We start from the raw sequence: 52,006 nt of genomic DNA, 5'->3' as shown, positions 1-52,006 counted from the left end.
CTTTTGTTTCGGCAAAGGTTTTGCCCATTTCCCGCGTGGCACACTCGGCAATGTCATCGATCCTTTTTTCTAAAATGTGGGCCGCTTTATACAGGTACTCTCCGCGGGCTGCCCCTGACAGCCTGCGCCATCCTTCTTTTGCAGCTTTCGCCGCGGCCACCGCCTGGGCCAAATCTTCGGCTGTTGATTTTTGCACATAGCCGACGACTTCATTTTTGTCTGCTGGATTCAGGCTTTTTTCCACTTCATTTGAAACGGAAGGCACCCATTCGCCATTGATAAAATTAAGGTATGTTTTGGTTTCAATTGTGGTTGTCATCATGATCCCGCCTTTTATTGGATTGGTTGTACAGCTGTTTCTTTTGGAAAACGGTCCAGTGCATTTTTCAGGATGCTTCCCATTTGTGCGTAGTGCTCTTTTTCCACCGGAAGGATGGGCAGTCTGACTGTTTCGCCGACTGGTTTCCCCATAATTTCCATTCCTGCTTTAATGAGAGAAACGGCATAGCCCCTGCGCTGGCAGCGGATGTTATGGATGGGCAGAATCACGTGCTTGAAAATATCACGAACCGCTTCTTGGTCTCCGTTTTGCAGGCTCGTGTAAAACTTCCGGGAGATATGCGGAATGTAATTGGAAATCGCCGATGAATAAGAATCAAAGCCTAATGGGATGTATGCCGGCATCGTGACTTCAGCCAGCGGCATCCCGTTCAGCCATCCAAAACGGTCTCCAAATGTCTGTGTGAGCAGTGTATTTAACTCCATATTGCCAAGGCCGTCTTTGACACCGACCACCTGCGGCACTTCAGCAAGCGTTTCCAAAGCAGAGATTGAAAAAGAGACATTGTCACGCTGGTAGACAATCGCATTTAAATCTGTGCTTTCGGCAATCGCTTTAAAGTAAGCAGCCTGCCCTTCCTGTTCGCCTGTTACAAGATATGGCGGCAGAATCAGATAGCCGTCTGCGCCTTTGTCTGCCGAAATCCGGGCCAGTTCCAGGGATGTTTGAATGTTTCCCCCTACACCTGTGTAAACCGGTACTTTTCCGCCGGCCACCGATACGGCAATTTCTACCATTGCTTCATATTCACCCTTGCTTAAGGATGGATATTCCGCTGCGGCACATGCGACAAAGATCGCTTCCAGCCCCTCATCCAGTAAATCCTGTACGTTCTGGGCCAGTGCCTGCTCATCCAGCTGATTGTTTTTTGTAAATGGTGCAATCGGGAATCCTAAAATCCCGGTCGGAGCCTGACGATTTTGGTTCATGGTATATCCCCCTTGTGTTGTTTGTTTTATTGTAAGACAAATTGATTTGCCAGTCAACTTCTAATTTTATTTTCTGAAAATTTAACCCGAAATGCCGGCTTTCTTCTGATAATATAGCGATTTTGACAAAAAACAGCGGCCAGAAAATCAAGCCTGAAAACGGTTGACAAACAATTATATTTGTCTTACCATTGGACAAAATAAAATAATTTGAATTTTACAAAAGGAGTGTTGCTTTTGATTGAGACAATTTTATAGTATTGAACTATTAAATTTATTTATTTGAAAGCGGTATCAGAAGTTAAGTGTTTTTAAACCCTATTGAACTATTAGATTTATTTATTTGAAAGCGGTATCGGAAGTTAAATATTTTTAAAAGGAAGTGTGTATATGGCTAATCCAGAAAAAATCCTTCAGCCCTCACCAATAGCTCCAGGCGCTCAGAAAAAAACACGTGCCCGCTGGTTTATTGTTTTCATGCTGTTTCTTGTGACAGCGATTAACTATGCGGACCGGGCCACCCTCTCCATTGCCGGAACGGACATGTCCAATCAGCTTGGCCTTGATTCCGTCATGATGGGCTATGTGTTTTCGGCTTTTGCCTGGTCCTATGTCGCCGGCCAGATTCCCGGCGGATGGCTGCTGGACCGGTTCGGCTCAAAGAAAGTTTACTTTTGGAGTATTTTCTTATGGTCGGCTTTTACGCTTATGCAGGGTTTTATTGGTTTCTTCGGCACTGCGGGAACCGCTGTGATGATCCTGTTCGGCCTTCGCTTCCTGGTCGGGCTGGCAGAAGCACCTTCTTTTCCTGCCAACAGCCGGATCGTCGCTTCCTGGTTTCCAAGCCATGAACGCGGCACCGCGGCAGCTACCTTTAACTCGGCCCAGTATTTTGCGACCGTTTTGTTCGCCCCGATTATGGGTTACATTACGTACACATTTGGCTGGCAGTATGTTTTCTACTTTATGGGTGCGGTTGGGATTGTCGTTTCGTTCATTTGGATGAAAGCGGTTTATAGCCCAAAAGAACATCCACGGATTAACGAGGCTGAGCTTGCTTACATTGAAGAAGGCGGCGCCCTGACCAACATGGACCAGACAGGCACAAAGAAAGACAAAAAGAAAGGCATCAATTGGAGCCAGGTTAAACAGCTGCTGACAAACCGGATGCTTTTAGGCGTTTACCTTGGCCAGTACTGCATTACAACGCTTACGTACTTTTTCCTTACCTGGTTCCCGGTTTATCTTGTACAGGAACGGGGCATGACCATCCTGGAAGTTGGTTTTGTGGCTTCCCTGCCTGCGATTTGCGGATTTGCCGGTGGAATTTTAGGCGGAACGTTCTCTGACTTCCTGCTTCGTAAAGGCTTCTCTTTAACGGTTGCCCGGAAAACACCGATTGTCGTTGGTATGTTATTGTCTATGACGCTCGTTGCCGCAAATTATGTGGATACACAATGGATTGTCATCTTTGTGATGGCTCTTGCCTTCTTCGGAAAAGGGTTTGGCGCACTCGGCTGGGCCGTGGTCGCAGATACATCGCCAAAAGAAATGTCCGGTGTGAGCGGCGGCCTTTTCAACACATTTGGCAACATTGCCGGCATTACAACACCGATCATTATCGGCTACATTATTGCCACAACCGGCTCATTTAACGGGGCGCTTGTTTTCGTCGGTGCCAATGCACTCGTGGCGATCTGCAGCTACCTGTTCCTTGTAGGTGAAATTAAACGTGTTGAATTGAAATCTTAATTGATAATCATAATTTATAATCCCAATTTGATAGGAGAGAAATATATGAACGCAAACACTCAATTAATCCAGGAAAACGTCAAAACAGGTGCACCTGTTATTACAGAAATGACCGTGGTTCCAGTAGCCGGTCACGACAGTATGCTCCTCAATTTAAGCGGCGCCCATGCCCCTTACTTTACACGCAATATCGTTTTGCTGAAGGACAATTCAGGAAATGTCGGTGTGGGTGAAGTCCCAGGCGGGGAGAAAATCCGCCAGACGCTTGAGGATGCACGGGAGATCGTAGTCGGCCAGTCTATCGGCGCCTACAACAATATTTTAAATAACGTACGCCGGCAGTTTGCAGACCGGGATGCGGCAGGACGCGGCCTGCAGACGTTTGACCTCCGCATTACGATTCATGCTGTAACCGCTTTAGAAGCGGCCCTTCTCGACCTGGCCGGCAAATACCTTGGCGTTCCAGTCGCAGCCCTTTTAGGCGAAGGACAGCAGCGGGACAAAGTGGAAATGCTGGGCTACCTGTTTTACGTAGGAGACCGGAACAAAACGGACCTGGAGTACCGAAGCGAAGCAGATGCAGAGGATGACTGGTCCCGCCTCCGCCATGAAGAGGCGTTAACTCCTGAAGCCGTTGTCCGCCTCGCAGAAGCGGCTCACACCCGCTATGGCTTTAACGACTTTAAACTAAAAGGCGGCGTGCTGCGCGGCGAAGAAGAGATCGAAGCCGTCACAGCACTGGCAGAGCGGTTCCCGGAAGCGCGCATTACCCTGGACCCGAACGGCGGCTGGCTGTTAAAAGACGCCATCCGTTTATGCCGGGACCAGCACCATGTGCTCGCTTATGCAGAAGATCCTTGCGGCGCAGAAGGCGGCTTCTCGGCCCGTGAAGTGATGGCCGAATTCAGACGTGCGACAGGACTCCCTACTGCGACAAACATGATTGCCACAGACTGGCGCCAGATGGGGCACTCCATCCAGCTGCAGTCGGTTGATATTCCGCTGGCAGATCCGCATTTCTGGACGATGCAGGGCTCTGTCCGCGTCGCGCAGATGTGCCATGACTGGGGATTAACATGGGGATCGCATTCAAACAACCATTTTGATATTTCACTGGCGATGTTTACGCATGTGGCAGCTGCCGCCCCTGGAAACATTACCGCTATTGATACACACTGGATCTGGCAGGACGGACAGCGCCTGACAAAAGAACCATTTAAGATCGCAGGTGGAATGGTGGATGTTCCAACAAAACCGGGACTAGGTGTAGAGATTGATATGGAGCAGCTGGAAAAAGCCCACCAGCTGTATAAAGAAAAAGGGCTCGGTGCACGCGATGATGCACTCGCTATGCAGTATTTGATTCCAGGATGGATGTTTGATCCGAAACGCCCTTGCTTTGTTAGGTAAGTTTTTTAGTAAACGCGCCCTCTTCGTGAGCGGCGCATTTGCTGTTTTCTCCAAATTGCTTGCCCTCTCCTAATACAAAGCACACGGAATAATTACAGAAAAGAGGTTAAACAATGAATGCTCCAGCAAGAAAGCTTGGGGTTCAATCAGTGAACCGCAATACTCTTTCAAAACAGGTAGTAGAACGAATTGTACAGCTGCTCATCAGCGGACAATTAAAAGCCGGCGACAAGCTTCCGCCCGAGATGGAACTCATGGAAGAACTGGAAGTGAGCAGGTCGGTACTGCGGGAAGCTCTTAGTGCCCTTGAAACGCTCGGTGTTATTACACGGAAAACACGCGAAGGAACTTTTTTTAATAATAAAATCGGCACCCACCCCTTCTCTGTTATGCTGGCGCTCGCAACCGATAACTTGCCTGCAATCATTGAAGCACGTATGGCATTGGAGTTAGGGCTTGTCACTATAGCTGCTGAGAAGATAACAGACGAACAACTTGCAAGCTTAAAGACAACAATCGATGCGATTGCCAACAGTAATGATGATGACTATGGCAACGCGGACAAAGAATTTCATTTGATTATTGCCCTGAGCGCTAACAACCCAGTTCTTGAAGGAATGATTGACTCTCTTTTAATCACTCATAGTAGAATTAATAGTTTAATTCAAATTAGGGAGCGCGAACGGACTGTAGAGTACCACAAAGCGATTTATGCAGCCCTTGAGGCGCGGAATCCTCAAGAAGCATTTATCCATATGTATCAGCATCTTGATTTTGTCCGTAATAAAGTACTTCAGTACTCCCTTGCACAAGAATAAAACGTTTAATAATATTGGCAGGCAAAAGGATTATGGAGGAAATGACACACCGTTACTTTTTCTAATATGCAATCCACTATATAAGACTGCTAGAAAATGAGTTGACGCAGATGAAGCAAGGAATGTCTATTTTTTTAGCTCTTAGCTATATAATCATCACCTTTTACCAGCCCGTTTGGTTTCAATGCTTAGTCTCTTTCACGGTATTTACCTTTATTCTTATTTCAATCCCTTCATTAAAAGGAATGACAGCTAAATTAATGGGGGGACTCGCTGCATTGACCGTTTTACTGCTAGTTGGCCAGGAAAAATGGATAGATATCATTATAAGTGGTTCTCTTGTCAATTTAGCTATTGTTGTAATCTTTGTTCTTACCCCTATCCTTGGGATTCCGTTCCGTACAGGGGGTTACATTGAGTCCTTACGATCCATCTTATATAAAAAAAGAAACAATGCCTCGTTTTTCTATATAAGTACCGCTTTTTTAACCCACCTTCTTGGTGCCGTTATTAACGTAGGTGCAATTTCAATCAATTATTATTTATCAGGCGCATCCAATGTAAAATCAAATCGTCTGATTGCGAATGCGCTGAACAGGGGCTTTGCCGGGGCGGTTGCCTGGTCACCATATTTTGCGGCTATGGCGCTCGTCATCAGCCAGCTGCATATAAAGTGGACTTCAATCGCTTTATATGCAATTGGGTTTTCCCTTCTTTCTTTTGTTGTCGGCTTTTTGCTGGAAGGAAAAGTAATAAAACGTGAAGAAGAGCGATTAAGCGAGATGGAGACAGAAGAAGAAGCTGTTCCCATTCTCCCTGGGAAACGCCGTATATTATTTGAACTTCTCTTACTCCTGTTTGTGACAACCGGCATCGTTTTACTTATTGAACATTTTACGTTTGTTAATATGATTGTTGCGATCGGCTTTACCGCGTTGTTTTTCCCTGCGATTTGGTGTTTTTTCAAAGGAACCATTCCTCTTTATAAAGAGGAAGTAAAAAAACATATTATGGTCACTTTGCCGAACTTAAATCAGGAAATTTCCTTATTTTTGCTGGCTGGCCTGTTCCGTTCCGCTTTTGTTGCCTCAGAGTGGAATGGAACGCTTGTTGGAACGTTCAGCAGTGTGTTCGGTCATTCTCCTGTAGCGATGACAATCATACTATCTATCATTATTGTCGGAACAGCGATGGGCGGCCTTCATCCAATTGTTGTCGTTACCATATTAATTACAAGTATTAAACCAAGTGATTTGGATTTTTCTATCCATTATTTTGCGATTGCTCTTCTCGGCAGCTGGAGCATTTCAAATGTTTTATCACCAGCGACTGCTGTTAATAATTTAATTGCTTACTCTTTAAGGGAAAAACTGATAAACATTGCGATCAGGTGGAACTGGATATATGGATTCATTATGGTACTTTTACTCCCATTCTACTTATATCTCGCCGGGTTATGAAAATAAAGCAGAATACTTTTTTTAGGAATATGCGTATTACTTTATGGACACAGTGATATCTTATCTAATCATGAAAATGCTTACAAGGAGACGATTCTGATGGAGACAAAAAGCATGCAGGCTGTTGAACCACTTTATATCAAAGTTCATGAAACAGACAATGTGGCCATTATTGTGAATACAGGCGGATTAGACAAAGGAACACATTTTCCGGACGGCCTTGAATTGAAAGAAAGAGTTCCTCAGGGGCATAAAGTAGCTTTAACAGATATAAAAGAGAACGAGCCTATTATTCGCTACGGTGAAGTGATCGGGCATGCGCTAAAAACAATCGAAAAAGGCAGCTGGGTTGAGGAATCTTTAGTCAAAATGCCCCAATCTCCAGAACTAAGTGAATTACCGTTAGCAACGAACATACCGAAAACCCTGCCCCCCCTTGAAGGATATACCTTTCAAGGATTTCGCAATGAAGATGGCAGTGTAGGAACGAAGAATATCTTAGGGATTACAACAAGTGTTCAATGTGTAGTAGGTGTGCTGGATTTTGTGGTAAATCGCATTAAAAAAGAGCTTCTGCCGAAGTATACTAATGTCGATGATGTGGTCGCTCTAACCCACAATTACGGCTGCGGAGTAGCGATCAATGCCCCTGAAGCGGTTATTCCTATTCGCACGATTCAAAACCTGGCGAAACACCCGAATTTCGGTGGCGAAGCCTTAGTTGTGGGCCTGGGCTGCGAGAAACTTTCGCCAATGAGAATCAACCCAAACGGGAAAGAATCTGATATTATTTCCCTTCAGGATCAGCCAGGATTTGCGGGCATGGTTCAGTCCATTATGGAAATGGCTGAGGAACGATTGATAAAACTAAACCAAAGGCAGCGTGAAACATGTTCGGTTTCTGACCTGGTTATCGGCACGCAATGCGGGGGAAGTGATGCATTCTCAGGTGTAACGGCTAATCCGGCAGTCGGCTATGCTGCGGATTTATTAGTTAGAGCAGGAGCAACGGTTTTGTTTTCAGAAGTTACAGAAGTGCGCGATGCTATTCATCTGTTAACGCCGCGTGCTGTGAATGAAGAAGTTGGACAGGCTTTAATAAAAGAAATGGACTGGTATGATCAATACCTTGCTTTGGGTGGTGCTGACCGAAGCGCCAATCCATCTCCCGGAAACAAAAAAGGCGGACTCGCCAATGTTGTAGAAAAATCCTTAGGGTCTATCGCTAAATCAGGAAGAAGCCCTATATCAGGCGTACTGGCTCCTGGTGAAAAAGCGACAGAAAAAGGACTAATTTTTGCAGCTACACCCGCTAGTGACTTTGTTTGCGGAACTCTGCAGCTGGCTTCGGGCATGCATCTTCAAGTGTTTACGACAGGAAGAGGAACACCTTATAGTCTAGCTATGGCTCCTGTCATTAAAGTATCCACACGAAATTCTTTAACTGAACAATGGAAAGATCTTATTGATATCAATGCTGGAACGATCGCTACCGGGGAAGCAACCATTGAGGAAGTTGGATGGGAAATTTTCCGATTCATTTTAGATGTTGCAAGTGGACACAAGAAAACCTGGGCAGAGCATTGGGGTTTGCATAATGATTTAGCTCTGTTCAACCCTGCTCCTATTACGTAATGATGCTGACTAAAAAAACAAAACCCGCTGATATTTTAAGCATCAGTGGGTTTTGTTGCAAAGAAATGGATGACTTGCTCGCTTATTCTAAAAATGAAAGGCATTTAACAGCATGGGCCAACTTTAATAAAAAGGTCGGTAACAATCCTGCTGTGGGAATTATCATGAAACCTACCAAGTAAAAAATGGAGATTATGAATCGATCCAATGAGTCAATCTATTAAATGGGCGAATCTATCTTTTATCAGAGCGGGTGCAAGATGATAGAAGTGTTTTCACAAGTTACAAGGTAGCAATGTCAATCACGAATCGATAGCGTACATCACTGCGAAGAACACGTTCATACGCTTCATCTACCTGGCCAGCATTTATGACTTCAATCATCGGGGTAATGCTGTGTTCAGCAGCGAAATCAAGCATTTCTTGTGTTTCACGGATGCCGCCGACAAGAGAACCGGCAATGCTGCGACGACCCATGATCAAGGAAAATACACTGTACTGGTCTGGCTCAGCGGGTGCACCGACATTGACAAGGGTTCCATCCACCCGAAGCATAGATAAATATCCATTCACGTCCAGATTGGCAGATACTGTGTTTAAAATAAGATCAAAACGGCCAGTCAGTTGAGTAAACGTATCGGGATCACTCGTTGCAAAGTAATGATCTGCTCCGAAACTCAGGGCTTCTTCTTTCTTATTCATAGACCGGCTCAATACTGTGACTTCAGCACCCATCGCATGCGCAAACTGGATTGCTACGTGGCCAAGACCCCCCATTCCTACAATCGCAACCTTCTTGCCCGGACCGGCGTTCCAGTGTTTTAAAGGAGAATATGTAGTGATACCCGCACACAACAGCGGGCTTGCGACATCCATTTCCAGACTGTCTGGAATACGGACAACGAACCCTTCCGTTACCACGATTTTTTGGCTGTATCCGCCGTATGTTGGGTTCCCATCATAATCTAACGAGTTATAGGTCTGGACAACCCCTTTTGTACAATATTGCTCCTCACCACCCAGGCAGTATTCGCATTCTCCGCAGGAATCAACAAAACAGCCAACACCCACACGGTCCCCCACCGTAAATTTTGTCACTTCTGATCCTACGGCTTCCACAACTCCGGCAATTTCGTGGCCAGGCACCATTGGGAACATTCCGCCGCCCCATTCATCGAACGCACTATGAATATCAGAGTGGCAGATACCGCTAAACTTAATATCGATTAAGACATCATGCGGCCGCAGCTCCCTCCGCTCAATAGTAGTTTGTTCAAATGACGCTTTTGCACTCGGGACACTAAGCACCCGGGTCATAGTTTTGTTGTTATGAGGAGTACACATAAGAGACAACACAATCCTTTCCTATTAGCGATCAAGAATAAAAATGCACATTTATTCCCTTCCCTCATATCCAGCTTTCTACACATCATGAACCGAGATACTTTAATGCAGACCTCTACATTATTATAAAAGTTCCTATATTGACTCCAATTGTTAAACAACTGAAGTTTGTTCATTAATGAACAATATGTTTTAATTTGCTTAGTATTAAAAAAAAGGCAAATCCCTCACCGCGTGCAATATGACTATTTAATGCATGAATTTTCAAAAAAAGGGTATAGTGAAAAACATTGTTTAACAGATTGTTACTCGTATTTCGAAATAGAGTTCCAGCAGCTATCTTCTTGTTGAAGTCATACCCATTACATTCTACTGGATACCATAATGATCTTTTGGAGGTGTGAGTAATATGCCGAATCATGCACTACCTAATCAGACGTTCATGAATCCTGGCGATGTTTGCTCAATGCTCAATCTCAAAAAGTCGGCCGTGGATGACTACGCAGCGGTTTTAAAAAATGCCGGCTATCCGTTTCACGTTAATCCAAAAGGAGAGCGTTTATATTTTCATAAAGATGTTATTGTAATGAAACGTTTTATGGAAGTTAAAAAGAATCAACATCTAACAGTAGAACAGGCCGCAAATGAAGTGGTTTCATGGGCGAAGGATAATGATATGGCAGGCATTGTAATAGAGAAAGAAAATGCTGAACAGCAAAATAGCGATGAGATACAAGATTTAAAAGAAACGATAGAAAAGCAGAACGAGCTGCTTCAAGAACTATCAGCCAAACTGGACCGGCAGCCTCAACCTAGAAAAAGTTCGGAAACTAAAAAAACTGCTGCCCCGCTGCAAGATAAGAAGAAATCAAACAAATCAATCTTTGACCTTTTCAGCAAAAAAGAATAACTGGGCATATGACGAAAAATCTTTTCCCCTGAAAAGTTCCGTACTTCTTTCCATGTAACTGCTCCGAAAAAACAAAAAGAGGACAGCTTTCGCTGTCCTCTCTGCTTTGCCCACGGCGTCCTGCTTCTAATAATCGAGGGAGGTTGTTTACAGTTTGACGTTTCCTTTTAATAGGAAGTTGTTTTCTTCTGTCTATCATCTTCATGTGCTATTGCGCCTTATTCAAAAGAAATACCTTACCAGCCAGCAGCTAGCTTGTAAAAAGCCTGCGCCGTTTTGGTCAGCTCCTTATAGGACTCCTCTGTTTGAAGCTTCGCAGGATTCACAAGGGCGCTGCCCAGCCCGGCTGCTGCTGCCCCGGCTTTAAAGTAGTCCCCTATATTATCGAGAGTAATACCGCCAGTTGGCATAAGCGGGATATGTGGCAGCGGCCCTTTTAAATCTTTAAAGTATCCGGCTCCCATTGCACCGGCTGGAAAAACTTTAATTAAATCTGCCCCGTGTTCATAGGCGGTTAGAATTTCGGTTGGCGTCAGTGCGCCCGGAATGCTGATTACACCGTAGCGCTTCGCCATTTTAATTGTTTCCACATTAACGGTCGGGGAGAAAATAAATTCCGCTCCTGCCATAATGACCGCACGGGCGGTTTCCGGGTCCAGCACTGTGCCGGCTCCGACAATGATATCGTCCCCAAATGTTTCCTTTACTCTTTCGATCACAGAACACACTTTAGGCGTATCGGCTGTGATTTCAAGTGAGACAATCCCGCCTTCTTGCAGCGCCCGTGCAATTTGTATCACTTGTTCCGGCTGGGCGCCGCGAATCACTGCGACCAGCTTGCCTTCTTTTAATCGTTCAAGCTGATTCATGTATGTTTCTCCTTTCTACCTCGTTACATCATCCGATCCGCCATTCATGAAAGAAAACAGATCCGCGCGGTTCGGCAGCCCTTCGACATCTCCATTTACCATGGTCACCATGGCACCCATTGCATTGCCGCGCCTGGCCGCTTCCTCCACCGACAGTCCATCTAACAAAGCGGATAAAACGCCGGCCGCAAACGCGTCACCTGCGCCGATCGGATCGACGACCCTCTCCACATAAAATCCGGAAACATGCTCCGCCGTTTTGCCTCTCTGCGACACGATGCAGCCTTCTTTCCCGATTTTCATCAGGACCATATCTGCACCGAGGTCATGGAATGCTGCTACATAAGCGGCTCCATCTTTTTTGCCAAATAAAAATTCGGCTTCCGCTTCACCCGGCAGCACAATGTCGCTTTCTGCTATATACCGTTTGATCAGCCGGCGCGCTTCTTCTTCACTTTTCCAGATTTTCAGACGCACATTTGGATCAAACACAATCTTTACCCCGCTCGCTTTCGCCAGCTGAATCGCTTTGTCCATGACAGACCGGCACGATTCACCGAGAGCCGGTGTAATGCCGGTTATATGTAGATAAGAGGCTCCTTTAATCGCTTCTTCCTTTATATGATCCGCCGTCAGCTGGCTGGCAGCGGAATCTTTCCGATAGTAATAAACGCGCGTATCATTTGGACGGCGAAATTCTTTAAAAAACACACCGGTTGGCGCCTGCTCATCACGTGTAACATACGATACGTCCACACCTTCCCCGCGAATAAAAATCTCCATCGCATCACCGAATTCGTCCTCACCTAATCGGCTGATCCAGCGCGCTTTATGGCCAAGGCGGCTTAATCCGATGGCAACATTGGATTCCGCACCGGCAAACTTCATAGAAAAAGAATGAGCATGGCGCAGCTGGCCGTGCTCATTTGGTGAAAATAGGGTCATCGTTTCGCCCACGGTTACAACATCCATGTTCATCCTCTTCTTTCTCGTTTATGATCTTCCTCGTACATGATTGGACAGCGTGCCAATTTTTTCGATCGTTACGTTCATTCGATCTCCGTCCTTCAGCCACACTTTCGGGCTGCGGCCCATTCCGACGCCCGGCGGTGTTCCAGTCGCGATTAAGTCTCCCGGCTTCAGCGTCATAGACTGCGATAAAAAGGAAACGATTTGCGGAACCGTAAAAATCAAATTGCTCGTATTGGAATCCTGCATCGTTTCGCCATTCAATGTCAGTGAAATAGCCAGGTTGTGCGGGTCACCGATTTCGTCGCGGGTCACCACATAGGGTCCCGTCGGTGCAAAGGTATCCGCCGTTTTGCCTCGTGACCATTGCCCGTCTGCAAACTGCAGGTCTCTGGCACTCACATCATTTATAATCGTATAGCCAAAAACAAATTCCTCTGCTTCTTCCTCTGAGACATGTTTTGCTTCTTTGCCGATTACGATAGCCAGCTCTGCTTCAAAATCAACTTCGTTTGAGTTAATGGGTATTTCTACAGCCGTGTTATGACCGGTCAATGCATTCGCGTATTTTGAGAAAATAACCGGAGATTTCGGCGGCTCCATGCCTGTTTCATGGCAGTGGTCAATATAGTTCAAGCCGACACAAATGATTTTTTCTGGTGAAGCGATGGGGACGTCGATTTCAATACCCTCTAAAGAAAACGACGGCTGTCCCTCAAGAGAAGGAACTGTGCTCCCCCGCTGGATAAATGTTTTGATGCAGGGTGGATACGTTTCAGGATCCATTGCCGTTAAGCTGATGATGTTATCACCCCGGACAACGCCGAGGTGATGTTTTTCTTCCGCTGAAAACAGGGCTAATTTCATTCTTCTTTTCCGCCTTTCTTACGTAAGCGCATAAGGCGTTTGTTCGCCTTTTAAAACTTGCACAATATTTTTCGCTGCTTTTTGGCGCAGTTCCACCATTGCTTCTTCTGAATACCAGGCACTGTGCGGTGTAATGATGACGTTATCCATTTGAAGAAGCGGGCTTGTTTTGCTGACTGGCTCTTCTTCTGTCACATCTAGCGCAGCCCCGGCGATCATACCCTGTTCAAGTGCATCAATAAGCGCTTTTTCATCAATAATTGGACCACGGGCTGTGTTAATGATTACGGCATTTTTCTTCATTTGACTAAACCGTTCGGCGTTCAGTAAATGATGGGTTTCTTTAATAAGCGGAACGTGAACAGACAAGTAATCTGACTCTTTGATGATTTCATCTAGTTCCATTTTTCGAACGCCTGCCACTGCCATCTCTTCGGCTGACACAAATGGATCATAGGCGGCAGTTTGGAACCCGAGCGGTTTTACCTTTTCAATAAAGCGGCGTGGAATTCGGCCGAAGCCGAGTACGCCGACGGTTTGCTTATCAAAACGGTGGATTGGCACGCACGCTTTAAAATCCCAATTTCCCTGCTTAACCTCATTGTTTAATAGGGTCACTTTTCGAGCCCATGACAGCAGCAAGGCGAGTGCATGATTCGATACCTCTTCCATCCCGTAATCCGGCACGTTCGCTACGGTAATGTTTTTTGCCTGGGCAGAATCGATGTCGATCGTGTTAACACCAACACCGTATCGGGAAATGACTTTTGTTTTTTCAAGAGAGTCGATTACACGTTTTGAAATAGGTGCGTATTGGTTTAAAAGAGCATCCGCATCTTTTGCATGTTCGATGACGTCTTCTTCTGTTTTGCATTGCTTTTTAATAAATTGAATATCGAGACCGCTTTCATTGAAAACCTGCTCTTCGTACTCAAGATGGGCAAATTCATAATCCGTCAGCAATACTTTAAAAGTCATGTGATTCCGCTCCTTTTCTTAATTCATGGGTGCTTCTTTTACGATTTTGGCGATGCCAAGCCCCTCGGCTCCAAGCTTTGACGCTTTGGCATCCGGGCAGTACCGTTCGATCATTTGGATGCCGATTGATGCGCGGCGCACTCGCTCCTGGGTAAGAGAAATATTCGTGCTTTCCCACTGCTTTCCTGACGGATATACATCAGGATGGTTACGCAAACCGAATTTAATGTAAACCGGTGCAAGCACCCGGATGATTTCCGGAATTTCATAGTAGCGGAGGAAGCCGCCGAAGTTGTCCGGCACTTCCACATATAAATCAATGGGAATATCGATGGCCTGACGAATCGCTGCAAGCTTTGACAGCGTCAACCCGGTCGGCACGTTGTATGTATCTGCTCCGATGTCCTGCATAAGCCGTACCGACACAGGATTGGCCGATCCCATTTGAACCGACACTTTCACCACAAAATCCTCCGGCAGCTGCCCTTGTTTTTTCATTTCTTTCGTCAGGAGCAAAAGTCCTTCATCGGCAACAAGCGCTCCACGAAGGCCGAGCGCTGCACCGCGCTTTAAGTCTTCCATCGCGTATACAAGCTGGTTCGCTCCTTCATGGCGAAGTGCCTGCGCTTTACCGGCGGCAGTAAGCGGTCCCGCACTAATATCCCATGTTCCGCGCGGACCGACAAACAGGCTTAATTCAATGCCGCGTTCCGCTGTCAGCTCGCACATTTCCTTGATTTCTTCATCGGTCTGCAGCATAATACCGCTTCCCTGCGAAATACGGTGAACGGTCAAGCCAAGACGGTCAATTTCCGCCAGCGTCGCTTTTAATGCTTCCGGTCCTTCGACACTTGGAAGCTCAATTCGATATTGCGCACCGTCTGGAAAAGTTTTGGTGGATGTTGGCAGTTCACCTGGATCGGACGATGGATAGCCCAAGCTCTCTAGAAATTCGCGCGTTTCTTTCATAATTAAACCCCTTCTTTCTCGTTTATTGTATTTAAAATAGCAGCTGTTTTTTCTGTTAAATCCGCTGGATACACATCAAACGGAGTGCGGTGTCCGGCCGGCTGGTCAAACCAGCGCTGATGAACGGCTTCTTTCATGGCTGTAAAAAACGTCGGACAGACGGCATAGATGTCCATTAATTGTGACAGACGCCGATGCTGGCGTTCTGCTTCATGCAGCTCACCCTGCTGATAAGCATTGTATAACTCAACAGAAACCTCCGGCATAAAAACAGCGCTTCCATTAATACTTCCATCTGCGCCGATCATTTGGCCTGGAAGCATGTGATCATCAAAAGCGGTAAAGACGAGAAAATCAGGCCGAATTTTTTTCAGGGAAGCAATGACCTGCCGGATATGGCCGAAATCGCTGATCGTTTCTTTGATGCCGGCAATGTTTTGATACGCTGCCGCAAGCTTTTGAATAAGCTCGACGGATAACGTTTGTCCGGTCAGCATCGGAATATTGTAAAGGAAAACCGGCAGGCTCGTTTCGGATGCTAAAGCAGAGAAAAAGCGATACAGCTGCTCTTCCGACAGCTTCCAATAGAACGGGCTGACCGCAAGCACCCCGTCCGCTCCCTGCTCTTCGGCATAATGGGTCAGCTCAATCACCTCTTTTAATGCTGAGTGGCCGACTCCGACCATCACCGGCACGCGTCCGTTAATGTGTTTGATCATCTCGCGCACATACAGCTTTCTCTCTTCAATCGTCAGAGAAGAAAACTCTCCAGAGCTTCCCATCAAAAGAAGTCCATCTACATTCCGTGACAAAAGCTCATCCAAATAGCGCTTATTCAAAGGGATATCTAAATTTCCCGCTTCATCAAACAGCGTGACAACCGGCGGTATAATGCCATGAAAAGTCATTTTGCTCCTCCTTTACCATTCCGCTATGCTGCCATCTTCATGGCGCCAGATCGGATTTTTCCAATCGTGGCCGATTTTTGCCGCTTCTTTTACTTTTTCTTCATTAATATGAATGCCAAGACCCGGTTCATCTGAGATGCTGACATATCCGTTTTCATAATGAAAAACGTCCGGATTGGTTATATAGTCTAAGATATCCATGCCCTCATTGTAATGAATACCGAGGCTTTGCTCTTGAATAATACAATTCGGCGTCGATGCGTCCAAATGAATAGATGAGGCAAGTGTCATTGGACCAAGCGGACAATGCGGCGCAACTGCCACATCGTACGCTTCTGCCATCGCCGCAATCTTTTTCCCTTCTAAAATACCGCCTGTATGAGATAAATCCGGCTGAATAATATCGACATACCCGTCCTGGAGCAGCTGCTTAAAGCCCCACCTCGTATACATACGCTCACCTGTCGCAATTGGGCATGTTGTATGAAGCGCAATGTCACGAAGCGCTTCATTGTTTTCCGGCAGCACCGGCTCCTCAATAAACATCGGGCGGTACGGTTCCAGCTCTTTCACAAGGGTTTTCGCCATCGTTTTATGAATACGTCCGTGAAAATCAACACCGATGCCAAAGTCTTTGCCAAGCGCTTCGCGAATTGATGCGACTCGCTCGATCACTTTCTCCACCTTAGAAAAACTGTCGATGTAATTCATTTCTTCGGAAGCATTCATTTTCACCGCTTGAAACCCTTGCTTTTGCTTTTCGATCGCCGCTGCCGCAACGTCTGCCGGCCGGTCTCCACCGATCCATGAATAGACTTTGATCTTTTGACGCGCTTTACCGCCAAGCATTTCATACACAGGGATGTTGTAATACTTCCCTTTAATATCCCAAAGCGCCTGCTCAATACCTGAGATGGCACTCATTAAGATGGGGCCGCCGCGGTAAAAACCACCGCGGTACATCGTCTGCCATAAATCTTCAATTTCATTCGGATTGCGGCCGATCAGCAGGCTTGAGAGTTCTTCCACCGCTGCTCTGACCGTTTCCGCACGTCCTTCTACAACAGGCTCTCCCCAGCCGGAAATCCCTTCATCCGTTTCAATTTTTAAAAACAGCCATCTCGGCGGCACTTTATATAATGAAAGGTTTGTAATTTTCATTTTGCATCTCCTTCATCGGGAAAGTGGATTACGATCCTTTGATGAACACGGTTTTAATGGCTGTAAAAAATTCTTTCGCTGCTTCACCCTGCTCACGCGACCCTGAGCTTGACGCTTTCATGCCGCCGAATGGCGCCTGAAGCTCCACACCAGCGCTTTCTGCGTTAATACGTACGAGGCCTGCTTCGATTTCATCAATAAATTCAAGGAGAGAGCTGATATTTGATGTGAAAATGGAAGCACTCAACCCATATTTTGTATCGTTCGCCATTTCAATGGCTTCTTCAAGATCAGCTGCTTTAATAAGGGCAACGACTGGTCCAAAGATCTCTTCCTGCGCGATCGCCATATTTGTTGTTACATTTTCAAAAATGGCCGGTGTCACGAAAAATCCATTATCATACTCGCCGCCTGTCAGCACTTCACCGCCATGAATTAATGCGGCTCCTTCCTGACGGCCTTTTTCGATGCTTTCTGTTACGGTATTAAATTGGCTTTCACTTGCACACGGCCCCATCCAGATCCCTTCTTGCAGGCCGTTTCCAACGGTAATTTTTTCAGCTGCTGCCACAAGCTTTTCTTTAAATTCGTCGTAGACCGCTTCCTCTATAATCACACGGCTCGACGCTGTGCATTTCTGGCCCGAAGAGCGGAAACCGCCGCTGATCACAGCTTCTACTGCCTGATCGATGTTAGCGTCTTTCGTAACAATAACCGGGTTTTTCCCGCCCATTTCAAGCTGGAACTTAATGCCGCGGGCAGCCGCTGATTTGGCCACGTTCTGTCCGACATTTTCCGAACCTGTAAACGTGATGGCATTTAAAAGAGGATGGTCAATCAGCCCCTGCCCAATGACTGAGCCCGAACCGGTAATAAAATTAAAAACACCTTCCGGCAATCCTGCCTCCACAAAACACTCGGCAACTTTCGCTGCTGTTACTGCGCCTTCAGTTGCCGGCTTCCAGACAATTGTGTTTCCATACACAAGGGCCGGTGCAAATTTCCAAATCGGAATCGCGACTGGGAAGTTCCAAGGTGTAATCACTCCAACCACGCCGAGCGGCGTACGCTTTGTAAACATAAGCGCATCTTTATCTGATGAAGGTATAACATCTCCTTCTTTTCTCATTCCTTCGCCCGCATAATAACGCAAAATAGCTATGCCGCGCGCTGTTTCTCCTTTTGCTTCTGGAAGGGTCTTGCCCATTTCACGTGTCATTGTTTCCGCGATATGATCCAGGTTTTCTTCTAAAATATTGGCAGCTTTAAATAAAAACTGTCCACGTGCTGCCTGGCCGATCCGCCGCCATGCTTTTTTTGCCTGGTGTGCTGCTTCAACCGCTTTATTCAAATCTTCTTCTGTTGACTTTTGCACGAGCCCTACAACTTCTTTTGTTGCCGGATTTATGCTTTCAATCGTTTCATCGGAAGAACTGGCTGTCCATTCATTATTAATGAAGTTTTGATAGGTTTTTGTTTCAAATGTAGTGAGTGTCATCGTTTCGCTCTCCTTTAAGTTAAAATGTTGGTCCAATGCGCCAAATACCGAAATCATGCTGCTTCAGGATTTCTGACTTTGTCAGCTTTCCATTTGATACAGCTTGAATTTCATCCATAATCCGTGTGCCCACCTGGGCGACAGTTTCCTGTCCATCTACAATCGTGCCGGCATTTAAATCCATATTTTCATTCATTCGTTCAAACATAGGAGTATTGGTTGAAATTTTAATAACCGGGGCAATGGGCGAGCCGGTTGGGGTTCCGCGCCCGCTCGTAAACAAAACAATTTGGGCGCCGCCTGCTACCATCCCGGTAAGCTGTTCGATGTCATGGCCCGGTGTATCCATCCAGACAAGCCCTTTTTTCGTTGGCTGCTCCGCATAGTCAATGACTTCCTCCAGCCTGGTGGTGCCTGACTTTGTTGAGGCACCCAGTGACTTTTCTTCTAAAGAGCTCAGGCCCCCTTCAATGTTGCCGGGACTTGGATTTCCTGTTCGAATGTCTACGCCCATCTCAATAGAGCGGTTTTCCATCATTTTAATGACGGCATACGCTTTTTTCGCTACCTGGTCATTCGCTGCCCGGTTTGCAAGCAAGTGCTCCGCACCAATTAATTCTGTTGTCTCCGCGAGGATGGCCGTTCCGCCCTGCTCTACAATCATATCGCTTGTGCGCCCGACAGCCGGGTTCGCTGAAAGGCCCGAGCATGCATCTGAGCCTCCGCATTCCGTTCCGATTATCAGCTCACTAAAATCGCACAGTTCACGCTGGACCATAGAGGCATCCTGTACCATCTTTACCGCAATTTTGGCGACTTCCGCAATGGTTTGAAGTGTGCCGCCATGCTCCTGGATCGAAACCGTTTGGACCGGCTTGCCGCATTTTGCAATTTCATCGCCGATCCGGTGAGCCTGATGGGTTTCGCAGCCAAGACCAAGCACAATGACACCGTATACATTTGGATTCATGCCCATGCCCGCATACGTTCTAGCTGTTTGATCGTAGTCGGTTCCCACCTGGGCGCAGCCGTGCTGATGAATGAAAGTCACGGTTCCGCTGACAAGTTCCGTTACACGCTGAGCGGTCTGTGTTGCGCATGTAATCGTCGGTAAAATGAGTACATGATTGCGGACACCGACGCGTCCATCTGGACGCCGGTATCCCCAAAAATGCATTTTTTCAGTTGGCAATTTTGTCACCTCTTCCCCGTTTTCCTTCCAAATTGTGTACGTGAACATGGGCGCCTGCCGGAATATCGGTCACGGCTGCTCCGATGACCTCCCCGTATTTGATAATGTCCTCCCCCTGCCGGATTGGTTTGACCGCAAATTTATGGCCAAACCGGATCGGCTCTGTAAGAGTCAGGAAGCGTTCTTCGCCATCCACCTTCACGGTTACCTCTGTATGGGCGGGGATCTCGTCGAGCGCAACTGCCACACTGTCTTTGCTGCTCAAATATAACGTTTTATATCCGCTCATGCCGACACCTCTTTAGTTTACTTGGACCGCTGTTTCACTTTGCTTCACCGGGTTGCTCAAAACGCCGATACCTGGAATTTCAATTTCGATTTGATCCTGGTCCTGCAGCGTAAACTCATTTGGCGGCACCACACATGTGCCTGTCAAAAGAACCGTTCCATCGAATACCTCGTTATCCCGCACTAAATATTGAACGAGTTCATCCAAGGTTCTCTTCAGCTGGTTTACGTGAGCAGAGCCTTCAAATACTTTTTCATTGTTTCTAAAAATTCTGCAAATAATTTGCAATTCATATGGGTCTTTCACAGCTTCTTTTAATAAAATTGCCGGTCCGATCGAGCAGGAGTTTTTCCACATTTTTGCTTGCGGCAAATAGAGAGGATTTTCTCCTTCTATGTCACGGCAGCTCATATCATTGCCAACCGTATAGCCGAGTACGATTCCTTCTTTATCGATTACCAGGCCCAGCTCCGGCTCTGGGATCTGCCAATTAGAATCTGAACGAAGGTACACTGGATCGTTCGGTCCGACTGTACGGGCAGCCGTTGATTTGAAAAAAATCTCCGGCCGCTCTGCATCATACACTTTGTCGTAAAACGTTTCGCGGTCAAGCTTTCCTTGTGTCGCTTCGTAATTACGTGCTTCTTTGCTTTTTTTATATGTGACACCCGAAGCCCATACTTCCGGGGCATCGATTGGTGTGGTCAGAACAAGTGAATCGATTGCTTTTCCTTCTCCTTCCAAACTCAACTGTTTTACAATATCAAATACTGTTTTATCATTTGAACGAGCAGTGGCCACAAGTGCCATAAAGTCTGCGTATGGCAAATCCACTGCTTGGTTTTCTTCGGTCACAACAGCCAGCTGTTTTTGATTTCCATTCATATAGCGAATAACTCTCATTGTTATATCCTCCTATGTGATGAACCATCACTGTTTATATTTTTTGATATTCATAGCCAAGCGCTTGAGAAATTTTTGAGGCACATCCTTTTAACATTTCCACATATTTTCCCTGCACTTCCTCTTTCATTTTGGAAGAAGGCATCGACATGGAAATAGCGGCAATGACTTTTCCTGAGTAATCTTTGACTGGAACCGCCATACAAAAGATACCCGGCTCGTTTTCTTCATTGTCTACTGAATAACCAGCAATCCGGGCCTGCTCAATAACAGATAAAAATTCTTCTTTGGACCGGATCGATTTTTCCGTCGGTGTTGTATATTTATAGCCTTCAAGCAGCTGATTCAGCTCTTCGTCTGATTTTGTCGCAACAAGTGTTTTGCCGACTGCACTCGTGTGAAGCGGGACTCTCCGCCCGACTTTCGAGTATAGGACGGTTACGCCGCTGCCTTCTACTTTGTCGATATAAACGCCCTCTTGTCCGTCCAGTACCACAAGATGAACCGCCAAATTTGTTGCTGCTGAAAGTTCTTCCAGATGCTTTCTGGCAACATTTCTTACATCCAAGTGTCCAATGACTAAGCTGCCTCGCTCAAAAAGCTTTAAACCTAGCGAATACTTTCCTGTTTCTTCATCCTGCTTAATATAACGCTGTACTTGAAGCGTTTTCAGTAAGGAATGAACAGTGCTTTTATGCAGGTTCATTCTTTTGCTGATTTCTGTAATTGTTAACTCGCGATCGCGCTCGTCAAATAAATCCAATATTTTCAATGCTCTCTCCACTGACTGGATAATAGGCATCTTGCTCACTCCCGTTGTTGTTTGTTTTAGTTTACCGGATTTTTGACGAGCCCGCACTTTTTACTTCGCCGCTTGTGTTTGTTCAAACAGCAGAATATCTTTCTCGTAATCGTGAACTGCATCTTCCACTACTGCAAGAGGTACAACGCCGTTTGCGGCATCGGTGTGGCCATACATTCGATTGCTGGCCGCAACCATTTTCTGTCTTAGTTTCATGCGCTGTTTTCTCTCTGCCGCTAAGCTTGCCCGCTGCTGTTTTAGTTCTTCCTCAAATGAGTGGACAATTTCACCTTGTAACAGCTTGTCCACCTGAACAAAGTCAATGCGTCTTTTGCGAAGCTGCAGGTGAACAATATCACCCGTCTGCAAAAAGCCAATCCCGCCGCCTTCATATGCTTCAGGCGTCATATGCCCAATTGCCGCCCCGTAAGTGACACCTGAATACCGGCCGTCACTTATAATAGTAGCCAGTTTTTTCATGACGCGGTTTGCATTGATGTGCTGCATTGGCGTAAACATTTCCGGCATCCCGAATGCGACTGGTCCCTGTCCGGCAATGATAACGCTGATTTTTAAGATTCCTTCTTCTGCCATATAATCAAACAGCTCGTCATATGGCTTGTCGTGATGATCCTGCCAATTTTCTTTGCTATTATACTTCAAGGAAGCAATCAGCCGATCATGAGCGAATAACTGCTGGTCGCGGATGGTAGACAAAAGCTCTGTATCAAGCAGGCTTTTATTCGCATCATCTTCGTTTTCATAGTAGAGCACAAAAGCGAGCTTATCATCAAACAAATCAAGCTGTGGCGTCGACATTCCGCTGATCTTTACAACGGCGCTCTCAAAGAAGTTGCCTTGCAGCACATCCACCCCGCTGAAGCTGCGGCGCGGTGTCGACAAAATGACCGGGTTTTCTTTCACATTGGCTGCCTGCAGACTGCGGGTAATCACCAGCCGCTCCCGCCACGTTTTGGCGGCGACAGTCGGGGCATCCTGATCCATCGGCACACCATGCTCAAGCAATTCATAAAATAATGTTTCCATTCCTCTGCTTGTCCCGCTGCAGCACTGCATAGCAAGTGAATAAATGTCCCGTCCTTCTGTCAGGCTGTAATCAAACAAATCAGGAATTGGATGCTCATGATGAATGCGATCTAAATCCCAGAGGCTGAACTTATAGCCCGCATACAGCATGCCTGCAACCATATGCATCATTAAGTTTGTCGAGCCGCCGGAAGCGCTGTGAATGCGGATCGCATTTTTTATGTTGGTACCGACAATGTTGGCTACGCCGTATTCTTCTTTGTTAATCATGTGGGCAAAGCTATCGAGAACCGAGTTAATTTGGCGCTGCGTCGGCGGATCAGTTAACAATTCTACTGCCGGATGAACAAGGCCCAATCCTGCTACTAAGTGCCGTGAGCTGTTGCCTGTTCCGTTAAAAGCACAGACACCGCCCTGCCCATCACATGTTGCGACTGCGAGCCGCATTTCAAAATACTTATGCTGCTCTTTCGTTAAAATTCCCCGTTCATACGCCCGCTCGAATACACCTTGAAAAGCCGTATTGGACGAGCATTGCAGAATGTAGGCCATTGTATCGCGCAAATCGAGTGCAACATCCGCCGCTCCCTCTGCTTCCGCTTTTCTTGCTAAATTTTCAAGCTCTACTATTACATCATCTGGAATAGAACCTCCTTCTAACACATGAGCTGGTGCAAAGGTAGCAAAAAATGGGGCTTCTCCACGCTCACGGCGGATGCGGTCAACGTGGGCTAATGCGCTGACCACTCCAAGTGGCTGCTTATCACACCCCTGGATCACGAATGCACCATGATAACTGTGGGCTTCAAGCTGATTAACAACCATCTGGGCAACCGCGTTCCGGCTTTGCAGAGAATAACTCATCCCTTGATTGCTTTGAGCTGTTCCATCACACATAACCGGTGTTGAAAAATAAAATGGCACACCGCCGTTTTGCCAAATGCGAATCGCTGCTCTCGCTGATGTTTGATAATCCATAATGTGAGCCGGGTGATCAGACGAACCGCCAATAATCGCGATGCGTGGAGCGTTTCTTTCTAAACGCATATAAATTTCTTCCAGCGTCCAGTCCGGTTTTCCTCCTTCGTATGTAGAACCAAGCACCTGCTTTGACCGATCAAGCAGCCCGGCGACTGTAATCGGTTCGTTTGCTTTTCCCTGCACATTATCCCGATATGGGTTAATGTCATTTTCAATCAATGGATATAAGTGAGTCATACGCGTACTCCTCCTTTTTTAAAGTAAAAGCGGATCCAACGATGAGATGATTTCCAGGTTGGGATTTTGTTCCGCTTCCTCAATCATGCTTTCTGAAATCCATATTTCGCCGATTTCTAACGTATTTTGAATCCGGACAAGCCGCACTTTCGATAAATCAAAGGCATTGCAGGTTTTGATCGCTGCTTTTACCGCCAGCTCTTTCGTTGCTAACACCATAGGCAGCTTAATTACTTCAATAACAGTACTGGTAAGGGCATTGGCATACCCTTTTTCCCAGGCAATTTGATCAACGACTTCTTTTGTTGTCATATGGGCCATCCCGATTCCGTTGGCATTGCCATGCGTTTTCTCCGTTAATCCGAGAACGACAGTCCGTGCTATATCGGGTCCGCCTGATGCATATGGCGTGGCGAAATTTCCAGTAATATTCGGATCCATTCCATCACCTGAAATGTCTTTGCCAAGCTCATTTACTACAAGTACATCAAACTTATCGAAGTGAATTTTCGGCATAAGTGATTTGGCTTCCTGCAGCAAATCCGGCTCTGCTTGTTCCAAATCTTCTGCCGGGACTGCGACGATTTTGGCCGGCCTGTCATAAGCATTTTCCAATGTGGCTAAACCGAAAATGATCGGTGCTTTTGCCAAAGAGATTTTCGCCATTTCCGGAACATGCTCAGCCATGTATTTAAAGCTGTATGCATGCGCAGCTTCGGCTCCTTTTTGCTTTCCAAGACCGATTGTAATCATTTTCATTAAGCCGCTTTCCACAGGCCCGCGAAAAGCAGTATGCGGCTTGATTCTGTTGATCACGATAATCTTGTCAGCTTCAAAAGCAAGCTTGTCCATATAAACCGGAAGCCCATTAGGCAATTCGCCAAGCTTTTCTACTTCCATTGAAGATTCTACAGGTGCTCCAACTGCTGCTTCTGTGACCCCTAATTGAAGCAGCACATCCACTTGTCCTTCCGCTGTCGCTCCTCCATGGCTCCCCATTGCAGGTACGATAAACGGCTCTCCGCCTGCTTTTTTCACAGCGGCTGCCGTTTCTCTGACGAGTATAGGAAGATCCGCGACACCTCTGCTGCCGACAGCAATGGCTACACGATCTCCTTTTGAAATCCTTGATAAAACATCCGCTTTCTTTATGGCTTCATGCACCTCACCCGCTGTATCAGCGAGTTCAGGTGCATGAAATTTCTGTCTTACTTTCACCATTTTTGGTAATTGGATGTCTCGTAAAAGCTCCTCAATAATATCCATTATTTGATCTCCTTACTGAAGCACCGGATTAATTGCCGCGCACTTTTTCAACTTCGGCCATCATTTCTTCTACAAGATCAGCACCAAACTTTTTCGCATATTCGTCTGTTACCGGCTGAATGATTTCTTTCATTTTTTCCATTTCCTCTGGTGTTACCTCGTTGATTTTCATTCCTTCTTCTTTTAAAGTTTTTAGTGCTTTTTCATTTTCTTTTTGATTCAATTCACGCTGATACTTGCCCGCTTCTTGTGCTGCCTCGCTCATAATCTTTTGTTCTTCTTCCGACAAGCCATCCCAGAACTTTTTGCTGACAAGGAAAACAAACGGTGTGTAAACGTGTTTTGTAATGCTCAAGTAGTCTTGTACTTCAAAGTACTTTTGTGTTTGGATCGTTGCGAGCGGATTTTCCTGGCCGTCTACAGTGCCTGTTTCCAGCGCCGTAAACACTTCAGAGAAAGCCATCGGTGATGGATTCGCTCCTAATTTTGAAAAAGCATCTAAATGCACTTCATTTTGCATGGTGCGAATTTTGAGGCCTTTAAAATCAGCAGCTGTTTCCACTGGGTGTTTGCTATTTGTTAAATTCCGGAAGCCGTTTTCCCAGTAACCAAGACCAACCAGATCATGCTCCGGCAATTTATCTAAAAGCTTTTGGCCGACTGCACCGTCAAGAACTGCATACGCTTCTTCTTCACTGTTAAAAACAAATGGGAAGTCATAAATCCCGAATTCCTTGATCGTTCCGACAAGCGGTGAAGTGGATGGCACCGTTACCTCCTGCATGCCGGCCTGAAGTGCTTCTGTCATTTTTTGGTCATCACCGAGCGTGGCATCAAAAAAGTTTTGGACCTTCATTTTTCCGCCGCTTTTTTCTTCAACTAGTTCTTTGAATTTGACCATTCCCTGTCCCTGCGGATGTGTTTCACTATTTCCAATCCCTGCTTTGATTGTTCTTACCTGAACGCCTTCTGTTGAAGCGCTTCCAGTCTTGGTTGTGCCGCCTCCATCATTGCCGCAGGCCCCCAATAGTAAAACTCCCGGCAGTACCACGCCAGCTGCCAAACGTTTCAGCCAAGTATTCATCCTCATTCCTCCTAAACTGTTGTTCATACCAGTATCTAAACTCGATTCTCAGTTTCTCTCTCCTAGGATGTAAACCACTCAAGAGGAACCAGTACCAATGAAGGGAACAAAATTAACAAAATTAAGATAATGACTTCTACAAGCAGGAAAGGCCAGATGCCTTTCATCAAATCTTCTAAACTGATTTTACTTATTCCGCACATGACATTTAAGACCGTTCCAACTGGAGGCGTAAGCAGCCCAATCGCGTTGTTCAGAATGAACAGGACACCGAAGTAAACAGGATCAATGCCCGCTGCGTCAATAATCGGCATTAAAACAGGTGTTAGAATCAGGATCGTCGGCGTCATATCCATAGCGGTTCCAACTACGATGACCAGCAGGTTAATCATAATGAGCAGAAGGAGCGGTTTGTCCAGGAATGGCTCTAGCATTCCAATGACTGCGCCAGGCAGGTTAGCCACCGTGATCAGCCAGGAGGAAACGAGTGCGGCTGCCACAAGAAACATGACGACACTGGTCATCTTGCCTGCATGAACAAATACGTTGAATAAGTCTTTCACTTTCAATTCACGGTATATAACAAGACCGACAAATAGTGCATATACAGCCGCTACAACCGCCGCTTCCGTCGGTGTAAAAATCCCAAATTTCAATCCTGCAATAATAATAACCGGAAGGAGCAAAGCCCAGATTCCATGACGAACAGCAGCAAGCATCTCTTTAGCGGATGCGCGGGGCTGCACTTCTACCTTATCCTTGCGGGCCACAATCGCCCATGTAATCACCAGTCCAAGAGCCATTAACAGGCCCGGCACAATTCCGGCCATAAAAAGCTGGGTAATCGACACACCGCTTGCCACACCGAAAATGATAAAACCAATACTTGGCGGCAGGACCGGGGCAATAATTCCCCCTGTGGCAATCAGTCCGCTTGAACGATTCACATTATAGCCGGCTTTAGCCATAATCGGAATTAAGACGGCACCAAGAGCTGCCGTATCGGCTACAGCTGAACCAGAGATACTGGCAAATAATAAAGCCGCAATGATAGCCACATAGCCAAGGCCCCCACGGATGTGGCCGACCAGTGTCATGGCCATTTCAACGATCCGCCGCGACAGCCCTCCTTGATTCATTAACTCTCCCGCCAGCATAAAAAACGGAATTGCCATCAGAGGAAAGTTATCCGCGCCGCTGATGAGGTTCTGCGCGATAATCTGGCTGTCAAAAATACCAAGGGCGTACATTAAGATAACGCTGCTTACGAGCAAGGCAAAGGCAATCGGCATTCCTAATGCCATTGCACCGAGTAAAGATCCGACAAATACACCGATCATGCCTTTTTCTCCTCCTTGCTTATCATGATGTCGTCTGTCACAAATTCATCTTCGTGAAGAGAAATCAGTTCTTCCGAATCACTAATCTTAACTAAATCCTCATCTTTGATTTTGTTAAACACCACTTGATACAGGTTTTGAATAGTCATGACTCCCATAGAAATGCTGACTAAAATGCCTGTCCCATATACAAAAGCCAGCGGCAGGCCTGTAGCTGGCGCCTTACTGTCAATGTTAATCATCGTCATCTTCCAGCTGCCATCGAGGACAAGGAAAAGGACGGCTAATATCAGTAAATCGCTGATCACAAGTACAACTCTTTTCATCTTATTAGGAAGCCGCTTAATCAGCATATCTACGCCCAAATGTTCTTTGTTTTTAAAGGCACCAATGGCACCGAGAAACGTCAGCCAAATAAAAAGGTACCGTGACATTTCTTCTGACCAGGTAATACCTGAATTGAAAAGGTAGCGAAGAACTACGTTACCGAATACGAGAACGACCATCACTGCTAGAGCAAGAGCCATGATAATGTTCAAAGTGTTTTCTAGGGACCTTGATAGTTTATTCATCTTATTTCTTCACTCTCCTTATTAAAGCGCTTACTTATTCTGCTTTAATTTTTTCAACCAGCTCTTCTGCCCACTCATTTTCTTTGAAAACATCATCGTATACAGGCTTCGCTGCTTCTTCCATTTCTTTTGCAAACTTTTCATCCGGCGTTGTGAATTTTATGCCATTTTCCTCAAGGAACTTTTTATCTTCTTCATAGCTTTTTTCCAGCAAGTCAAACTCATATTCAGCAGCTTCTTTGGCAGCATTTTGAATAATATCCTGCTGTTCTTTTGTTAACCCATTAAAGAATTTGGTGTTAACAATATAAATATTTGGGCTGAACATATGCTTTGATTCCAATACATCTGTTTGAACTTCGTAGTATGCTGAATTTCTCAAGGTAGCGATTGGATTGTCTTGAGCATCTACTACATTTTGCTCAAGCGCTGTAAATACTTCAGAAATAGGCAATGGACTTACGTTTGCCCCAAGCGATTCACCTAATTTAATATAGTTTGGAATGTTCGGCATTCTGAGACGAAGTCCGTCAAAATCTTCCATGCTTTTGATCGTGCGGTTGCTTGAGAACATTCTAAATCCATTTGCACTCCATGCAAGTGGAGTAACTCCATGTTTCGGTTCTAAATCAGCGGTTATTTCTTCACCGATCGGACCATTTAATACCTTCTTTACATGCTCGAAGTCTCTAAATAGGAACGGCCATTCAGGAACACCCATCTTTGGAATATCTGCCTGCATAATTAAGCCTGGAATGCCCATTTCGATTGTTCCGTTTCGGACACCGTCATAAAATTCTTTTTCAGCTCCCAGCGTACTGTTTGCGTAAATCTGAACTTTTAATTGACCTCCACTCTCTTCTTCTACCATCGTTTTAAATTTTTCTTTTAATGCGATATTTTGTGGATGGTCTTCTGCAAAGTAGTTAGCCACTTTAATAGTTTTTGTCTGCCCTCCTCCTGAAGCAGCTTCTTCGGAACCGTTACATCCTGCAAGAATCATTGCACTCGTCACAGAAGCAGCTAGCACACCAAGAAACGTTTTTTTCATTTTGTCCTCCCTGTATTGGCTTATTTTTTATTAATGGAACCTCTCGTCGTAAGTAGTTTTATAATATAAAACTACGTTCTCATATTTGATGAGAAAAGTTTTCTGCTTATTCCTTTCCTGCCAACTAAATTGAAGCGCTTACAAAGGGACTGTAAAAAATAACTTGAAAGAAAATAGCTTCAAGTTTGTTTTACATTATAGAACAATGTTTTATAATTTATAACCTAAGCTGATTATAACTACCTCATTTAATGGGTGTCAATACATTTTTAAACTATTTTGACAACTTGTTTTTCTGTTTAATCATGAAGAAGTGTAATTATCTTAAAATACAGTCATGACTTCTCTTCTTTGCCAGCGATTGATCAATCTTTTCTTTGAAAACAAGGATATTCAGGTCCGTTTACTCTCTAAATGCTTCCAGACTTCCGTATACACATCCTTTAATGGGCACCTTCCATTTCACAGCAATCGCTTTACAATCTTCATACTCTGGAGCACGCTGCACAATGTTCCCATCCATAAGGCCATATTTAACCGTAACCGGCCCCATTTCGTTTCCAGCTGGATAAACTGCCTTTCCAGACGGTGGACAGTAAGCGGATAATAACGAACGCCGAGAGTCGTCGTTTCACGAAATAAAATTGCTTCCATTTCGGGCGCCGCCTGGGCAGCACAAAGAACTTGAAGAAGCATACCAGAACGGTTTTTCTTCATGTAAATCGGTGTGTAAAATACATCGTTGGCGCCTGCTTCCAATAATACATCCATCACATAGCCGAGCCATTCGCCTGGTATATCCTATTTGACCATACCGCTGTCTTTATGCTCTTGATTCGGCGGATGATGACTGCTCATACTTGTTCATTCCTTTCCAATAACTACTCTTAACACATTTGGACGGTCTTTAAATGTTTTCATACCGGCACCATAGCCGATTTTTTCAACTGTCATAGATGGCATTGTGCCAAATGAGTCAGCTAATACAGCCGCAATTGCTGCACCAGTCGGTGTTGTAAGCTCGCCTTTAACGGATGTCCGCGCAATAGGGACACCTTTTAAGATTTCCAGGGTTGCGGGTGCAGGAACCGGATATGTCCCATGATCAATGTGAATATGGCCGCTTCCAGTCGGGATCGGGGAACAATAAACTTTGGTGATGCCGAGCTGATCCATTAAAATGGCTGTCCCAACGATGTCGATGATGGAATCAACAGCACCCACCTCATGAAAATGGACACGCTCAAGCGGCAGACCATGAATCTTTCCCTCCGCTTCGCCGGTCTTTTTAAAAATGGACAGAGCTGTATCTGTAACCGCTTTGTTGAATCCGGCTGCTTCAATCATTTCTGCGATTTGTTTATACGCACGGTGATGGTGATGGTCATGCGAATGACTATGACTGTGGTCATGATCATCATGTGAGTGACTATGACTGTGGTCATGATCATCATGTGAGTGACTATGGCTGTGACTGTGATCATGATGGCCGTGGTCATGATGGTCATGTGCATGGCTATGGCTGTGGCCGTGATCATGATGACCATTCTTTTCTTCTTGATTCAGCCCTACATCAAATTTAACAGCGGTAATGCCATTTTTGTTGACAGTTTTTTTTGAAAGTGTATATTCACCTTCCATGTTCAGTTTTTTTAGTGCTTCCTCCATTTGAGCAAAATCGGCGCCAGCATCTAAAAGAGCACCAATAACCATATCGCCGCTAATCCCTGAAAAACAGTCAAGGTACAGTATTGTTATGTTGTTTCTCCTTTGTTGTTATATGCAAGACGGTGAATGAGCACCGCGTTGTAAGCCGCTCCAAAACCATTATCGATATTTACCACACTTACTCCGGATGCACAGGAATTTAGCATCGACAGCAGTGCAGATAATCCATTAAAGTTAGCTCCATATCCAATGCTGGTCGGTACAGCAATAATCGGATTTTCAACAAGGCCGCCCAGCACGCTTGGAAGTGCACCTTCCATGCCGGCGACACAGACCGAAACAGCTGCCTCGCGTATCTCGCTAATATGATCAAGCAGCCGGTGAAGCCCCGCCACGCCCACATCGTAAAAACGGCGTACCGGTACACCGAGCGTCTCCGCTGTAACCGCTGCTTCTTCTGCGACTGGCAGGTCTGATGTTCCCGCACATATAATGGCGATAAAACCTTCTCCAGACGGCTTCTTCGTTACGAAAGACAATGTTTGAGCGATTTCGTTATACGATAGATCCGGCAGTTCATTCAAAATAAACGCTGCTTTTTCCTCGGAAACACGCGTAGCAAGCACTTCATGGCCTCGCCCTTTCAACGACTTGATAATCGCCAAAATCTGTTCAGCTGTTTTTCCTTCCCCAAAAATGATCTCCGGAACTCCCTGCCGTTTATACCGGTGATGGTCAATTTTTACAAAACCGAGATCTTCATAAGAAGTCAATTTTTCTTTTGCTTCGGCAGCGGTTAATGTTCCGCTTTCCACACGCGCTAAAATATCATCAATCACGTTTTCCACCTGCTTTTGTCTAGAATATTTCAGCATCCTTTACCCGGAAATATCCAATCTGGTGCATGCTGAGTCATGTGTATAGCAGCTTTTGATTATGTATTTTGTTCTGGCCAAATCTATCGCTGCTGTTTGTATAAAGCCTTATTACACGCTTTTCAGCCATTCTGTTTCTTCCTTCTTTAATGACTGATTCATACTGCCGCTCCTGTAGCCGGCGAGGTCAAGTGATACATATTTATAGCCAAACTGTTTCAGGCGTTTGTCAATTGCCGCGTGATATTCGAGTATAAGGGCAATATCGGCAGGCTCTACTTCAATCCGGGCAATCTCTCCATGCGTACGGACACGCACCTGGCGGATCGAAAGTGACTTTAAGTATGCTTCTGCTTTCTCCACTTTTGTTAACTTTTCTTTTGTAATCTCTTCCCCATAAGCAATCCTCGAAGACAAGCAGGCGAATGACGGCTTATCCCAGGTTGGTAGATGAAACTGTTGTGACAAACGGCGAATTTCTTCCTTAAACAAATTGGCTTCCTGCAGCGGGCCGCGGATTCCTTTTTCTTTTGCTGCCTTCATGCCCGGCCGAAATTCATTCATATCATCAGCAATGACCCCGTAGACAATGTTTTGAAAACCTCGATCCTCTAAAACCGGAATTAAGTGGTCAAACAAACTGCTTTTGCAAAAATAGCAGCGGCTTTGATTGTTTTCTGTGTAGCCTGGAATGGCGAGCTCTGATGTTTCGATAACAAGATGAGACGCGCCAATTTGTGCAGCAAGTGCCTGTGCTTCTTTTAATTCACTCGATGGATACGTTTCTGAATCTGCTGTAACTGCGAGCACATTTTCTTTGCCCAGCGTGTCAACGGCGGCTTTTAACAAGAAGGTGCTATCCACACCACCTGAAAAAGCGACAACGACCGATTGCATTTTCTGAAGAATTTCTTGCAGCTTTTTGTATTTTTCTTCTGCCATCTTTGTTCATCCTTCCTCTTGAATTGTTATATCCTTACATCTTTCATCTAAGCGAACGTCCCTCTTGACGAGACAGACTTCATCACAAAGCCTTTTTGATAGCGCTTACTTTTTTTGCGGACAACTGACTGGACTACATTAACTGCCATCAAACTGCTTTCTTTTCGCTTATATTACAAAATAGTTCTCCGTCCGTTCTTCTTTTTCCTTTAAAAGTGATATATTTCTACTAGCAGAATGAGAATATTTCATTAACTTAGTCTATGAGCACTTCACTTAAAAAAAGTGGAAATAAGCAATTCATAAAGATATTGCTTTATTAAAGAAAGCTGTTCAGCTGCTTTCCTCTAATCAACATTCTGTGTAAACAAATGGTTCCTGCACCCTGGTGCTTTAAAAGCTGGAGTCCTTTCTCACAAAAGACCAGCTCAATAAAATCCATCATGCGAATAATTTTAATTATGCTAAAGGGAACCTTCATCCGTCATCAACCATTTCCTATTTTTCTAAAATGGTTAATCATTATCAGGAGCAGCACCTTTCTCTGCGGACATGGGCGCATGTAGAGTGGGGAGATACACATGAAATTGCACGTAAGTTGAAGATTTTGAAAAAGAAGCACATAAAGTGATTCCTTTAATGAAAATGCTGTTTGTTTGTACATACAATGAAGACCAGCTGACAAAACCACTTCAGCAGGCTTTAACATGCTCTCATGATTTTATAATGACCGATGAAGAATTTTGACTAAACAAGTGTTTGACCTGGATTATCTATGACTATGAAAATAAAAAGCAGAAAGGTTTCCCTTTCTGCTTTTTGCCTGATTCAGCCCCGCGTCCCGAAGAATATTTTTCCAGTACCCTTGTTTTACTCGTCAGCTTCCTCGCCCAGTCTGTTCGTTTGAGTCGGAAGCGTATCCCAGAAGCTAGTATCCGCTGTTTCAATAGATCCATCTGCAATGGCTCTGACAGCCGCATCGAGCGTTGTGATCGTTTGCTTAATTAAATAGCCGTTGCTTTTTTGCCCAAGTGCATAAGACTCAATGTAGTGATCAGACATGCCGCGCATTTCAAAAAGAAGCGTGGAAATACCATATCGGACGGCGGCTCCGTTCCGGCCGATATTCACACCATTACCGCCGTTGTATTTGCCAATATGGCCCCATCCGGTTTCTTCAATAGCGTGGTACACGACAGAACCGAGTTTTTTAGAGTTCTCCAGCACTTCTGGCTTTACATCGGCATTTGTAGGATAAAGTATAGAACCCGATACCAATTCGCCATTGGTCTGGCTTAATGTTCCTTGGTGATGCAGGTCAATCATGTATTTAATTTCGTATTTTTCAAACACGTTTTGATATAAAGATTTTACCTCAATTTGCATCTCTTCAATGGCTTTAGCATGCTCACGATTTAAATCAACATTGTTCGCATTATACCGTGTTAAATGGCGGTCTCCATCAGCCATATAATCATCAAGAGAGAAATTCACATCCCCCATGGCTCCATCCGCATTGAGCATTGGGATCACCAATATGTTTACATGGTTCAAGACACCTTTTGTTTTGCTGGTGCCCAAATGTTTAATAAATTCTAAAGCTCCCTCTGTAGTCAGCTGCTCATTGCCGTGCTGCTGGGTTAAAAATAAAATGGTTGGATTCGAAGGATTCGGAATATATTTGGCCATATAAATATCCCGACCTTTTACTGTTTGTCCGATGACTTCAAGCTCCATCGCTTCCTGCTTTGCGTCTTCTGTTTTTAAATACGCCGCCATGCTTTCGTATGTATGCAGGTTAGACGTTTGGACGGAGCCATTGCCGGCACTCGGTCCATTTCCTACTGCACTGACTGGAAGAGAAACAGCCGTTACAGCCCCCCATGCCATTAAACCGGACAAAGAAACAGATAAAACTTTCTTTTTCACATTCATTCTGTCATCCTCCATTTCATTTATTGTACTTCCCTATTCGACTTTATCACGTTATTTGCTTGCTTTTAATAGAGTTGGAGGACTATTCGTTAGACTGTTTTCGACGCTGTGAACCATAATATATTCATACATAATTATCTTTATTTTCCATAAACATCTACAAATTCATATTTTTTGTTATTTTTATTTTCCTGTAAAAGGTAAAATTGACTAGATTCCTTCGCTAATAACCTTTAAAGGTAAAAAAATCGATAAAAAGGCAGGGCTTTTTCTGCTGATTAAAGGCGAATGATGCGCAATGGCAAGGAAAAAAGGTGAGGTAACAGCAATGCTGTACACCTATTCAGGACTGAGAAAGGGAAAAAACATGTAACATGATTCCTATTGTGGCCAGAACGTTCTTTCATTATGGTTTAGGAATCTGTCCGGTAAACGTTTTAGCTTTGTTCAACCTATCAATTGAGCTATCCGCCAATTGAAAAAATTGGCTGTCTCCCTTTACATCTGGAAAAAGCAGCTTTATCAAAGAAACGAGTTGGGCTGCTTCATCAATTCTTTTTTCTCTTAATATAGCAGCTATCCTTCTGTCTGTTTTCATTTCTTGGAGCAGCTGGTGAGGAGAAAACCCTCCTTTTTCAAAAGCATGATGAAAGTATTTAGTAATGATTTTCCGGTCACTGATTCTAATAATAAGCTTTTCGGCCAAGATAACCTGATCTTTCCCCCATTCGACCAGTTGACTCGATGTATCAATTGCTTGGTTGATTTCGCTTATCAAACCGATTTGCTTTGACAGCTCTTGTTTGGAACAAATGCCGTTTTTATGATGGGTTTGAATATATGAAATTATTTGTTCTTCCACATGATTGTTTTTTTGTGCCTGGTTGGTTTGATGATTTGCTTCGCTCATAAGATTCTCTCCTTTTTCTCACCTTACCCCCAAAGTTGATATATAAAAGCTGGCGATGCTGCTTCAGGCATTTTAAGGCGGCGCATTCTTTATCGGCATTTTGATCCCCATAAAGAACCACTGCTTTCTTTTGCTCGTTGAAACATTTGTTCACAGCAAAAAAGCCGGAAATCCTGCAGAGATCATGCTGTTCTCTGCCAGGTTTCCAGGCTTTTTAAAAAGTGCTTATGAGGTAGCGCAGGTCTGCCGTTTATCTCCGTTATCGATTCCGCCTACTCTTTTTGCAGAAAGTTCTTTACCCGGGCCACATACGGCTTTTTGTCGTAAGAAAAGTATAAGTGGCTGGAAAGTTTAACGGGATCGCCAAAGAAAAACCGTTCATACAGCGTTTCGCGTGTACCAAACGAGCTCATCGTTAAATCCCAGGCCAGGCGAAATATTTTCACGCGGTCCTCCGCATTCGCAGCTTTAGCCTGCAGGTAGTGGTCAAGGTCTTTTCGGATATTAGACTGAAAGGCCTTTTCAGTGGGGAGAGTCATTAATCCGCTTGCGCCTAGCAGCTGAATGATTTCTGCGAACCGTGGATAAATACGCGGGAAAAAATGGACAGCAATTTGAAGAGTTGTTTGATCCGGCCGCATGAATCCCCACTCATCGATCTGTGCCTCGGCTTCCGACTTCATCACTAAAGCCTTCATCATTTCTAAAGCGGTAATGATTTCAGACGCTTTGTCCTGAACGTGCTGATATTCTCCAATATGGATTGTTTCAATAATGGACTGAACAATCCCTAATACAAATTCTGTTTTTACAATCTGCCGGGAAGCTACTTGATGAAGTGTAAAAGGCAGAACGGAACTGGACGGCATAAAGCCGTTAGACACTTCTATATTGTGATAGTAAAAAACACGTTCCCACGGAACCACTACATGGTCAAACACTACAATCGTATCCATTTCTTCAAACCTTGAGCTAAGCGGATAGTTGAAAGCAGAGTCTCCTTCTACAAACGAGCCTCTGCAAATAAACGTAAGACCGTCACTGTTGCTGGGGATCGAAAAAGCAAAGCTTTTGGCTTTTTCCCGAATGCCGCCTGCTGAGTAAACAACGATTTCATCGGTGATCCCGCCTTGTGTGGCAAGGAGGCGCGCTCCTTTTATAATAATGCCTTCACTGTTTGTGCCTACAATTTTGGCGGCTATCGGTTCACTGGTGTTTTCAAAGTAAAACTTGCCCCGGTTCACCTGGGGATCGATAAATGTATGGGTCATCGATACGTCATTTTCACGCGCATATTCATAAAACTTCAGCAAATGCTCCGGGAAACAATGCTCTTTTCCCGTCAGCCAATTGGCCGAAGAAGCAAATGCCATCAGCATCGTATTCATATAATCCGGGCTTCTGCCCATCATGCCGTTGTTTGACAATGCCCACTGCTGGATCATCGCCCGCCTTTTTATTAACTCTTCCTTTGTCTTCGGCTGCAAGTACGACACCCCTACCGGGGCCCCGCTTAACGGTGACGGATATGTCATGGTTCCTTTAAGGGAATTCTTATGCTGCAAGTCATACAGTGCGGCCTGACTTTTCATGACTCCTTTGAATGCCGGATGCTCCGAGATTTTGCCTGTGACCGGCACTCCATCTATCCAGACACATGTGTGCAGCCGATCAATCCGTTCAATATAACCATTGCCGGTAATAGCAGCCATAGACACACTCCTACCTATTTTGTCTTCGACAGGCGGAAGCCGTTCATCACTTTCTTTAGTCAAAGCATATGGATATATCTTCTCAATTATTACTGCTGAGAGGCTGTACGATGCACTCATACAAGCTATTTTTAGATCTTAATTAAACCTATATGCGGCACCTCTTTAACAGCTATACAGTCGAGCAAACGCCCTACCTCAATTATGTATTAGCTTTAAAAACATTTCCTTTATTGAAACCTTTTTGTCGACTTGAAATGCTAACGGTGAAGCCCCTGCTTAACAAGCTCTCTTTCTGCCTTCTTAGAAATCTGCTTTATGTTGAACCGGACAAACCGAGCATCTTTTTCCTCCTGTTTTAAGCTTAACATTTAAACAGCAGGTAGACCGAATTCTTAATGGTTTCTTCTGCCCTTCCATAGCTTCTTTTTCTTTAAAACAAGCAGCAAGCGGATTTGCCACGTCTCCTCCAAAAAGAGAGGCCTGCTCTGGTGCCAGCAGCCACATAAAGTCTTTTTTTGCCCTTTTCGATACAGCAGATAATTCTTTTTCTTCCGCTACCGTTTCATAGAGCCAAAATATATATACCGCCAAGTTTTCTCGTAAAATAGCGGGAGAAATTCCCGTTGCTTCTTTGGCAGATTCAATCACCGCGTTTATATGATAAAGCGCTTCTTCAATCCGCCCGTGTTTTTGCCTGCAGACCGCTTCATCCAGGAAAAACTTTGGCCTCCAAGCATCTAAATGGCCATCATCAACCAGCCAAATGGCCTGGGGCGAAAAGAAAAAGGGCTTGCGGAAAAACGACCAGGAAGCAAGAACCCCAACTAGTAAAAATGCATAACGCTTAATGAAAATCGAAGCGGCGACTTTTGTATTATCTGATCCAATACGGCCGGCTTCTTTTTTTAAAAAAGCGGAAAAAGCGGCTGGTTCAAGAAAAACAGAAAGCGGTACACCCCTTCCGCTTTTTGGTTTCTCGAATAAAAAACGACTTCTCGATTCCAGCAGCTCTTTTTCTTTCGCTGTCCAGTTACTTTGCATAAGAAGGTGACCTTTCCAAAATAGAACGGCCTTTTCCATACGGAATACAAAGCGGTGTACCGAAAAGAGGATCCGTTATAATCTGGCATTCCATTTGAAAAACATGTCTTACAAGTTCACTGTTGATAATATTTTCGGGTGCGCCCTGCGCATAAACCCCTTTATCTTTAACGGCGATAATGTGATGTGCATAGCGGCAAGCCAGGTTTAAATCATGCAGCACCATCACAATCGTCCGCTGTTCAAGCTCATTTAATTCAAACAGCAGATCCAAAATGTCAATCTGATGGGTCATATCTAAGTAAGTAGTAGGTTCATCAAGGAGAATCGTCTCGGTGTTTTGAGCAAGGGTCATGGCAATCCAGGCTCTCTGTCTTTGTCCGCCGGACAGCTCATCAACAGGGCGGTCTTGCAAGTCAAGAAGGCCGGTTGACGCCAAAGCACTTTGAATGGCGGTTTCATCTTCGGAAGACCACTGCTTCAGCCATGTTTGATGCGGGTAACGTCCCTGCTTCACTAGCTGTAGCACGGTCAGTCCCTGCGGTGCAGATGGCGACTGTGGCAGGATAGCCATTTTTTTGGCTACTTCCTTTGTCGGCATACTGGCAATCTCTTCTCCATCAAGCAAAATCGTTCCGGAAAGCGGCTTTAGCAGCCTTGCTGCCGACCGAAGCAGCGTTGACTTGCCGCATCCATTGCCCCCTATTAAAACCGTAATTTTCCCTTTTGGTATCGCCAAATCAAGTTCGTCGATAATAATATTCTTCCCATATGACAATGTTAATTGCTCTGTTGTAATGCTCGTTTCAGCCATTTGTTTTCACTCCTTATAGCCGTTTTGACCGTAAAAGTAAATAAATAAAATAAGGGGCGCCAATTCCAGCCGTAAATACACCAGCAGGAACTTCTAACGGCAAGAAAAGAGTACGGCCAACTAAATCTGCCAGTATAACTAAAATAGCACCTAATAAAGCCGAAGCAGCGAGCAAGGGACCAAACGATGAACCGACCAGCCTCCTTGCCATATGAGGCGCAATTAAACCGACAAAACCAATTCCTCCCGCGAACGCTACTGCACCGCCGACAAGCCCCGTCGCAAGTAAAATCAGCCAAAAACGCTGGCGTTCCACCTTTACTCCGGCATTTACGGCCAGCTCCTCCCCAAGCTCTTGTATATTAAGATGGCGTGCTGCCAAAAACGTAATGATCATGAGAGATACTGTGTAAGGTGCCATAATGGAAACTTCTTTCCAGTTCACTCCATGAACCGTCCCCGTAATCCAGATGTTGGCCTGGCTTGCCTGGTGAATGGGCCCTACGATCATCATCATCGTCGTAGCTGCCTGCATTAAAGCAGATACCCCGATGCCAATGAGCACCATGCGGACAGGTGAAACACCATTTTTCCAGGACAATACGTAAACGAGCAGAGCGGCCAGGGCAGCCCCTAGAAAAGCAGCCAGCGGCAGCCACTGTATACTAACCGTTAAGGCATTGCTTTCATTGCTAAAAAGAGCCAAAAAGCTGACAACAGCTGCACTTGCCCCAGCCGTAAGACCAATAATGTCAGGAGAGGCGAGTGGATTTCGCACCAGTCCCTGCAAAATAGCTCCCGCCATGGCTAACGACATTCCTGCCAGCATGGCTACAATCATTCTTGGCATTCGGAAAGAAAACACAACTAACTGATCCAGCTGTGTGCCGCCGCCTGTAAATGTTTGAAGTACGCTCATAAAGCTTAGCCTGATATCACCTAAAGCTGCACTTACTGTAAAAACGGCTAAAAGTAAAAAAAATAATAAGAGAATTTTTTTTATGGCTGCTAGATCCAGCAAAAAAGATATACGGCCTTGAGACAGCCGTGTTACTTGATATCGCTTCATTGAGCGCCAAACCCCTTTCTTGCAATGTAAATAAAGAATGGCACCCCAATCACAGCCGTCATAACACCAACCGGCACTTCCTGCGGCATGATAATATAGCGGGCGCTGATATCTGCTGCAAGCAGAAAAACAGCGCCAAGCAAGCCTGAAAAAGGCAGCAGCCAGCGATGATCGATTCCAATCCAGCTTCTTGCAATATGAGGAACCATAATTCCTACAAATCCAATGGGCCCGGCTACTGCAACTGTTCCGCCCGCAAGCAGTACAACGACCATGACAGATAAAGATTTCACAAGCACTAGGTTAAGACCAAGTCCTCTCGCGACATCATCACCCATCGCCAAAACATTCAACTTTTTGGCCAGTAAAAGAGTGAATACCCATCCAGCTGCTAAATAAGGAAAAACGGCTTGCAGCACCTCAAGCTTCCGCCCCTGCACAGAGCCAGCAAGCCAAAAGAGCACTTGTTCAAGCGCTGAATCTTCTAAAACAAGAAGCCCCTGCGTGAACGAAGAAAACATGGCCGCAATAGCCGCACCTGCCAAAGTTAGTTTCATAGGGGTCATCCCTTCTCTGCCAGCTGCACTTATGCAGAAAACAAGAACAGCGGCCAGCCCAGCCCCCGCAAAAGCAACCCAGGAAAGAGCCTGCGTTCCGTTTAAGCCAAATATTGTTATAGCAGCGACAACAAAAAAGCCCGCCCCCGCGTTGATTCCAAGAATACCTGGCGCTGCCAGCGGGTTTTTGGTCACAGTCTGCATAATAGCTCCTGCCATAGCCAGACTTGCCCCTGCGGCTCCAGCAATGAGCGCCCTTGGGAGCCGGACGTTTTGGATCACTAAGTGATCGGTTGAACCGTTAAACTGTACAAATGCCTGATAGGCTTCCCTCCAGGAGGTATCTGTATAGCCGTATACAATACTTAAGAGCATACATAGCGCTACAGCTAACATACCACCCAATAAAAGTAATAGATTTTTTGTTACATTCTCCATCCTCGTATCCTTCCCGCCGCCCATAAATAACTTTTAAAAGCGATTCCAGTGATATTGTAAAGAAAAACAAGCCTTATCGTCAATGACTTTGAAAATCATTATCATTTACTATTGACTTAGGGATGAGATGCGATTACTATAAACGTTGTAAATGGTAATGAAAATCATTTTCAAAGATTTATTATAGGAGGATACATACGTATGAAGTGGAACAAATCTATTTTATCTTTGCTTTCGGTTCTATTGCTGCTCATCTTAGCAGCTTGTGGAAACAAAGAAGAAAAAACAGCGGGCGCTGAAGGAGAAAAAGAAGCACCGGCTGAAGAATCTTATACGATTGAACATGCAATGGGGACAACGGAAATTAAAGGAACACCTGAGCGAGTTGTGATCTTGACAAATGAAGGAACAGAAGCCCTACTTGCGCTTGGCGTTAAACCGGTTGGCGCTGTTCAATCCTATGCCGGCGACCCATGGTATGACCATATTAAAGACCAGATGGAAGGCGTAGAAGTAGTAGGACAGGAAGATCCTGTGAATGTAGAAGCGATCGCAAAGCTTCAGCCAGATTTGATTATTGGCAATAAATTGCGCCAGGAAAAAATTTATGACCAGTTAAGTGCCATCGCACCGACTGTATTTTCAGAAACACTGCGCGGAGAATGGAAAGAAAATTTTGAATTATATGCAAAATCAGTGAACAAAGAAGAAGAAGGAAAAGAAGTCATAGCAGCATATGACCAGCGGATCGCAGATTTAAAAGCAGAGCTGGGTGATAAAGTGAAGAAGGAAATTTCTATGGTACGTTTCATGCCGGGTGATGTTCGTATTTATCATAAAGATTCTTTTTCCGGTGTTATTTTAGAACAGCTTGGGTTTGCCCGTCCGGCAGAACAGGACAAAGATGATTTTGCCGAGAAAAATGCAACAAAAGAACGTATTCCAGCCATGGATGGCGATGTTCTTTTCTACTTCACATTTGAAGATGGAAGCGGCGAAGCGACAGAACTTGAAAAAGAATGGATCAACGATCCTCTTTTCAAAAATCTTCAGGCAGTAAAAACCGGAAACGTCCATAAGGTAGATGACTCGATTTGGAACACAGCAGGTGGAGTTATTGCGGCAAATAAAATGCTGGATGACCTTTCTGAAATTATGAAAAGCAAATAAGAAAACAAACACTTTTTTCTTACTAATAAAATAATGCATACATGCATCTCTATGCGGGAGGAAAATCTTTTTCTACTCATGGAACTGATCCTGTCTGATAAACAGGCCAGTTCCATGCTCCAGCTGGAGATTTTTTTATGAATAAATGGCCTCACCTTCTGTATTGCCTGTTCTATGTTTAATAAAAAATAAATCTGGCTAAAATATAAATAACTAAAGAGGAGGTGTACAATCATGGCTAAAGACGTTCTATGTGAGGTAAATAACTGCAAGTATTGGGCATCGGGAAATAAATGCGAAGCAGAAGCGATTTATGTTGTCAGCCATAAGGGGAAAGAAGCATCTAATAGTGAAGAAACTGACTGCAAAACGTTTGTTCCAGAGCTGTAATTCTCTTTAAGGCAACCGGAATACAGGTTGCCATCTCTTAGCTCTTCCGTTGATAATAACTATCATTTTCATCTGAAATTTATGTTAAGATCGTTTAAAAAACTTTATTTTACCCCTCTTCCTTCTGCAACGATCCTTTCAGCATCGCTCCTTTTAAAGAAATTAAACCTATCAAATTCTCTTTTTATTTCACTTGTACATACTCCATTTTTTTGTATATGAATTTTGCTTAAACCGAGCTAACTCCCTTCTTCTGGACCGTTTATAGCCAATAAAAAAGCCAGGGCTGTTCTTCCCCGGCTTCCCTGCTTTTATGAATACCTATTAAACAGGCCGCTCTTTTCGAAGCACACGCATATTCAGCAAAACGAAGACGGCAATGAACCCGGCAAGCATAAGTAAATCGATTCCGATTGTATCGATTCCTGCTCCTCTTGTCATAATGTTCTGCAGGGCGTGCGCTGCATAGGTAAGCGGCATCAAGCGGTTAACGACCTCTACCCAGGTGGGCGCGTCAGATAAATCAAAGATTCCGCTGAAGAAGATCTGCGGTACGATTGCAAGCGGAATAAACTGAATCAGCTGAAACTCGGATTTTGCAAAGCTCGACAGCAGCAGGCCGAGCGACAAAGCGACGCTTGCAGTCAATACATTCACAAGCAGCAGCAAACTGTAGCTCCCGGACTGGGTCACATCCAATACATTCACCATAAACAACTGAATCAACAGCGTTTGAATGACGACAAACAGAAAAAAGCCAATGAAATATCCCCATACGATACTCGACCGCTTTAATGGTGTCACAAGTGTTCTCTCCAGTGTGCCCGATGAGCGCTCCCGGAGAAAGCTCACTCCTGAAATAATGAACACAAATAAAAAGATGAAAAACCCCATTAAAGCAGGAGCCGTTTGATCAAAGAGCCCTGCATCCTTGTCACCGTATAAAAAATCAATTTGCGGATTTCTAACAGCCATAGGTGCAACCTCAGCCGGCACACTCACTTCCTGGCCGAGCTGAGCCTGCAGCTGCTTGATTTGTTCGAGCAGCTGCTTGTTTACCGCCTGCCCCTGTTCAGCGGATTGTTTGGTCAGTGCCGACTGAATGACCCGGAGTGCCTGCGCATTTTTAGACACATCGCCTCCTTCGATTAAAATATAAGGTGTTTCGTTTTCCAGGTAAACAAGCGCAGTGATTTGCAACTCCTTCATCGCTTCTTCTGCTGCTTCGCGTGACGCATACGAGCGGGCAGGCGTTTCTTCTTTTACTATTTGTTCGAAGGACGCCGGCAAGCCAACTGTGCCGATCGTAACGTTGTCTGAACTCGACCCTAAAATGGTAAACAATAAATAAAGAACAAACAAAGGAGCCAAAAACATCATCGCCATCGTCCGTTTGTCTTTGAATACCTGGGCAATGACACGTTCCGCTACCACGAGCGCCTGCATTACATTCCCTCCTTTTGAATAAATACATTTTCAATCGACCCGAAACGATTGGTCAGTTCCTGCGGAGTGCCTGCGTCGATCAGCCGTCCATCCTGGATAAGCAAAAGGCGGTCACATCTTTCTGCTTCGTCCATAATGTGGGTCGTGACTACAATCGTCACTCCCTTAGATCGAAGTGCTTCGAACTCTTCCCAGAATGTTCTCTTCAACTTCGGATCAATCCCCACAGTTGGCTCATCGAGCAGCAGAATCTGCGGCTCATGAATAAGTGCAATAGCCAGACTCAGCCGGCGCTTCATCCCGCCTGAAAAAGAATGGATAGGCCGATCTGCATCTCTCGCCAAGTCCACAAAATCCAGAACATATTCAATTCGCTCCGCCAGCTTTTTCTTCCGGAGTCCGTATAATTTACCGAAATACTTCAAGTTCCCTCTTGGAGTTAAATCATTATACAAAGCGTCCGATTGTGCCATATATCCAATCTGTTTCGATACCTTAAGGGTAGGCTGCTGTTCATTGAATACATGAACCGTTCCTTTCGTCGGAATCTGCATGCCAATGAGCGATTTAATTAACGTCGTTTTCCCCGAGCCGCTTGGTCCAATCAGCCCGACCATTTCTCCTCTCTCAATGGAAAAATCCACTTCTTGTAAAACGTCCTTTTTTCCATATGACTGAGAATAGCCTTGAACCACAATCATCGTGATTCCCTCCTTTTATACAACAATTGTTGTATAAGAATCGCTGTGTATTCTATCTTTATTATTAAGACTCTGTTTTAAAGAATCAATTTGCAAAACAATCGATCTGTTGTTTATCGAACAAAAGAAACAAAATTGTCGTTTAAAAGGAGTGAGAAGGGTGAAAAAAGTGGATTTGCGTGTTCGCCGTACACTTCAATCCATTGAAAAAGCGTTTTTGGAGCTGTTAGCGAAAAAGCCGTTTCAAGACATTACGATTCAAGATATTGCCGATGCCGCCATGATCAACCGGGCTACTTTTTATTCTCATTATGCCGATAAGTATGAGCTGCTTGACCGATTGATTGACGAGCGGTTAGCGGCCCTCCGAGACCACTTTTCTCCGCCAAGGCATGTACATGACGGAACCTTGTACCAGAAGCAATTTTTATTTGTAATAGAGTCTGTTTTTACCGCCGTTGGACAAAATGCGGATTTCTTTACAACACTGCTGGCTCAAGAAGGAGAAGGCAATGTTAAGGAGCGTTTTGCTCAAACAGCAAACACTCTTTTTACGGAGCAGTTCCATGTTTTATTCGGATCAGATGCCGTTCATCTCGTTCCAAAAGAGATTTTTTTGCCTTTTTTAATCTCGGCCGTCACCGGAACGATATTTTGGTGGATTTCAGCAGGGCAGCCCTATTCTCCGGAAGAAATGGCAAAGTACCTGATTCAAATTGTGACAAAGGGGCCGGCTGCTGTGATGGGGCTTTCTATTGAGCAATAAACCTGGGAGAGCTTTTTATTTTTTAAATAAAAAAGACTTTCATACCTAGAAAAAGACAAGCCTTTCGATTCGGAAAGGCTTGTCTTTTAAAGCATCCATTCAGGGTTGATATTATGCGGATATTTTAGTGCTTTCCTTCTTTTTCTTTCTGCTCCAATACAAAACAAATAATAGAATAAACCATAAAGGAGTCATCAGTAAGGCCGGACGTGTTTCTTCGGCAACCAGCATAATAAGAAGAACCATCGCAAACAATGCTAAAACAAGGTAATTCACAAATGGTGTAAATGGTGCTTTAAATGTTGATTTTGCTTGTAAGTGCGGCCGCGTTTTCTTATACCGTAAATGGCAAATGAGAATGACACTCCAAACCCAAATAAAGCAAATAGCGCTTATGGTTGTTACGATTCCAAAAGCTTGTTCCGGGATCAGTTTGCTTAAAAGAGCTCCCGCTGATACAACAAGTGTGGAAATCCATAACGCATTACTTGGTACATGATTTTTATTCAGTTTGGCCAAATGGGCTGGACCCTGATCCTGATTGCTTAAATTATAAAGGATCCGGCTTGTTGAAAACATCCCGCTGTTGCAAGCAGAAGCGGCTGAAGTTAATACGACAAAATTGATAATTCCCGCGGCTACAGGAATCCCCACTAAACTAAACGTTTTAACAAACGGGCTTTCTGCTGCAGTTAGTTCCGTCCATGGATTAATACATAGCAGGACGATCAGTGCGCCCACGTAGAAAAAAAGAATTCTTAAAGGAATTTTATTAATAGCCGATGGGATATTTTTTTGCGGATTAGCTGTTTCAGCTGCCGATACACCGACTAATTCCACGCCGACATAAGCAAATACAACCATCTGGAAGGACAGCAAGAAACCTGAAATTCCGTTTGGAAACCATCCTCCGTGCTCCCACAGATTTTGAACTGTAACAGTTCCTGCATCTGTCTGGAATCCCATCACGAGCAAGATAACTCCTATGCCAATTAGCGCAAGAATCGTAATAACCTTTATTAAAGCAAACCAAAACTCCAACTCTCCAAAAAGCTTTACTGTTAATAGGTTGAGTCCTAATAAAATGATTAAGCAGATAACCGCTGGTATCCATTGCGGAATATCAAACCAATATTGTACATATACACCAACAGCAATTACATCAGCCATCGCCGTCATAATCCAGCAAAACCAATAGGTCCATCCTGTTACAAACGATGCCCAAGGTCCAAGATAGTCTTCGGCAATGTCTGTTAAGGATTGATATCCACCTTTCGATAACAGAAGTTCTCCCAGTGCCCTCAGCACGAAAAAAAGCGCAATACCGACAATTAAATAAGCAAAGATGATAGAGGGACCTGCCATTTGTATCGCTTTACCGGACCCTAAAAATAATCCGGTACCAATCGTTCCGCCAATGGCAATCAGCTGCACATGCCGATTGGATAAATCCCTTTTTAATTCTTGTTGTGCCACATGTAACGCCTCCTTAAAAACAATAAAATCTCCAATGTGAAACAATGAGCAATAGAGTAAAACCTATAAAAAAAGAGATTGGATGTCCTCCAATCTCATGGTCATAAGAATAACAAATAATATTTGCCACGCCGACAATAATCCGCATAACAAATAAATATTCAATACTCTTCTGTCCTTTTGCCTGAGATTGTGAACCCTTCGGCGCCGTGAAATTCAATCCCACGGTCTCTCCAGAAGCTGCTCCTGCTATAGTGTGATCCATAGCAATCATAGCCTGCTATTTATTCAATTTTTAAATAGGTATAACTATTTTCGAATAGTTTATAATTTTAGTAGCAGTTAAACGTTTTGTCAATAACAAAAGTTTATTTTGTTTGTTTATCCTTCCAGAAAGCGCGTGATTTCTTATCCATTCACTCTATTTGATTCCTACTTATGAATCAATGCGGCAGCCAAAGAAGGACACCAGAAGGTTCATAAACGCTCGTGTTTATTTAATGTCCTTCAGACCGGGAAAACAAAATAGTAACCTCTTAAATTCCTTTATTGCTCTTATGTAAGAAAAACATTATTCCTTTTCTATACTAATAAATAGATTATTGTTTAAAGAGGTGGCACTGATGACCGTCCCTTGCTTTTCGTAGTAGGTTGTTGCTCCAAAGCGCATTTCCTGGTTCCATCCCCAAATTCTAATGATGATTGTGTAATAGAATGGAAGGCCGTATGACTCAGATGCAGGACCCCAACTGTATTCGGCATACCTCTCTTTCATATCTTGCTTTGTTAATTCAGCACTTCTCGGTACAGGAAAGCTCGTCTTTACTTCGGAGCCACGAAAAGACAGTAAAAGGCCCGCTGCTAGAAACACTAGTATAGTACTAAATAAAAACTTCTTCTTATGCCTTACTACCAACATTCTTCTCTTTCCACCTCATTCACTTCACTTTGCTTTGATGCATGACGATTTTTACTCCCTGTGTGAAGCCAGCTCTCTAATTTCGGCTGTTTCATTACCAATCACCCACACCTTCTCACCAAACGTTACCATTATACCCATATATGTCTTTATTTTGGAAGCCTTACTGGTGATATCTTTCATAGCCGAAAACACCCCTGTTCTTTAAAAATTTTTTCGCTTTTTAGTGATAACGATTTTGAGTTATGCTGTTATTCATAACTTTATTTTTTTTCAGGAAAACTGATTTTAGAACATTTAATTTACTATTTTCAACATCAATCTGGAGTATATAAAATGAAAAGAGAAGCAATAAAAAAACTGAAAGAAATGTATGAGTCTACGCTGACTTTTGGTTTCCCTTATGAGGATATCCTGAAAATGGAGAAGAAATGTGAAAATCAAAATCCAGAAATAGAAAACTTCATAGAAGACTTTAATGATTTTTGTCTGCTGGTAGCTGGTAGTTGCACTTACGTTCTTTCCAATAAAAGAATTCCTAAATCTCAACGTAAAAATGTAGAGAAGGGTTTTTTCTCTCAATATCCACAGTATCATTTTATCCAATCCGCGCTTTGCCAGTATGCCGACTTAAACCGAGAATTCCAAAGCTTCGAAAGGGCAAGAGTGCTGCTCGTTAAAATCATCGATTCATAAACATAATTTTTTATATAAAGGAGGGTATCTCTTGTGATGAAGATATATATCACGAAGGAAGGTTTGATTCAGAAGAAGAATGTATTCTGTGCGATGACATTCAAGACGTTCAAAACTATATATTGGACCTGCAGAGTATAACCACTATGATGAAGACACCCTCCAGTTTTTAAATAACTTTATTGGCTCACGGGGACTATTTCCTATTTTGCTTACAATTGAACCGGACGGGGATTTAGCTTTATACAAATGATAGCCGAATCATTGAAAAGCTGACCGATCATTTGCCGAAGGGGACAATAGTAGAAAACCATTAGCAAAAGAAAAGAAACTTTCGCTTTACTGCTTAGTAGAAACAAAAACTGATAGCGTTCTAACCAACTGTTTAGGTCAACTGTAATCTAATCCATGGCTAATACTACTTGTCTGTATGGATGTACTGTTGATGAGAGATGGATGAAAGAAACTTCTTAGGCCAAATACTTACAGAAACCTTTATGGTACAATTATCCAAAAAGGGGGTTTTATTATGAATTTTCTAGAACAGTTCCTTCCGCTTCTTGTATCGCTATTCATTACTACCATTACTATCATTGTTCCTATCGCTATCATTGTTTGGTTTCTTCTAAAAATACTTAAGAATCAAAAAGAACAATTGACTCTCTTGAAAGATATTTTGAAGAAACTAGATACTGAAAAGAAAACTAATGTTTAATCTATTTACTCAGTATTTTCGGTCAATTACTGCTTAAACTAAAAGTAGCATTTCTTACTCGTATAGACGAAATGTTAAGTAACAGGTTGAGTTGTTTTGCTTTTAATGTTTTAGGAACTATTAAGCGATAATATTGATATTTCATCAAAAGAACAAATAAAGGAGCAAGTGCACTCCCTTATCTGTTCTTTCTTTAACTACGCACCCCGTTAGTTGAACAAGACAATAAAATAATTTTCATAGTACAATATTAATATTTACAAAAGGAGCCTCATTCTTATGAATATTTTAATTTTAGGTGCAACTGGGCGGGTTGGAAGTCAAATAGTGACTTGTGCCCTTCATGACAGACATCATGTTACTGTATTAGTTCGCACTCCAGAGAAGTTTCAAATAAATAATGAAAATTTAACTATTATTCAAGGGAATGTTTTAAATAAAGATGATATAGGACGTGCAATGCATGGGATGGATGCAGTTATTAGCGCACTGAATACTGATGGCACAACCACTCTATCAGAAAGTATGCCACTTATTATCGAAGCAATGGAAAACGAAGGTATAAAACGAATAATAACAATAGGAACTGCGGGTATTCTGCAAAGTAGAACCACGCCAAATTTTTTGCGTTATCAATCAAGTGAATCAAAGCAGAAGTCAACCCGTGCAGCGAAAGAACATCATAAAGTTTACGATATGCTCAAACAATCAACCCTCGAATGGACGATTGTCTGTCCTACGTACCTGCCGGATGGAGAAAGGGTAGGCAACTATCGAATAGACCGAAATTTTTTGCCGGAGGGTGGTGCTGAAATATCCGTACCGGATACAGCAGAATTTACATTTAAACAGGTAAAAGCAAGCGATTATATAAAATCACGGGTAGGCATCGCCTACTAATAATATTCTTATACTACTTTCATATTGGATTAACCCGTTTTGTTGAAAAAGAAAATGGGATGCGGCAATAATCCCCACTCTTTAACTAAAGCTCCCTTTCTAGAATATCTATGATTAATAAGTAAAGGAGATGTTGTAAAATTAACATCTCTTTTTTTACTAAACTGTTCTTTGGTTGAAGAAGAATTGCTTAAAATTCAATTTTTTTCTTCGGAGAAATGTTTGGTTGGTCTATTAATGCAGCAACCCTCTTTCCTTTTTTAAATCTAACGTGATTAAGCCAATAAACAAGAGCCTCCGCATCGTAATTAACAATATATCCGGCCTCTTCATCGTATTTCCAATACTTATGGTCATTGTTTCTATCGAAAAGCCAATCGAAAAATTCCATTTGAAGTTGACTAATATTTCTTCCTACTTTGGCAGGACATCGAACATATTGTGTATCAGGTCCTAAAGACACCTCTACAACCATTTTTATTGCTCCTTTTTGTTTCATTTTCTATTTTAGTTTTCGTTATCCCTCTTCAACTAACCTGCCCATTTGTTCAATAAAAAAGGAGGTGCCGCAGCTACCTCTGTTGTTAAGCTAAAGCACCCTTTACTTTAAGTGCATTTCGTCACACTTTCTTGTATATAGGGATAGTATCAAGACGGATTTAGAAACAGCGGAATGCACTTATTTTATAATTTCTAACAAGCCTTCTAATTTATTTATTTCATAAGTAGGTTTTAAAGATGTATTATTTTCCTTGTACTTAGGATTGAACCAACAAGTATCAATACCATAGTTAATCCCACCTTGAATATCAGAAGTCAACGAGTCGCCCACAATAAGTACGTTGGGTTTTTCTGTAATCTGTAGCTTATTAAAAGCATAATCAAAAATTCCTGTTTGTGGTTTTTGGAATCCAGTGGATTCAGAGATAATAATATGTTCAAATGAACCTTCTAACAGGGAATTATTAATTCTTGATGTTTGCACAATCGTGTAACCATTCGTAATAACGGCTAAGCGTTTATGCGAGAGAGCCTTAATAACTTTTTCTGCTCCTTGAACGAGGTGCGTTTGTTCCCCGAGAAATTTTAAATAGTCCTGATTAAATACAACTGCGTCAATTTCAAGGTCGTGCTCTAAAAATAATCTCCTAAATCTCTCTGAACCTAGTTCAACAAGACCCATTTTTCCATTTTCTAAATCTCTCCACAACACTGTGCTAATTTCTTGATAACTCTTTTCATATAGCTTTAAGCTATTATATAAATTATATTTTTCAAAGAC

The 52,006-nt window shown here is 44.0% G+C and carries 51 protein-coding genes and 1 riboswitch; of the genes, 13 read left to right on the top strand and 38 right to left on the bottom strand.

Annotation, left to right across the window (positions count from 1 at the left end; all coding sequences use genetic code 11):
* A partial coding sequence (locus L2D08_RS21100) for an aldehyde dehydrogenase family protein (protein WP_242236963.1) occupies nt 1-319 on the bottom strand: 319 nt, incomplete at its 3' end.
* Nucleotides 320-333: 14 nt separating this feature from the next.
* Complete coding sequence (gene kdgD, locus L2D08_RS21095) at nt 334-1,269, bottom strand: 5-dehydro-4-deoxyglucarate dehydratase (protein ID WP_242236961.1); 936 nt, start codon at nt 1,267-1,269, stop codon at nt 334-336.
* Nucleotides 1,270-1,659: 390 nt separating this feature from the next.
* Here kdgD and L2D08_RS21090 point away from each other — a divergent pair, with 390 nt between their 5' ends.
* From L2D08_RS21090 to L2D08_RS24600, 6 genes are all read left to right on the top strand, one after another.
* Nucleotides 1,660-3,021: an MFS transporter gene (locus tag L2D08_RS21090; RefSeq protein WP_242236959.1), complete on the top strand. Its 1,362-nt coding sequence runs from the start codon at nt 1,660-1,662 to the stop codon at nt 3,019-3,021.
* Between the two features lie 45 nt (nt 3,022-3,066).
* A complete protein-coding gene (gene gudD / locus L2D08_RS21085) occupies nt 3,067-4,431 on the top strand; it encodes a glucarate dehydratase (RefSeq protein ID WP_242236957.1) in 1,365 nt (454 codons plus the stop codon).
* A 113-nt stretch (nt 4,432-4,544) separates the two neighbouring features.
* On the top strand, nt 4,545-5,249 hold the full coding sequence (locus L2D08_RS21080; RefSeq protein WP_242236955.1) for a FadR/GntR family transcriptional regulator: 705 nt from the start codon (nt 4,545-4,547) through the stop codon (nt 5,247-5,249).
* Between the two features lie 110 nt (nt 5,250-5,359).
* Nucleotides 5,360-6,709: a hypothetical protein gene (locus L2D08_RS21075; protein ID WP_242236952.1), complete on the top strand. Its 1,350-nt coding sequence runs from the start codon at nt 5,360-5,362 to the stop codon at nt 6,707-6,709.
* 99 nt (nt 6,710-6,808) lie between these two features.
* Nucleotides 6,809-8,344, top strand: coding sequence for a galactarate dehydratase (garD, locus tag L2D08_RS21070; protein ID WP_242236949.1), 1,536 nt, complete (start codon nt 6,809-6,811; stop codon nt 8,342-8,344).
* Complete coding sequence (locus L2D08_RS24600; protein ID WP_375337626.1) at nt 8,344-8,526, top strand: monooxygenase family protein; 183 nt, start codon at nt 8,344-8,346, stop codon at nt 8,524-8,526. The genes garD and L2D08_RS24600 overlap by 1 nt, the downstream gene beginning before the upstream one ends.
* Before the next feature lie 100 nt (nt 8,527-8,626).
* On the opposite strand, the gene L2D08_RS21060 is transcribed toward L2D08_RS24600, so the two are convergent.
* A complete protein-coding gene (locus L2D08_RS21060) occupies nt 8,627-9,688 on the bottom strand; it encodes an NAD(P)-dependent alcohol dehydrogenase (RefSeq protein WP_375337627.1) in 1,062 nt (353 codons plus the stop codon).
* Nucleotides 9,689-10,097: 409 nt separating this feature from the next.
* Here L2D08_RS21060 and L2D08_RS21055 point away from each other — a divergent pair, with 409 nt between their 5' ends.
* Nucleotides 10,098-10,598 carry a hypothetical protein gene (locus tag L2D08_RS21055; RefSeq protein WP_242236948.1) on the top strand — a complete coding sequence of 167 codons (501 nt, stop codon included), beginning with the start codon at nt 10,098-10,100 and terminating at the stop codon, nt 10,596-10,598.
* A 236-nt stretch (nt 10,599-10,834) separates the two neighbouring features.
* On the opposite strand, the gene L2D08_RS21050 is transcribed toward L2D08_RS21055, so the two are convergent.
* The 29 genes from L2D08_RS21050 to L2D08_RS20915 all read right to left on the bottom strand — a co-directional run bounded on the left by L2D08_RS21050 (nt 10,835) and on the right by L2D08_RS20915 (nt 41,545).
* Nucleotides 10,835-11,467 carry a bifunctional 4-hydroxy-2-oxoglutarate aldolase/2-dehydro-3-deoxy-phosphogluconate aldolase gene (locus L2D08_RS21050; protein WP_242236944.1) on the bottom strand — a complete coding sequence of 211 codons (633 nt, stop codon included), beginning with the start codon at nt 11,465-11,467 and terminating at the stop codon, nt 10,835-10,837.
* A 15-nt stretch (nt 11,468-11,482) separates the two neighbouring features.
* A complete protein-coding gene (locus L2D08_RS21045; RefSeq protein ID WP_242236943.1) occupies nt 11,483-12,439 on the bottom strand; it encodes a sugar kinase in 957 nt (318 codons plus the stop codon).
* 21 nt (nt 12,440-12,460) lie between these two features.
* Nucleotides 12,461-13,303, bottom strand: a complete 843-nt coding sequence (locus L2D08_RS21040; RefSeq protein ID WP_242236940.1) for a fumarylacetoacetate hydrolase family protein — start codon at nt 13,301-13,303, stop codon at nt 12,461-12,463.
* Between the two features lie 18 nt (nt 13,304-13,321).
* Nucleotides 13,322-14,281 carry a C-terminal binding protein gene (locus L2D08_RS21035; RefSeq protein ID WP_242236938.1) on the bottom strand — a complete coding sequence of 320 codons (960 nt, stop codon included), beginning with the start codon at nt 14,279-14,281 and terminating at the stop codon, nt 13,322-13,324.
* A gap of 18 nt (nt 14,282-14,299) precedes the next feature.
* Nucleotides 14,300-15,250 carry a U32 family peptidase gene (locus L2D08_RS21030; RefSeq protein WP_242236934.1) on the bottom strand — a complete coding sequence of 317 codons (951 nt, stop codon included), beginning with the start codon at nt 15,248-15,250 and terminating at the stop codon, nt 14,300-14,302.
* 2 nt (nt 15,251-15,252) lie between these two features.
* Nucleotides 15,253-16,158 (bottom strand): dihydrodipicolinate synthase family protein, encoded by a 906-nt coding sequence (locus L2D08_RS21025; protein ID WP_242236931.1) that lies wholly within the window; start codon nt 16,156-16,158, stop codon nt 15,253-15,255.
* 12 nt (nt 16,159-16,170) lie between these two features.
* Nucleotides 16,171-17,319, bottom strand: a complete 1,149-nt coding sequence (dgoD, locus tag L2D08_RS21020) for a galactonate dehydratase (protein WP_242236928.1) — start codon at nt 17,317-17,319, stop codon at nt 16,171-16,173.
* 28 nt (nt 17,320-17,347) lie between these two features.
* Nucleotides 17,348-18,817 carry an alpha-ketoglutaric semialdehyde dehydrogenase GucD gene (gene gucD, locus L2D08_RS21015; RefSeq protein ID WP_242236926.1) on the bottom strand — a complete coding sequence of 490 codons (1,470 nt, stop codon included), beginning with the start codon at nt 18,815-18,817 and terminating at the stop codon, nt 17,348-17,350.
* 19 nt (nt 18,818-18,836) lie between these two features.
* Nucleotides 18,837-19,994, bottom strand: a complete 1,158-nt coding sequence (locus L2D08_RS21010; protein WP_242236966.1) for a UxaA family hydrolase — start codon at nt 19,992-19,994, stop codon at nt 18,837-18,839.
* Between the two features lie 4 nt (nt 19,995-19,998).
* On the bottom strand, nt 19,999-20,298 hold the full coding sequence (locus L2D08_RS21005) for a UxaA family hydrolase (protein WP_242236924.1): 300 nt from the start codon (nt 20,296-20,298) through the stop codon (nt 19,999-20,001).
* A gap of 12 nt (nt 20,299-20,310) precedes the next feature.
* On the bottom strand, nt 20,311-21,201 hold the full coding sequence (locus L2D08_RS21000; RefSeq protein WP_242236921.1) for a fumarylacetoacetate hydrolase family protein: 891 nt from the start codon (nt 21,199-21,201) through the stop codon (nt 20,311-20,313).
* Between the two features lie 34 nt (nt 21,202-21,235).
* Nucleotides 21,236-22,003 (bottom strand): IclR family transcriptional regulator, encoded by a 768-nt coding sequence (locus L2D08_RS20995; protein ID WP_242236919.1) that lies wholly within the window; start codon nt 22,001-22,003, stop codon nt 21,236-21,238.
* Between the two features lie 60 nt (nt 22,004-22,063).
* A complete protein-coding gene (locus L2D08_RS20990; protein WP_242236916.1) occupies nt 22,064-24,268 on the bottom strand; it encodes a dihydroxy-acid dehydratase domain-containing protein in 2,205 nt (734 codons plus the stop codon).
* A gap of 18 nt (nt 24,269-24,286) precedes the next feature.
* Complete coding sequence (locus L2D08_RS20985; RefSeq protein ID WP_242236913.1) at nt 24,287-25,534, bottom strand: nickel pincer cofactor-dependent isomerase, group 22; 1,248 nt, start codon at nt 25,532-25,534, stop codon at nt 24,287-24,289.
* Nucleotides 25,535-25,562: 28 nt separating this feature from the next.
* Nucleotides 25,563-26,624: a TRAP transporter substrate-binding protein gene (locus L2D08_RS20980; protein WP_242236910.1), complete on the bottom strand. Its 1,062-nt coding sequence runs from the start codon at nt 26,622-26,624 to the stop codon at nt 25,563-25,565.
* A 56-nt stretch (nt 26,625-26,680) separates the two neighbouring features.
* Nucleotides 26,681-27,958 (bottom strand): TRAP transporter large permease subunit, encoded by a 1,278-nt coding sequence (locus L2D08_RS20975; RefSeq protein WP_242236909.1) that lies wholly within the window; start codon nt 27,956-27,958, stop codon nt 26,681-26,683.
* Nucleotides 27,955-28,530 (bottom strand): TRAP transporter small permease, encoded by a 576-nt coding sequence (locus tag L2D08_RS20970; RefSeq protein ID WP_242236907.1) that lies wholly within the window; start codon nt 28,528-28,530, stop codon nt 27,955-27,957. The genes L2D08_RS20975 and L2D08_RS20970 overlap by 4 nt, the downstream gene beginning before the upstream one ends.
* Before the next feature lie 34 nt (nt 28,531-28,564).
* Nucleotides 28,565-29,581, bottom strand: a complete 1,017-nt coding sequence (locus L2D08_RS20965) for a TRAP transporter substrate-binding protein (protein WP_242236905.1) — start codon at nt 29,579-29,581, stop codon at nt 28,565-28,567.
* A gap of 462 nt (nt 29,582-30,043) precedes the next feature.
* On the bottom strand, nt 30,044-30,379 hold the full coding sequence (gene larC2 / locus L2D08_RS24710) for a nickel pincer cofactor biosynthesis protein LarC2 (RefSeq protein WP_483863886.1): 336 nt from the start codon (nt 30,377-30,379) through the stop codon (nt 30,044-30,046).
* A gap of 66 nt (nt 30,380-30,445) precedes the next feature.
* The gene (gene larC, locus L2D08_RS24705) at nt 30,446-31,294 is read right to left on the bottom strand and encodes a nickel pincer cofactor biosynthesis protein LarC (protein WP_483863885.1); all 849 of its coding nucleotides are present in this window, start codon (nt 31,292-31,294) and stop codon (nt 30,446-30,448) included.
* 41 nt (nt 31,295-31,335) lie between these two features.
* Entirely contained in the window at nt 31,336-32,088 is a 753-nt protein-coding gene (gene larB, locus L2D08_RS20955) for a nickel pincer cofactor biosynthesis protein LarB (protein ID WP_242236903.1), read from the bottom strand.
* Between the two features lie 147 nt (nt 32,089-32,235).
* Nucleotides 32,236-33,066, bottom strand: a complete 831-nt coding sequence (gene larE / locus L2D08_RS20950; protein WP_242236901.1) for an ATP-dependent sacrificial sulfur transferase LarE — start codon at nt 33,064-33,066, stop codon at nt 32,236-32,238.
* Between the two features lie 870 nt (nt 33,067-33,936).
* Nucleotides 33,937-35,001 (bottom strand): M14 family zinc carboxypeptidase, encoded by a 1,065-nt coding sequence (locus L2D08_RS20945; protein ID WP_242236900.1) that lies wholly within the window; start codon nt 34,999-35,001, stop codon nt 33,937-33,939.
* A gap of 406 nt (nt 35,002-35,407) precedes the next feature.
* Nucleotides 35,408-35,911 carry a hypothetical protein gene (locus L2D08_RS20940; protein WP_242236898.1) on the bottom strand — a complete coding sequence of 168 codons (504 nt, stop codon included), beginning with the start codon at nt 35,909-35,911 and terminating at the stop codon, nt 35,408-35,410.
* Between the two features lie 272 nt (nt 35,912-36,183).
* On the bottom strand, nt 36,184-37,623 hold the full coding sequence (hpaB, locus tag L2D08_RS20935) for a 4-hydroxyphenylacetate 3-monooxygenase, oxygenase component (protein ID WP_242236895.1): 1,440 nt from the start codon (nt 37,621-37,623) through the stop codon (nt 36,184-36,186).
* Nucleotides 37,624-37,926: 303 nt separating this feature from the next.
* Nucleotides 37,927-38,667: a hypothetical protein gene (locus L2D08_RS20930; RefSeq protein WP_242236892.1), complete on the bottom strand. Its 741-nt coding sequence runs from the start codon at nt 38,665-38,667 to the stop codon at nt 37,927-37,929.
* Nucleotides 38,657-39,481: an ABC transporter ATP-binding protein gene (locus L2D08_RS20925; RefSeq protein ID WP_242236889.1), complete on the bottom strand. Its 825-nt coding sequence runs from the start codon at nt 39,479-39,481 to the stop codon at nt 38,657-38,659. Before L2D08_RS20925 ends, L2D08_RS20930 begins: the two co-directional genes overlap by 11 nt.
* A 13-nt stretch (nt 39,482-39,494) precedes the next feature.
* A complete protein-coding gene (locus tag L2D08_RS20920) occupies nt 39,495-40,550 on the bottom strand; it encodes a FecCD family ABC transporter permease (protein ID WP_242236886.1) in 1,056 nt (351 codons plus the stop codon).
* On the bottom strand, nt 40,547-41,545 hold the full coding sequence (locus tag L2D08_RS20915; protein WP_242236884.1) for a FecCD family ABC transporter permease: 999 nt from the start codon (nt 41,543-41,545) through the stop codon (nt 40,547-40,549). Before L2D08_RS20915 ends, L2D08_RS20920 begins: the two co-directional genes overlap by 4 nt.
* 201 nt (nt 41,546-41,746) lie before the next feature.
* Here L2D08_RS20915 and L2D08_RS20910 point away from each other — a divergent pair, with 201 nt between their 5' ends.
* A complete protein-coding gene (locus L2D08_RS20910) occupies nt 41,747-42,715 on the top strand; it encodes an ABC transporter substrate-binding protein (RefSeq protein ID WP_242236881.1) in 969 nt (322 codons plus the stop codon).
* A 234-nt stretch (nt 42,716-42,949) separates the two neighbouring features.
* The gene (locus L2D08_RS20905; RefSeq protein WP_242236878.1) at nt 42,950-43,105 is read left to right on the top strand and encodes a DUF1540 domain-containing protein; all 156 of its coding nucleotides are present in this window, start codon (nt 42,950-42,952) and stop codon (nt 43,103-43,105) included.
* Between the two features lie 324 nt (nt 43,106-43,429).
* Here the strand turns inward: L2D08_RS20905 and L2D08_RS20900 are convergent, their stop codons facing one another.
* A complete protein-coding gene (locus tag L2D08_RS20900) occupies nt 43,430-44,551 on the bottom strand; it encodes an ABC transporter permease (RefSeq protein ID WP_242236877.1) in 1,122 nt (373 codons plus the stop codon).
* Nucleotides 44,551-45,252, bottom strand: a complete 702-nt coding sequence (locus L2D08_RS20895) for an ABC transporter ATP-binding protein (RefSeq protein WP_242236875.1) — start codon at nt 45,250-45,252, stop codon at nt 44,551-44,553. The genes L2D08_RS20900 and L2D08_RS20895 overlap by 1 nt, the downstream gene beginning before the upstream one ends.
* A 160-nt stretch (nt 45,253-45,412) precedes the next feature.
* Between L2D08_RS20895 and L2D08_RS20890 the strand changes: the two genes are divergently transcribed.
* On the top strand, nt 45,413-46,018 hold the full coding sequence (locus L2D08_RS20890) for a TetR/AcrR family transcriptional regulator (RefSeq protein ID WP_242236872.1): 606 nt from the start codon (nt 45,413-45,415) through the stop codon (nt 46,016-46,018).
* A 111-nt stretch (nt 46,019-46,129) separates the two neighbouring features.
* Here the strand turns inward: L2D08_RS20890 and L2D08_RS20885 are convergent, their stop codons facing one another.
* Both L2D08_RS20885 and L2D08_RS20880 read right to left on the bottom strand, forming a co-directional pair.
* Nucleotides 46,130-47,494, bottom strand: a complete 1,365-nt coding sequence (locus L2D08_RS20885) for an amino acid permease (RefSeq protein ID WP_242236869.1) — start codon at nt 47,492-47,494, stop codon at nt 46,130-46,132.
* Nucleotides 47,495-47,656: 162 nt separating this feature from the next.
* Nucleotides 47,657-47,741, bottom strand: a riboswitch (glycine riboswitch).
* A gap of 324 nt (nt 47,742-48,065) precedes the next feature.
* Nucleotides 48,066-48,413 carry a hypothetical protein gene (locus tag L2D08_RS20880; RefSeq protein ID WP_242236866.1) on the bottom strand — a complete coding sequence of 116 codons (348 nt, stop codon included), beginning with the start codon at nt 48,411-48,413 and terminating at the stop codon, nt 48,066-48,068.
* A gap of 336 nt (nt 48,414-48,749) precedes the next feature.
* Between L2D08_RS20880 and L2D08_RS20875 the strand changes: the two genes are divergently transcribed.
* The 3 genes from L2D08_RS20875 to L2D08_RS20865 all read left to right on the top strand — a co-directional run bounded on the left by L2D08_RS20875 (nt 48,750) and on the right by L2D08_RS20865 (nt 50,724).
* Nucleotides 48,750-49,109: a YxiJ-like family protein gene (locus tag L2D08_RS20875; protein ID WP_242236865.1), complete on the top strand. Its 360-nt coding sequence runs from the start codon at nt 48,750-48,752 to the stop codon at nt 49,107-49,109.
* A 529-nt stretch (nt 49,110-49,638) separates the two neighbouring features.
* Entirely contained in the window at nt 49,639-49,824 is a 186-nt protein-coding gene (locus L2D08_RS20870) for a hypothetical protein (RefSeq protein ID WP_242236863.1), read from the top strand.
* A gap of 279 nt (nt 49,825-50,103) precedes the next feature.
* On the top strand, nt 50,104-50,724 hold the full coding sequence (locus L2D08_RS20865) for an NAD(P)-dependent oxidoreductase (protein WP_242236862.1): 621 nt from the start codon (nt 50,104-50,106) through the stop codon (nt 50,722-50,724).
* Nucleotides 50,725-50,914: 190 nt separating this feature from the next.
* Here L2D08_RS20865 and L2D08_RS20860 read toward each other — a convergent pair whose 3' ends face one another.
* Nucleotides 50,915-51,199 carry a hypothetical protein gene (locus L2D08_RS20860; protein ID WP_242236860.1) on the bottom strand — a complete coding sequence of 95 codons (285 nt, stop codon included), beginning with the start codon at nt 51,197-51,199 and terminating at the stop codon, nt 50,915-50,917.
* 204 nt (nt 51,200-51,403) lie between these two features.
* On the bottom strand, nt 51,404-52,006 hold a 603-nt coding region (locus L2D08_RS20855), incomplete at its 5' end, for a YjjG family noncanonical pyrimidine nucleotidase (RefSeq protein ID WP_242236858.1).

It is taken from the genome of Domibacillus sp. PGB-M46 (assembly GCF_022668875.1).
In the GTDB taxonomy this organism is placed as follows: Bacteria; Bacillota; Bacilli; order Bacillales; family Domibacillaceae; genus Domibacillus.
This window is presented reverse-complemented; position numbering and strand designations above follow the sequence as displayed.

Bases quoted from the DNA above. Each gene is read 5' to 3' on its own strand.
- kdgD (WP_242236961.1), bottom strand. From the start codon at position 1,269: ATGAACCAAAATCGTCAGGCTCCGACCGGGATTTTAGGATTCCCGATT.
- L2D08_RS21090 (WP_242236959.1), top strand. From the start codon at position 1,660: ATGGCTAATCCAGAAAAAATCCTTCAGCCCTCACCAATAGCTCCAGGC.
- gudD (WP_242236957.1), top strand. From the start codon at position 3,067: ATGAACGCAAACACTCAATTAATCCAGGAAAACGTCAAAACAGGTGCA.
- L2D08_RS21080 (WP_242236955.1), top strand. From the start codon at position 4,545: ATGAATGCTCCAGCAAGAAAGCTTGGGGTTCAATCAGTGAACCGCAAT.
- L2D08_RS21075 (WP_242236952.1), top strand. From the start codon at position 5,360: ATGAAGCAAGGAATGTCTATTTTTTTAGCTCTTAGCTATATAATCATC.
- garD (WP_242236949.1), top strand. From the start codon at position 6,809: ATGGAGACAAAAAGCATGCAGGCTGTTGAACCACTTTATATCAAAGTT.
- L2D08_RS24600 (WP_375337626.1), top strand. From the start codon at position 8,344: ATGATGCTGACTAAAAAAACAAAACCCGCTGATATTTTAAGCATCAGT.
- L2D08_RS21060 (WP_375337627.1), bottom strand. From the start codon at position 9,688: ATGTGTACTCCTCATAACAACAAAACTATGACCCGGGTGCTTAGTGTC.
- L2D08_RS21055 (WP_242236948.1), top strand. From the start codon at position 10,098: ATGCCGAATCATGCACTACCTAATCAGACGTTCATGAATCCTGGCGAT.
- L2D08_RS21050 (WP_242236944.1), bottom strand. From the start codon at position 11,467: ATGAATCAGCTTGAACGATTAAAAGAAGGCAAGCTGGTCGCAGTGATT.
- L2D08_RS21045 (WP_242236943.1), bottom strand. From the start codon at position 12,439: ATGGATGTTGTAACCGTGGGCGAAACGATGACCCTATTTTCACCAAAT.
- L2D08_RS21040 (WP_242236940.1), bottom strand. From the start codon at position 13,303: ATGAAATTAGCCCTGTTTTCAGCGGAAGAAAAACATCACCTCGGCGTT.
- L2D08_RS21035 (WP_242236938.1), bottom strand. From the start codon at position 14,281: ATGACTTTTAAAGTATTGCTGACGGATTATGAATTTGCCCATCTTGAG.
- L2D08_RS21030 (WP_242236934.1), bottom strand. From the start codon at position 15,250: ATGAAAGAAACGCGCGAATTTCTAGAGAGCTTGGGCTATCCATCGTCC.
- L2D08_RS21025 (WP_242236931.1), bottom strand. From the start codon at position 16,158: ATGACTTTTCATGGCATTATACCGCCGGTTGTCACGCTGTTTGATGAA.
- dgoD (WP_242236928.1), bottom strand. From the start codon at position 17,319: ATGAAAATTACAAACCTTTCATTATATAAAGTGCCGCCGAGATGGCTG.
- gucD (WP_242236926.1), bottom strand. From the start codon at position 18,817: ATGACACTCACTACATTTGAAACAAAAACCTATCAAAACTTCATTAAT.
- L2D08_RS21010 (WP_242236966.1), bottom strand. From the start codon at position 19,994: ATGCATTTTTGGGGATACCGGCGTCCAGATGGACGCGTCGGTGTCCGC.
- L2D08_RS21005 (WP_242236924.1), bottom strand. From the start codon at position 20,298: ATGAGCGGATATAAAACGTTATATTTGAGCAGCAAAGACAGTGTGGCA.
- L2D08_RS21000 (WP_242236921.1), bottom strand. From the start codon at position 21,201: ATGAGAGTTATTCGCTATATGAATGGAAATCAAAAACAGCTGGCTGTT.
- L2D08_RS20995 (WP_242236919.1), bottom strand. From the start codon at position 22,003: ATGCCTATTATCCAGTCAGTGGAGAGAGCATTGAAAATATTGGATTTA.
- L2D08_RS20990 (WP_242236916.1), bottom strand. From the start codon at position 24,268: ATGACTCACTTATATCCATTGATTGAAAATGACATTAACCCATATCGG.
- L2D08_RS20985 (WP_242236913.1), bottom strand. From the start codon at position 25,534: ATGGATATTATTGAGGAGCTTTTACGAGACATCCAATTACCAAAAATG.
- L2D08_RS20980 (WP_242236910.1), bottom strand. From the start codon at position 26,624: ATGAGGATGAATACTTGGCTGAAACGTTTGGCAGCTGGCGTGGTACTG.
- L2D08_RS20975 (WP_242236909.1), bottom strand. From the start codon at position 27,958: ATGATCGGTGTATTTGTCGGATCTTTACTCGGTGCAATGGCATTAGGA.
- L2D08_RS20970 (WP_242236907.1), bottom strand. From the start codon at position 28,530: ATGAATAAACTATCAAGGTCCCTAGAAAACACTTTGAACATTATCATG.
- L2D08_RS20965 (WP_242236905.1), bottom strand. From the start codon at position 29,581: ATGAAAAAAACGTTTCTTGGTGTGCTAGCTGCTTCTGTGACGAGTGCA.
- larC (WP_483863885.1), bottom strand. From the start codon at position 31,294: ATGGTTATTGGTGCTCTTTTAGATGCTGGCGCCGATTTTGCTCAAATG.
- larE (WP_242236901.1), bottom strand. From the start codon at position 33,066: ATGGCAGAAGAAAAATACAAAAAGCTGCAAGAAATTCTTCAGAAAATG.
- L2D08_RS20945 (WP_242236900.1), bottom strand. From the start codon at position 35,001: ATGAATGTGAAAAAGAAAGTTTTATCTGTTTCTTTGTCCGGTTTAATG.
- L2D08_RS20940 (WP_242236898.1), bottom strand. From the start codon at position 35,911: ATGAGCGAAGCAAATCATCAAACCAACCAGGCACAAAAAAACAATCAT.
- hpaB (WP_242236895.1), bottom strand. From the start codon at position 37,623: ATGGCTGCTATTACCGGCAATGGTTATATTGAACGGATTGATCGGCTG.
- L2D08_RS20930 (WP_242236892.1), bottom strand. From the start codon at position 38,667: ATGCAAAGTAACTGGACAGCGAAAGAAAAAGAGCTGCTGGAATCGAGA.
- L2D08_RS20925 (WP_242236889.1), bottom strand. From the start codon at position 39,481: ATGGCTGAAACGAGCATTACAACAGAGCAATTAACATTGTCATATGGG.
- L2D08_RS20920 (WP_242236886.1), bottom strand. From the start codon at position 40,550: ATGAAGCGATATCAAGTAACACGGCTGTCTCAAGGCCGTATATCTTTT.
- L2D08_RS20915 (WP_242236884.1), bottom strand. From the start codon at position 41,545: ATGGAGAATGTAACAAAAAATCTATTACTTTTATTGGGTGGTATGTTA.
- L2D08_RS20910 (WP_242236881.1), top strand. From the start codon at position 41,747: ATGAAGTGGAACAAATCTATTTTATCTTTGCTTTCGGTTCTATTGCTG.
- L2D08_RS20905 (WP_242236878.1), top strand. From the start codon at position 42,950: ATGGCTAAAGACGTTCTATGTGAGGTAAATAACTGCAAGTATTGGGCA.
- L2D08_RS20900 (WP_242236877.1), bottom strand. From the start codon at position 44,551: ATGCAGGCGCTCGTGGTAGCGGAACGTGTCATTGCCCAGGTATTCAAA.
- L2D08_RS20895 (WP_242236875.1), bottom strand. From the start codon at position 45,252: ATGATTGTGGTTCAAGGCTATTCTCAGTCATATGGAAAAAAGGACGTT.
- L2D08_RS20880 (WP_242236866.1), bottom strand. From the start codon at position 48,413: ATGTTGGTAGTAAGGCATAAGAAGAAGTTTTTATTTAGTACTATACTA.
- L2D08_RS20875 (WP_242236865.1), top strand. From the start codon at position 48,750: ATGAAAAGAGAAGCAATAAAAAAACTGAAAGAAATGTATGAGTCTACG.
- L2D08_RS20870 (WP_242236863.1), top strand. From the start codon at position 49,639: ATGAATTTTCTAGAACAGTTCCTTCCGCTTCTTGTATCGCTATTCATT.
- L2D08_RS20865 (WP_242236862.1), top strand. From the start codon at position 50,104: ATGAATATTTTAATTTTAGGTGCAACTGGGCGGGTTGGAAGTCAAATA.
- L2D08_RS20860 (WP_242236860.1), bottom strand. From the start codon at position 51,199: ATGGTTGTAGAGGTGTCTTTAGGACCTGATACACAATATGTTCGATGT.